Source organism: Pseudomonas sp. PDM16 (genome assembly GCF_014851865.1).
In the GTDB taxonomy this organism is placed as follows: domain Bacteria; phylum Pseudomonadota; class Gammaproteobacteria; order Pseudomonadales; family Pseudomonadaceae; genus Aquipseudomonas.
This window is the reverse complement of record NZ_JACVAM010000003.1, coordinates 506,698-563,111: the sequence shown is the minus strand read 5'-3', so window position 1 is coordinate 563,111 and position 56,414 is coordinate 506,698. Positions and strand designations below refer to the sequence as shown.

General features: G+C 65.3%; 52 protein-coding genes and 2 riboswitches (2 of these 54 only partly in view). Of the genes, 19 read left to right on the top strand and 33 right to left on the bottom strand.

All coding sequences use genetic code 11. From position 1 onward, the window contains the following. The 3 genes from IB234_RS14525 to IB234_RS14515 form a co-directional block, all read right to left on the bottom strand. On the bottom strand, window positions 1-1,148 hold the 5' portion of the coding sequence (locus IB234_RS14525; protein ID WP_192318941.1) for an ABC transporter permease. 115 nt of this gene lie to the left of the window's left edge; only the first 1,148 of its 1,263 coding nucleotides appear in the window; its start codon is at window positions 1,146-1,148; its stop codon lies off the left edge, out of view. Window positions 1,149-1,416: 268 nt separating this feature from the next. Next, window positions 1,417-2,124, bottom strand: a complete 708-nt coding sequence (locus tag IB234_RS14520) for an ABC transporter ATP-binding protein (RefSeq protein ID WP_192318938.1) — start codon at window positions 2,122-2,124, stop codon at window positions 1,417-1,419. Window positions 2,125-2,205: 81 nt separating this feature from the next. Next, window positions 2,206-2,790 carry a DUF2796 domain-containing protein gene (locus IB234_RS14515; protein ID WP_192318935.1) on the bottom strand — a complete coding sequence of 195 codons (585 nt, stop codon included), beginning with the start codon at window positions 2,788-2,790 and terminating at the stop codon, window positions 2,206-2,208. 113 nt (window positions 2,791-2,903) lie between these two features. On the opposite strand from IB234_RS14515, the gene IB234_RS14510 reads away from it, so the two are divergent. Then, the gene (locus IB234_RS14510) at window positions 2,904-3,248 is read left to right on the top strand and encodes a hypothetical protein (protein ID WP_192318932.1); all 345 of its coding nucleotides are present in this window, start codon (window positions 2,904-2,906) and stop codon (window positions 3,246-3,248) included. 45 nt (window positions 3,249-3,293) lie between these two features. On the opposite strand, the gene IB234_RS14505 is transcribed toward IB234_RS14510, so the two are convergent. The 7 genes from IB234_RS14505 to IB234_RS14475 all read right to left on the bottom strand — a co-directional run bounded on the left by IB234_RS14505 (window position 3,294) and on the right by IB234_RS14475 (window position 10,275). Continuing rightward, on the bottom strand, window positions 3,294-3,731 hold the full coding sequence (locus IB234_RS14505; protein WP_192318929.1) for an acyl-CoA thioesterase: 438 nt from the start codon (window positions 3,729-3,731) through the stop codon (window positions 3,294-3,296). A gap of 147 nt (window positions 3,732-3,878) precedes the next feature. Then, complete coding sequence (trxA, locus tag IB234_RS14500) at window positions 3,879-4,751, bottom strand: thioredoxin (RefSeq protein WP_192318926.1); 873 nt, start codon at window positions 4,749-4,751, stop codon at window positions 3,879-3,881. A gap of 90 nt (window positions 4,752-4,841) precedes the next feature. Continuing rightward, window positions 4,842-5,495 carry a class I SAM-dependent methyltransferase gene (locus tag IB234_RS14495; protein WP_192318923.1) on the bottom strand — a complete coding sequence of 218 codons (654 nt, stop codon included), beginning with the start codon at window positions 5,493-5,495 and terminating at the stop codon, window positions 4,842-4,844. Next, complete coding sequence (locus tag IB234_RS14490; RefSeq protein ID WP_192318920.1) at window positions 5,492-5,929, bottom strand: hypothetical protein; 438 nt, start codon at window positions 5,927-5,929, stop codon at window positions 5,492-5,494. The genes IB234_RS14495 and IB234_RS14490 overlap by 4 nt, the downstream gene beginning before the upstream one ends. A gap of 348 nt (window positions 5,930-6,277) precedes the next feature. After that, the gene (locus IB234_RS14485) at window positions 6,278-8,686 is read right to left on the bottom strand and encodes a TonB-dependent siderophore receptor (protein ID WP_225580580.1); all 2,409 of its coding nucleotides are present in this window, start codon (window positions 8,684-8,686) and stop codon (window positions 6,278-6,280) included. A 90-nt stretch (window positions 8,687-8,776) separates the two neighbouring features. Further along, on the bottom strand, window positions 8,777-9,760 hold the full coding sequence (locus IB234_RS14480) for a FecR family protein (protein WP_192318914.1): 984 nt from the start codon (window positions 9,758-9,760) through the stop codon (window positions 8,777-8,779). Further along, complete coding sequence (locus IB234_RS14475; RefSeq protein ID WP_192318911.1) at window positions 9,757-10,275, bottom strand: sigma-70 family RNA polymerase sigma factor; 519 nt, start codon at window positions 10,273-10,275, stop codon at window positions 9,757-9,759. The genes IB234_RS14480 and IB234_RS14475 overlap by 4 nt, the downstream gene beginning before the upstream one ends. A 146-nt stretch (window positions 10,276-10,421) precedes the next feature. On the opposite strand from IB234_RS14475, the gene nrdR reads away from it, so the two are divergent. The 13 genes from nrdR (at window position 10,422) to IB234_RS14410 (ending at window position 20,012) form a co-directional block, all read left to right on the top strand. After that, a complete protein-coding gene (nrdR, locus tag IB234_RS14470; RefSeq protein ID WP_192318907.1) occupies window positions 10,422-10,886 on the top strand; it encodes a transcriptional regulator NrdR in 465 nt (154 codons plus the stop codon). After that, window positions 10,883-11,998, top strand: a complete 1,116-nt coding sequence (ribD, locus tag IB234_RS14465; RefSeq protein WP_192318904.1) for a bifunctional diaminohydroxyphosphoribosylaminopyrimidine deaminase/5-amino-6-(5-phosphoribosylamino)uracil reductase RibD — start codon at window positions 10,883-10,885, stop codon at window positions 11,996-11,998. Before nrdR ends, ribD begins: the two co-directional genes overlap by 4 nt. Before the next feature lie 87 nt (window positions 11,999-12,085). Beyond that, window positions 12,086-12,236: riboswitch (FMN riboswitch) on the top strand. Window positions 12,237-12,356: 120 nt separating this feature from the next. Further along, entirely contained in the window at window positions 12,357-13,019 is a 663-nt protein-coding gene (locus tag IB234_RS14460) for a riboflavin synthase (RefSeq protein WP_192318900.1), read from the top strand. Window positions 13,020-13,029: 10 nt separating this feature from the next. Continuing rightward, a complete protein-coding gene (ribBA, locus tag IB234_RS14455) occupies window positions 13,030-14,109 on the top strand; it encodes a bifunctional 3,4-dihydroxy-2-butanone-4-phosphate synthase/GTP cyclohydrolase II (protein ID WP_192318897.1) in 1,080 nt (359 codons plus the stop codon). A gap of 136 nt (window positions 14,110-14,245) precedes the next feature. Beyond that, entirely contained in the window at window positions 14,246-14,722 is a 477-nt protein-coding gene (ribE, locus tag IB234_RS14450) for a 6,7-dimethyl-8-ribityllumazine synthase (RefSeq protein ID WP_043310363.1), read from the top strand. Next, window positions 14,719-15,204, top strand: coding sequence for a transcription antitermination factor NusB (gene nusB, locus IB234_RS14445; RefSeq protein WP_192318894.1), 486 nt, complete (start codon window positions 14,719-14,721; stop codon window positions 15,202-15,204). Before ribE ends, nusB begins: the two co-directional genes overlap by 4 nt. Before the next feature lie 4 nt (window positions 15,205-15,208). After that, on the top strand, window positions 15,209-16,171 hold the full coding sequence (thiL, locus tag IB234_RS14440) for a thiamine-phosphate kinase (RefSeq protein WP_192318891.1): 963 nt from the start codon (window positions 15,209-15,211) through the stop codon (window positions 16,169-16,171). A 6-nt stretch (window positions 16,172-16,177) separates the two neighbouring features. After that, on the top strand, window positions 16,178-16,666 hold the full coding sequence (locus IB234_RS14435; protein ID WP_192318888.1) for a phosphatidylglycerophosphatase A: 489 nt from the start codon (window positions 16,178-16,180) through the stop codon (window positions 16,664-16,666). Between the two features lie 8 nt (window positions 16,667-16,674). After that, complete coding sequence (locus IB234_RS14430) at window positions 16,675-17,436, top strand: substrate-binding periplasmic protein (protein ID WP_192318885.1); 762 nt, start codon at window positions 16,675-16,677, stop codon at window positions 17,434-17,436. After that, window positions 17,423-18,076 carry a TIGR02281 family clan AA aspartic protease gene (locus tag IB234_RS14425; protein WP_192318882.1) on the top strand — a complete coding sequence of 218 codons (654 nt, stop codon included), beginning with the start codon at window positions 17,423-17,425 and terminating at the stop codon, window positions 18,074-18,076. Before IB234_RS14430 ends, IB234_RS14425 begins: the two co-directional genes overlap by 14 nt. Window positions 18,077-18,191: 115 nt before the next feature. After that, window positions 18,192-18,803, top strand: a complete 612-nt coding sequence (gene ribA / locus IB234_RS14420; RefSeq protein ID WP_192318879.1) for a GTP cyclohydrolase II — start codon at window positions 18,192-18,194, stop codon at window positions 18,801-18,803. After that, complete coding sequence (locus IB234_RS14415) at window positions 18,800-19,219, top strand: MFS transporter (protein WP_192318876.1); 420 nt, start codon at window positions 18,800-18,802, stop codon at window positions 19,217-19,219. The genes ribA and IB234_RS14415 overlap by 4 nt, the downstream gene beginning before the upstream one ends. Then, on the top strand, window positions 19,212-20,012 hold the full coding sequence (locus IB234_RS14410; protein WP_225580579.1) for a cobalamin-binding protein: 801 nt from the start codon (window positions 19,212-19,214) through the stop codon (window positions 20,010-20,012). The genes IB234_RS14415 and IB234_RS14410 overlap by 8 nt, the downstream gene beginning before the upstream one ends. Before the next feature lie 132 nt (window positions 20,013-20,144). Here IB234_RS14410 and IB234_RS14405 read toward each other — a convergent pair whose 3' ends face one another. The 12 genes from IB234_RS14405 to IB234_RS14350 form a co-directional block, all read right to left on the bottom strand. Beyond that, window positions 20,145-22,019, bottom strand: coding sequence for a TonB-dependent receptor domain-containing protein (locus IB234_RS14405; RefSeq protein ID WP_192318872.1), 1,875 nt, complete (start codon window positions 22,017-22,019; stop codon window positions 20,145-20,147). Between the two features lie 101 nt (window positions 22,020-22,120). Further along, window positions 22,121-22,340, bottom strand: a riboswitch (cobalamin riboswitch). Between the two features lie 129 nt (window positions 22,341-22,469). Next, entirely contained in the window at window positions 22,470-23,459 is a 990-nt protein-coding gene (gene moaA / locus IB234_RS14400; protein WP_192318869.1) for a GTP 3',8-cyclase MoaA, read from the bottom strand. 8 nt (window positions 23,460-23,467) lie between these two features. Beyond that, window positions 23,468-24,361 carry a formate dehydrogenase accessory protein FdhE gene (gene fdhE / locus IB234_RS14395; RefSeq protein WP_192318866.1) on the bottom strand — a complete coding sequence of 298 codons (894 nt, stop codon included), beginning with the start codon at window positions 24,359-24,361 and terminating at the stop codon, window positions 23,468-23,470. Continuing rightward, window positions 24,358-24,996 (bottom strand): formate dehydrogenase subunit gamma, encoded by a 639-nt coding sequence (locus IB234_RS14390; protein WP_192318863.1) that lies wholly within the window; start codon window positions 24,994-24,996, stop codon window positions 24,358-24,360. Before IB234_RS14390 ends, fdhE begins: the two co-directional genes overlap by 4 nt. Then, the gene (fdxH, locus tag IB234_RS14385; RefSeq protein WP_192318860.1) at window positions 24,993-25,883 is read right to left on the bottom strand and encodes a formate dehydrogenase subunit beta; all 891 of its coding nucleotides are present in this window, start codon (window positions 25,881-25,883) and stop codon (window positions 24,993-24,995) included. The genes IB234_RS14390 and fdxH overlap by 4 nt, the downstream gene beginning before the upstream one ends. A 12-nt stretch (window positions 25,884-25,895) precedes the next feature. Then, window positions 25,896-28,946 (bottom strand): formate dehydrogenase-N subunit alpha, encoded by a 3,051-nt coding sequence (gene fdnG, locus IB234_RS14380; RefSeq protein ID WP_192318858.1) that lies wholly within the window; start codon window positions 28,944-28,946, stop codon window positions 25,896-25,898. A gap of 89 nt (window positions 28,947-29,035) precedes the next feature. Further along, window positions 29,036-29,854 (bottom strand): formate dehydrogenase accessory sulfurtransferase FdhD, encoded by an 819-nt coding sequence (fdhD, locus tag IB234_RS14375; RefSeq protein WP_192318855.1) that lies wholly within the window; start codon window positions 29,852-29,854, stop codon window positions 29,036-29,038. A gap of 270 nt (window positions 29,855-30,124) precedes the next feature. After that, window positions 30,125-32,020: a 1-deoxy-D-xylulose-5-phosphate synthase gene (dxs, locus tag IB234_RS14370; RefSeq protein WP_192318852.1), complete on the bottom strand. Its 1,896-nt coding sequence runs from the start codon at window positions 32,018-32,020 to the stop codon at window positions 30,125-30,127. Window positions 32,021-32,101: 81 nt separating this feature from the next. Beyond that, on the bottom strand, window positions 32,102-33,052 hold the full coding sequence (locus tag IB234_RS14365; RefSeq protein WP_192318849.1) for an alpha/beta fold hydrolase: 951 nt from the start codon (window positions 33,050-33,052) through the stop codon (window positions 32,102-32,104). A gap of 10 nt (window positions 33,053-33,062) precedes the next feature. Further along, entirely contained in the window at window positions 33,063-36,320 is a 3,258-nt protein-coding gene (locus tag IB234_RS14360) for a carboxyl transferase domain-containing protein (RefSeq protein WP_225580578.1), read from the bottom strand. A gap of 4 nt (window positions 36,321-36,324) precedes the next feature. Continuing rightward, window positions 36,325-36,768: a globin domain-containing protein gene (locus tag IB234_RS14355; RefSeq protein ID WP_192318844.1), complete on the bottom strand. Its 444-nt coding sequence runs from the start codon at window positions 36,766-36,768 to the stop codon at window positions 36,325-36,327. Next, window positions 36,765-38,465, bottom strand: coding sequence for an AMP-binding protein (locus IB234_RS14350; RefSeq protein WP_192318841.1), 1,701 nt, complete (start codon window positions 38,463-38,465; stop codon window positions 36,765-36,767). The genes IB234_RS14355 and IB234_RS14350 overlap by 4 nt, the downstream gene beginning before the upstream one ends. 157 nt (window positions 38,466-38,622) lie before the next feature. Here IB234_RS14350 and IB234_RS14345 point away from each other — a divergent pair, with 157 nt between their 5' ends. Continuing rightward, window positions 38,623-39,534, top strand: a complete 912-nt coding sequence (locus IB234_RS14345) for a LysR family transcriptional regulator (protein WP_192318839.1) — start codon at window positions 38,623-38,625, stop codon at window positions 39,532-39,534. A 21-nt stretch (window positions 39,535-39,555) separates the two neighbouring features. Here the strand turns inward: IB234_RS14345 and ispA are convergent, their stop codons facing one another. From ispA to IB234_RS14290, 11 genes are all read right to left on the bottom strand, one after another. Next, on the bottom strand, window positions 39,556-40,443 hold the full coding sequence (ispA, locus tag IB234_RS14340) for a (2E,6E)-farnesyl diphosphate synthase (RefSeq protein WP_192318835.1): 888 nt from the start codon (window positions 40,441-40,443) through the stop codon (window positions 39,556-39,558). Then, on the bottom strand, window positions 40,440-40,682 hold the full coding sequence (locus IB234_RS14335) for an exodeoxyribonuclease VII small subunit (RefSeq protein WP_192318832.1): 243 nt from the start codon (window positions 40,680-40,682) through the stop codon (window positions 40,440-40,442). The genes ispA and IB234_RS14335 overlap by 4 nt, the downstream gene beginning before the upstream one ends. Window positions 40,683-40,714: 32 nt before the next feature. Beyond that, window positions 40,715-41,425 carry a PqiC family protein gene (locus tag IB234_RS14330; protein WP_192318830.1) on the bottom strand — a complete coding sequence of 237 codons (711 nt, stop codon included), beginning with the start codon at window positions 41,423-41,425 and terminating at the stop codon, window positions 40,715-40,717. A gap of 122 nt (window positions 41,426-41,547) precedes the next feature. After that, window positions 41,548-43,806, bottom strand: coding sequence for a DNA topoisomerase IV subunit A (gene parC, locus IB234_RS14325; protein WP_192318827.1), 2,259 nt, complete (start codon window positions 43,804-43,806; stop codon window positions 41,548-41,550). Between the two features lie 13 nt (window positions 43,807-43,819). Continuing rightward, a complete protein-coding gene (locus IB234_RS14320; protein WP_225580613.1) occupies window positions 43,820-44,308 on the bottom strand; it encodes a TIGR02281 family clan AA aspartic protease in 489 nt (162 codons plus the stop codon). A gap of 35 nt (window positions 44,309-44,343) precedes the next feature. Beyond that, window positions 44,344-45,336 carry an esterase-like activity of phytase family protein gene (locus IB234_RS14315; RefSeq protein ID WP_318652021.1) on the bottom strand — a complete coding sequence of 331 codons (993 nt, stop codon included), beginning with the start codon at window positions 45,334-45,336 and terminating at the stop codon, window positions 44,344-44,346. After that, window positions 45,333-47,231 carry a DNA topoisomerase IV subunit B gene (gene parE, locus IB234_RS14310; RefSeq protein ID WP_192318822.1) on the bottom strand — a complete coding sequence of 633 codons (1,899 nt, stop codon included), beginning with the start codon at window positions 47,229-47,231 and terminating at the stop codon, window positions 45,333-45,335. The genes IB234_RS14315 and parE overlap by 4 nt, the downstream gene beginning before the upstream one ends. A 6-nt stretch (window positions 47,232-47,237) precedes the next feature. Continuing rightward, window positions 47,238-47,858 carry a YqiA/YcfP family alpha/beta fold hydrolase gene (locus IB234_RS14305; RefSeq protein WP_192318819.1) on the bottom strand — a complete coding sequence of 207 codons (621 nt, stop codon included), beginning with the start codon at window positions 47,856-47,858 and terminating at the stop codon, window positions 47,238-47,240. 133 nt (window positions 47,859-47,991) lie between these two features. Next, window positions 47,992-48,807, bottom strand: coding sequence for a 3',5'-cyclic-AMP phosphodiesterase (gene cpdA, locus IB234_RS14300; protein ID WP_192318817.1), 816 nt, complete (start codon window positions 48,805-48,807; stop codon window positions 47,992-47,994). 96 nt (window positions 48,808-48,903) lie between these two features. Next, window positions 48,904-49,356 carry a DUF1249 domain-containing protein gene (locus tag IB234_RS14295; protein WP_192318815.1) on the bottom strand — a complete coding sequence of 151 codons (453 nt, stop codon included), beginning with the start codon at window positions 49,354-49,356 and terminating at the stop codon, window positions 48,904-48,906. Then, window positions 49,347-49,946 carry an NUDIX domain-containing protein gene (locus IB234_RS14290; protein ID WP_192318812.1) on the bottom strand — a complete coding sequence of 200 codons (600 nt, stop codon included), beginning with the start codon at window positions 49,944-49,946 and terminating at the stop codon, window positions 49,347-49,349. Before IB234_RS14290 ends, IB234_RS14295 begins: the two co-directional genes overlap by 10 nt. A gap of 276 nt (window positions 49,947-50,222) precedes the next feature. Here IB234_RS14290 and IB234_RS14285 point away from each other — a divergent pair, with 276 nt between their 5' ends. The 4 genes from IB234_RS14285 to IB234_RS14270 all read left to right on the top strand — a co-directional run. Then, window positions 50,223-51,101 (top strand): PAS domain S-box protein, encoded by an 879-nt coding sequence (locus IB234_RS14285; protein ID WP_192318809.1) that lies wholly within the window; start codon window positions 50,223-50,225, stop codon window positions 51,099-51,101. 226 nt (window positions 51,102-51,327) lie between these two features. After that, window positions 51,328-53,079: a HesA/MoeB/ThiF family protein gene (locus tag IB234_RS14280; protein ID WP_192318807.1), complete on the top strand. Its 1,752-nt coding sequence runs from the start codon at window positions 51,328-51,330 to the stop codon at window positions 53,077-53,079. 2 nt (window positions 53,080-53,081) lie between these two features. Then, window positions 53,082-54,302 (top strand): acyl-CoA dehydrogenase family protein, encoded by a 1,221-nt coding sequence (locus IB234_RS14275; RefSeq protein WP_192318804.1) that lies wholly within the window; start codon window positions 53,082-53,084, stop codon window positions 54,300-54,302. Next, on the top strand, window positions 54,299-56,414 hold the 5' portion of the coding sequence (locus tag IB234_RS14270) for an efflux RND transporter permease subunit (RefSeq protein WP_192318802.1). The gene runs 410 nt beyond the window's last position; the window shows 2,116 of its 2,526 coding nt (coding positions 1-2,116); its start codon is at window positions 54,299-54,301; the stop codon falls past the right edge of the window. Before IB234_RS14275 ends, IB234_RS14270 begins: the two co-directional genes overlap by 4 nt.

Genomic DNA, 56,414 nt, shown 5'->3' with positions numbered 1-56,414 from the left:
GCGCTGGGTAGCGCCAGCGGCAGGTGCAGGCCATATTGCGCCTGCACCCAGCCCTGGCTGACGGCGATGCCGCCATACAGTAGGGCCAGGCCCAAAGCAGCACCAGCCGCGGCCAGCACCAGCGCCTCCAGCACCAGTAGCCCGGCAATGTGCCAGGGCCGTGCGCCCACCGAACGCAGGATGGCCATCTCGCGGCGGCGCTCGTTGAGGCTGGTGAGGATGGCGGTGAGCATGCCGATCAGGCCGGTCAGCACGACGAACAGCGAGACCACGAACAGCGCCTTCTCGGCTGTGCCCATCAGACTCCACAGCTCCTGCAGGGCCACGCCCGGGAGGATCGCCAGCAGCGGCTCGCCGCGGAATTCGTTGACCTGGCGTTGCACGGCGAAGGTGGCGACCTTGCTCTTCAGGCCGAGCAGCACGGCGGTGATCGCCTTGGGCTGCAGGTGCATGTCGCGCGCCTGCTCGGCGGAGACCTTGGCGTTGCCGCGCGCCGGCATGCCGTTCTGCCAGTCGACGTGAAGTGCCTCCATGCCCTCCAGCGAGATGTGCAGGGTACGGTCTACCGGTGTGCCGGTGCGGGTGAGGATGCCGACCACGGTGAAGGGCTTGTCGTCGTGCTGGGTCAGGCTGACGGTGGCGACGCCGTGGGCCAGGACGATCTGGTCGCCGAGCTTGTACTTCAGTGCCTCCGCCACCTCGGCGCCGAGCACCACCTCGAACAGGTCGGCGAAGGGCTTGCCCTGGGCCAGCTGCAGCGGCTGGGCGCGGCCGTAGCGGTAGTGCTCGAAGTAGCCGGGGTCGGTACCCAGCACACGGTAGCCACGGTGCGAGTCGCCCAGTGACAGCGGGATCGCCCACTTCACCTGCGGGTGTTTGGCCAGGGTCTCGAAGCTGTCCCAGCGGATATTGTTGGTGGCGTTGCCGATGCGGAATACCGAATACAGCAGCAGGTTCACCGAGCCCGAACGGGCGCCGACGATCAGGTCGGTGCCGCTGATGGTGCTGGCGAAGCTGGCGCGTGCCTCGGTACGCACGCGCTCGACGGCCAGCAGCAGGCACACCGACAGGGCGATGGCGAACACCGTGAGCAGCGCGGTGAAGCGGCGGTTGGCCAGGCTGGCCAGGGCGATGCGGAGCAGGTGCATTTAGGGTCTGTTCCCGTTTTTTTGTGGGCCGCGTTGCTGCGTCAAATGGCGCCAGGCTAGGCGCGGGACGCAGGCAATGGTCGCTCCCTTGGCAAGTTCCGCAACAACGCGTGGCGCCATTTGACGCGCAACCCGACGGGCCGGGCCAGTTTTTGCGCGGCGTTGCGTTATTCGTCGTTCATTTGGAATAACCAAACCTCTCTCCTCATGCCTTTCTCCACGCAAAAACTGGCTCCGGCGCGGCCCACAAAAAAAACGGGAACAGACCCTATACCTCCACCGGCTTGGCGGCACGGTTGAGCTCGGCCAGCGACACGCTGCGGTCGAACAGCGGCGCCAGGCTCTGGTCGTGGCTGACGAACAGCAGGCTGGCGCCGGCGGCGCGGCATTCGGCGAACAGCAACTGGAGGAATGCCTCGCGGGCGTCATGGTCCAGCGCCGAGGTCGGCTCATCGGCGATCACCAGCTCCGGCTGGCCGATCAGCGCGCGGGCGGCGGCGACGCGTTGTTGCTGGCCGATGGACAGCGAATCGGCGCGGCGTTCCAGTAACTCGGCCTTCAGTCCCAGGTGTTCGAGCAGCTGCGCGGCAGCGCCATCGACGCTGCCATGGCGTTCCTTGGCCCGCTGCGCGCGGCTCTTCGAGAAGCGGCAGGGCAGCTCGACGTTCTCGCGCACGGAGAGGAATGGCAGCAGGTTGAACTGCTGAAAGATGTAGCCGGTGTGGTCGACGCGGAAGCGGTCGCGGGCGCCGGAGGACAGCGTTGCCAGCTCCTGGCCGAGCAGCTTGAGGCTGCCACGACCGGGCTTCTGCACGCCGCCGAGCAGGCCGAGCAAGGTGGTCTTGCCGCTGCCGCTGGGGCCTTTGAGGAACAGGCTCTCGCCACGTTGCAGGGTGAAGGCGGGGATATCCAGCAGCTCGGCCTGGCCGGGCCAGGCGAAGCCGAGGTCTTGGAGTTCGATCAGTGCGTCGGGCATGGGCGATTCGCGCGTCGGAGATGGCGACAGCTTAAAGGCAAGCAGGCGGACGGCGCACCCGACAGGTGCGCCGCAAATGTGTCAGAAGCTCAGGCGCGAGTTGCGCGGAGTCAGCTCGGCGCCTTGCTGGCCGCTGGGGCCAATCAGCTGCACTTCGAGTTTCTCGGTGCCGGGGAAGGTGCCGAAGAAGCTGCCCAGCTCCAGGGTCTTCAGCGCCTCGGCATTGGCGCAGGTGAAGTGGTAACTGGCGTCGATGTCGCTGTGGCCGTGTTCGTCGCCGTGCTCATGCTCTGCGTGCTCGGCGTCGCCGAACAGCGGGCTCTCCAACTCGCTTTCCTGTAGCGCGCACTTGGCCTCGATCGGCAGGGCGAACAGCGCCTGCGGCTGCTCCAGGTGCTTGCGCGTGCTGGCGACCTTGGCCTTGTCGGCATCGTTCTTGGCTGCGTGCTCGAAGCCGAGCAGATTCATCGCCGGGCTCTCCAGCTGGATCTCCAGGGTCTGCCCGTCCAGCGCCACGTTGAGGCTGGCCACACCGTGCTCGTGGGCGCCGAGGCTGCCGTGCTCCTCATGGGCATGATCGTGGTCGTGCACATGCTCATGGCTGTCGGCCTGGGCGATGGTGAAGGGCAGCAGAGCGAAGGGCAGGGCGAGCAGGGTGCGACGCATGGGGCAAACTCCGGCGATCAATTGTTAGGTTATGTTGTAACACTTAGTCGCTGTGATTGGCCAGCCCCGGTCGGCATGGCAGCATGGTGGCCTGATGTTCTGGAGTGGGCGAGATGCTGCGAATCAAGGGGCGAGTTGGTGACTGGCCGGTGGACCTGACGGTGGAGATGGATGCCGAGGACTGGGCGCAACTGGTCGCCCGCCTGCCGCTGGAAGCGGCGCCACCTGCCGTGGCGAAAGCCGCGCCCGTGGCCGGCCCGAGCAACGATCTGTGGCCGCAGGCCCTGCAGCTGCTGCAGACCGCCGGCAGCATGGAGGGGCCGCAGTTACTCGGCGAGCTGGCCGCCCTGGCCGGTGGCGAGGCAGCCGGCAAGCGCCTGCTGGTGCGCCTGCGTCATTGCCCGCAGGTGCAGATAGAAAGCGGCGCCGAAGCGCCGCTGTATCGCTGGATCAGCTAGGGACTGGTTCCGTTCGGCACTGCTTGTGCCGAAATGGGAGCAGTACTAACCGGCCTGGTTCACCGTCACGTCCGGTGCGCCGCGCTCAAGCTGCGCGCGGATGACTTCAGGAATCGGCGTCTTGGTGAAGGCCTGGGCGTCGACCATCACATAGGTGATCTCGCTGCGAGCGATGGCTGCCTGGTCGGAATGGCGGCGGATATCCACCTGCAGGGTGAATGAGCTGTTGCCCAGGCGCAGGGTGCTGGCTTCCAGCTGCAGCACATCATCGAAGCGTGCCGGCGCGCTCCAGTCGGTGACCATGCGTACCACCTGGCTGTCCAGGCCCTGCTCCAGCAAGGCCTGATAACTGCCGAACACGGCGCGGTAGAACTCTGTCGCCGCCACGTCGACGTAGTCGCCATAGCGGGCGTTGAACACCACCTGCTGGGCGTCGCATTCGCCGTAGCGCACCCGCAGCAGCAGGCGGAAAGGTTGGGTCATATAGGGGCCTTTACGATCTTCTGAATTAGAGCCAGACAAGGCGAAAACGGCTGAGGGCGCGGAGTTTACGGGGTGTAAATGAGCAGCCCGAGACGCCGTGTCCCGGGCCGTTTTCAACGCAGTATGGCCGACAGTCAGGAGATCGTTTCAGTAGATCGCCTGGTACAGCTTGCGGCGGTACAGGGTCACCAGCGGGTGATCATTGCCCAGCAGGTCGAACACCTGCAGCAGGGTCTTGTGGGCGATGCCCTCGGCATAGCTGCGATTACGCACGAACAGCTTGAGCAGGCCGTCCAGCGCGGCCTCGTATTGCTGACGCGCCAGCTGCTGGATGGCCAGCTGGTAGGTCGCCTCGGCGTCGTTCGCATCTTGCGCCAGGCGGCTCTTCAGCTCGGCGCCATCCGGCAGGTCGGCGGCCTGACGGAGGAAGGTCAGCTGCGCCTTGGCACCGGCCAGGGCCTGCTTGTGCTCGTCGCCCTTGACCGCGCCCAGCACCGCCTCGGCTTCGCCCAGCTCGCCGCGCTCGGCCAGGCAGCGCGCGTAGAGGATCAGCGCCGCGGCGTTCTCGTTGTTCTCGGTCAGCACCTGCTTGAGCAGGGTCTCGGCCTCGCCGAAACGCTCCTCGGTGAACAGAGCCTGGGCGGTCTCCAGCGGGTCGGCGGCCAGCGGCGCCGGCTCGGCCACGTGCGGTTTGAGCATCTCGCGGATGGCCGACTCCGGCTGGGCACCGGCAAAGCCGTCGACCGGCTGGCCATCCTTGAACAGCACCACGGTCGGCAGGCTGCGGATGCCGAAGCGGGCGACGATGTCCTGCTCCACGTCGCAGTCGACCTTGGCCAGCAGCAGCTCGCCGCGGAACTCCTCGGCGATCTTCGCCAGCAGCGGCATCAGCGCCTTGCACGGCGCGCACCACTCGGCCCAGAAGTCCACCAGCACCGGTTTGTGGAAGGAGTTCTGGATCACCAGCTGCTCGAAGTTGGCGGCGCCGGATACGTCGAAGATGTAGGGGGTATCGCTCATGGTTTTTCTCGGAGAGGCGAAAGACTGGAACTATAAATGCGGGCGCTGCCCGGCGGAAACAAGCCCGGCATGCATCCGGGCCACAGCGGCTCAGCGTTTCGCGTGATACAGGCTGACGCTGCGGAACTCCGCCGGCTCGGCCAGATCCGGCCAGGTGCAAGCGTCGAGCAGGCCCAGGCGCTGGTACAGCGGATGCTGGAAGTCCTTGACCCGCGAGTCGGCCACCAGGGCTTCCCGGCCGCGAGTGAGGAAGGCGTCGAGCAGCGGCAGGTTGGCGCGGTCGTAGAGCACGTCGGCGACGATGATCAGGTCGAAGCGGTCGTCCTCGGTGAAGAAATCCAGCGAGTAGCTCAGCTCCACGCCATTCAGCTCGGCGTTGGCCCGGCAGGAGGCGATGGCCAGCGGATCGAGATCGCAGGCCACCACTTCCGCAGCGCCTGCCTTGGCCGCAGCGATGGCTGCCACGCCGGAGCCGGCGCCGAAGTCGAGCACGCGCTTGCCGCGTACCCACTCGGGTTTTTCTGCCAGCCAGCGCGCCAGGGCCAGGCCGCTGGCCCAGCAGAAGCTCCAGTAGGGCGGCTCCTCGAGGATGCGCCGGGTCTCTTCCGGGCTGAAGCTGCGGTCCATGTTGGCCGGGTCGACCAGCCACAGGCGGATATCGGTGCCGGGCAGGGTCTCGGCGCTCAGGCGGGCGTCGCCGAGCAGCTGTTGCAGGGCGTCCTGCAGGGCGGCGGGGGCATTCATGGGGCCGGCACGAGCTGCAGGTCACCCACCGACTGCGAATCGGCGCTCTGGATCAGGCGCGATGGCAGGTGCAGGATCAGGCGGCCGGACTGGCTGGCGCGGCCACGCAATTCGACCTTCTGCTGCACTGGAAACTCTGCCGGGTCGAAGCCCAGGCGAAACGGCAGGGCGTTGCCGGAGCCGACCAGTTTCAGGCTCGACAGCAGGCGCTGCGGGCGGCCGCGCTCGTCCACCACCAGCAACGCCAGTTCGACATCAGCCCTGGCCGGCACGCCGAGCAGCTTGCCTTGCAACTCATGGAGGAAGGGCGCTGGTGTCGGTTCGGGAGTCTTGATCGAATGTGTCGGTTCGGCGGGTGCCGGCTTTGGCGCTTCGGAAGCACAGGCCGTGAGCAGGATGATCAGGCTGGAAAGGGCGAGCAGACGCAGGGGCATCGGGCTACCAGTGCGGGTAAGGACAATGTGCTGGATTTTCCCAGCAGCGCCGGGGCAAATGCAAAGGAAAGCGCCGGTAGTGTCAGGACGATCAGGTGATTGGGCGTCGCCGGGTGGAAAGCCGCGAGCATTCTCTGTCGATACGGAGATGCCTATGGCTGTGTGGTGGTAGGGTGGATAAGCAGGACAACGGCTTAGGAATACCGTAAGGATCGACAACCTTCAGGCTGCCGTAACGGAGTCTTCGAAGGCAGAACTTCAAGTCCGCAGGATGTGCGCAGTCGCAAGGAGGACAAGGTGCCAGCCACCTGTGAGCACAGGCTCGGAGGTGGCCGGCGCAGGGGCAGGTCAGTTTTCGTAGCGCAGGGTAAGCGCGAAATTGCGCGGGGCGCCGTAGTAGTTGCCGGTATCCGTGCTGAAGATGGCGGTGTAGTACTTCTCATCAAACACGTTGTTGAGGTTCAACTGGACGCTGACATTCTGGTTGATGCGATAGTTGGCGTTGAGATCGACCAGGTTGTAAGCGCCCTGGGTGATGTTGTTCAGGTACAGCTTGCTCTGGTGATAGACACTGGTACCCACTCGCCATTGGTCCAGCCCACCCGGCAGCTGATAGGTAGTAGCCGCCTTGAACAGTCGCTGAGGCGAGTTTTCCGTACCGTAGATGTCGCCCTTGCTGGCCCCGGCAACGTACTTGGGATGGCTGTAGGTGTAACCCATCGAGGCATTCCAGCCTGGCATCAGCTCGCCCGACACTTCCGCATCGAAACCTCGGTTACGCACCTTGGCGCCTTCGGTATAGCAACGGGCATCGCGGGTCGGCCCACAGACACGGCCTGCCTCGGGTACGACCTGGGGCAACCCCGCCTGATCGACCTGGAACAGCGCCAGAGAGGCGTTGAGTCTGCCGTCGAACAACTCGTTCTTCAGGCCGATCTCGTAGTTGCTACCCGTCGTGGGAGCGAGCAACTTGTTGTCGACACTGTAGTTGCTTTGCAGTTTGTAGATTTCAGTGTAACTGGCGTAGACCGAGGTCTGATCGGTGATGTCATAGACGATGCCACCGTACGGAATGACCTTGCGGTCTTCCTTGAAACGGTCGGTTTCCCATGGGCCCTGGGTATCGTAATCGACCCAGCTCAAGCGGCTGCCAAGGATCACGTGGAGGTCGTCGGTAGGATTGAGGCGGGTAGCTGCGTAGATCCCTTTGTCCTTGCGCACATGGCGGCTTGGTGTGAGGTCCCCGACTATTTCCGGTTTGGGGAATTGCGAAGAATCGAAGTCGAGGACATCCACCGTAGGGTAGACGCTCGGCGAGCCGGTCACGTATTGCAGGCGATCGCGGCGCACGCTCGTGCCCACGACCACTTCGTGCTTGCGGCCCATCAGGTTGAATGCGCCGTTCAGCGCTGCGTCCAGGTTGATCTGCTCGTCATCGTATCTGGCGCTGTTGGGGTAGTACTGCATCGACGAGTCGGTATCGAAGGTGTGATAGCCGACCTGCGCCAGAAAGTCCGCATTGGACCAGATGAGATTGGTCGCGACGGTCAGGTTCCAGTCTTCGTTGAACGAGTGCTTGATATCGGCGAAGACGTTGCGGTTCAGCTTGTCCAGATAGGCCCATTTGCCGGCCGTGGAGGTCGAACGGGAGAGGTCGTAGAAGCTGCCGTCCAGGCGTGTCGGCAGTCCACCCCAGTCGTAGCCGTTGTTGTTGTCCTGCTGCACCGATCCACCGACGGTCAAGGTGGTCGAGTCACTCAGATCCGCTTCGCCGATTGCATAGAACAGCTGGTTTTCCTTGCCGGCGTAGTCCTGGTAGCTATTGCGGTTGTTGTACATCAGTACCGTTCGACCGCGCAGGGTCCCTTCGGCATTCAACGGGCCGCCGACATCCAGCTGGGTCCGGTAGTTATCCCATGAACCCGCGCCTATCTCGGCTTTGAGCTGATAGTCCTGGGTAGGCCGCTTGCGCACCATGTTGATGGCCGCCGAGGGGTTGCCCGCACCCTGCAACAGGCCATTGGCGCCGCGCACGATCTCGACCCGATCATATATGGCCATGTTGTTCACGGACATGACGTCCATCGAGAAGCTTTCGGTCACGCTGGTCGGCAGGCCGTCGACCTGCAGGTCGTCCACCTGGAAACCTCGCGCGTAATACAGTGGACGCTCGGTGCCGAACCCCTTGACGGTATTGATCCCTGTCGCGGCCATGGCCACGTCTTCCAAGGACTGCATGTTCTGGTCGTTCATCTGCTGGCGGGTGACGACGCTGATGGATTGTGGCGTTTCGCGAATCGACAGGTTCATCTTGGTGGCGGTGCTGGTCACGCCTGTGGTGTAGGAGCCAGTACCTTCCGTGGTCGCGCCGAGGCGGCTGGTGCTGATGCTGGTCGCCCCCAGTTGCAGGGCGCTCCCGGTTTCGACTTCCTGTACCGTCAGGGTGCCGTTGTCGGTGACCAGCAGTTGCAGGTTGGTACCGCTCAGGGCCTGGCGCACGGCTTCTTCCGCGCTGAAATCGCCGCGCACGGCAGCGGACTGCTTGCCTTGCAGCAGCGTGGGGTCGGCGGCGATCACCCGGCCGCTTTGCCGGGCGATCTGGCGCAGGGTCTGTTCCAGCGGGCCGCTGGCGATATCGAAGCCGAGCCTGGCTTCGGCAGCCTGGGCGGCATGAATTGGCAGCAGGGCCAGGGTACCGCTGGTGGCCAGGGACACGGCCAGCGCCAGGCTGGCGGGGTTCAAACGGGTGGGGCGCATCGGGTGCATTCCTCGTTGGTTTTCGTTGGCATTCGCTAGCCATGTCCAACGAGGCGGGAAAATCCCTCACATGATGAGAAATATTTTTATTCAGCGGCTGTCGATCAGGGTCAGCCAGGGGCCGTAGCGCTCCATGCGAATCGGCAGGACCTCGGCCAACGCTTGCAGGGCGCGTTCGCTGTCGTCCAGGGGAAATACGCCGAATACCCGTAGTCTTGCGGCTTCCGGCGAGACGCGCAGCAGGCCGCGACGATAGGGGCGCAGGGCGTCGATGACGGCCTCCAGCGGTTCGTCGCGAACTTCCAGCAGGCCGTCAACCCAGCTCGCGTAGCGGCTCGGGTCCGTCGCCTGCGGGCTCACAGAGGTGCTGCTGAAGCGCAAGGTGCCGCCACTTTCGACGACAGCATGCTGGCCACCGAGGGTGCTGACCTCGACGCTGTGCTCCTGCACGGATACCAAGCTGTGGCTGCCTGTCTGGCGAACGGTGAAGCGTGTACCCAGTGCGCGGACCCGGCCTTGGGCGGTCTGCACCAGGAAGGGGCGGCTGGCATCGGCGGCTACGCTGACCTGCAGTTCGCCTTCGCGCAAGCGCAGCAGGCGCAGGTCTGCGCTGAAATCGAGATCCACTGCCGAGCGCGCATTGAGGATCAGCAGGCTGCCATCCGGCAAGCTGATGCGGCGGCGCTCGCCGGTACCGCTGCGCAGGTCGGCGAACACCGCGTTCAGCGGCATGTTGCGTTGCAGGGCGATACCACCGGACAGACCAAGCAGCACCAGCAGAGCGCCGCTGCCGCCAAGCAGCTTGCGTCTGCTGGCGGAAAGCCCCGGCTGGCGCAACGCCTGGGTGGCGGCGTGCAACTGGCCGGGCATCTGCCGCTCAGCCTGGACCAGCCGGGCCAGAGGCTCTGCCAACTGACCCTGCAGGTGCTCCCAGGCGTGTCGATGGCGCGGGTCCTGCGCCAGCCAGGTCTCGAAAGCCTGGCGTTCTGCCGTGCCGGCGCTGCCCGAGTCCAGCCGCATCATCCAGTCGATGGCCGCTTCGCCGATGGGGTCGAGGCGCCTGCCGCCGCTCATGGCGCCTCCTGCAGGCGGGCGAGATAAAGATGGGTCAGGGCACGCTTGATCCAGCGTTCGACCGTGGCCAGGGAGACGCCGAGCTCCGCGGCGATCTGTGCATGGGGCAGTCCTTCCAGGCGGTTGAGCAGGAAGGCATGGCGCACGTTGCCTGGCAGGCCGTCCAGCAGGCGGTCGATGGCCTCCAGCGCCTCGCGCACCAGAGCATATTCCTCCTCCGAGGGAGCGACGGGCTCCGGGAGGCTGGCCAGGGCCGACAGGTAGCTCTGCTCCAGTTCATGACGGCGCCAGAAGCTGCACAGGATGCGTTTGGCCACGGTGCAGAGGAACGCCCGGGGCTCCTGGAGCCTTTCGAGTTGCGGGGAATTGAGGACGCGCAGGAAGGTGTCCTGGGTCATGTCCGCGGCATCGGCACGGTTCTGCAGTTTCTTGCAGAGCCAGGCGTACAGCCAGCCGTGGTGGTCGGCATAAAGGCTGTGCAGGGAAGAGGGCGACGAGCTTTTGTCGGCAGGCATGTGTGAGTAATCGAAGTTCATGAAAATCGTTCTCATCTTCTCCGCCGATCTGTGCTTTGGCAAGTCGGCTTCGTTCCGGGGTGTTCATTTGTCAGGGCAAACGGATGCGCTACCATGAGCCTCCATTTCCTGGGCGCCTTCCTGTAATGCATTGTCCTTTCTGCGCTGCCAACGACACCAAGGTCATCGACTCCCGCCTGGTCGCCGAGGGTGACCAGGTGCGCAGGCGCCGCGAATGCGTGGCCTGTGGTGAGCGCTTCACCACCTTCGAGACTGCCGAACTGGTGATGCCGCGCCTGATCAAGTCCGACGGCAGCCGCCAGCCCTTCGATGAAGACAAGCTGCGCGCCGGCATGCAGCGCGCGCTGGAGAAGCGACCGGTCAGCATCGAGCGCCTGGAAGAGGCCATCGCCCATATCAAGCATCGCCTGCGCGCCACTGGTGAGCGCGAGATCAAGTCGCGGGTGCTCGGCGAGCTGGTGATGACCGAGCTGCAGAAGCTCGACGAAGTCGCCTACATCCGTTTCGCCTCGGTCTACCGGCGCTTCCAGGACCTCAACGAGTTCCGCGAGGAGATCGAACGCCTGGCCCGCGAGCCGTCCAAGGAATGAGTGTGGTCGATCAGCAATTCATGGCCCGCGCGCTGGAACTGGCGCGCAAGGGGCTGTATTCCACCCATCCGAATCCACGCGTTGGCTGCGTCATCGTCCAGGGCGACAAGATCGTCGGCGAAGGCTGGCACGCCAAGGCCGGCGAGCCGCATGCCGAGGTGCACGCGCTGCGCCAGGCCGGCGACAAGGCCCGTGGTGCCACCGCCTACGTCACCCTGGAACCCTGCAGCCACCACGGCCGCACGCCGCCCTGCGCCGATGCGCTGGTGGCCGCCGGGGTGGCCCGCGTGGTGGCGGCCATGCAGGACCCCAACCCGCAAGTTGCCGGACGCGGCCTGCTGCGCCTGATGGGTGTCGGTATCGCCGTGCACAGCGGCGTGCTGGAGGCCGAGGCGCGCGAACTCAACGCCGGCTTCATCAAGCGCATGGAGCAGGGCCTACCGTTCGTGCGGGTCAAACTGGCCATGAGCCTGGACGGTCGCACCGCCATGGCCAGTGGCGAGAGCCAGTGGATCACCGGCCCCGAGGCGCGCGCCGCGGTGCAACGCCTGCGCGCCCGTTCCAGCGTGGTGATCACCGGCGCCGACACCGTGCTTGCCGATCAGGCGCGCCTGACCGTGCGCGCCGAGGAACTGGGTCTGAACGCCGAGCTGACTGCCCTGGCCATCGACCGCCCGCCGCTGCGCGTGCTGGTCGACGGACGCCTGCGCGTGCCGCTGGCATCACCCTTCTTCCAGGCCGGCCCGGCGCTGGTCGCCACCTGTGCGGCGGCCTCTGCCCGCGAGCGTTTCACCGAGGAGCGCCACGAGCTGCTGGCGCTGCCCGGCAGCAACGGCCACGTCGATCTGCGCAAGCTGCTCACCGAGCTGGCCGGGCGCGGCGCCAACGAGGTGTTGGTCGAGGCCGGGCCCAAGCTGGCCGGAGCCTTCGCCCGCGCCGGGCTGGTCGACGAGTACCAGCTGTTCGTCGCGCCCAAGTTCCTTGGCTCCAGCGCCAGGCCGTTGCTGGACTGGCCGCTGGCGCGCATGGCCGAGGCGCAGGATCTGGAGATTCGCGATATCCGTGCGGTCGGTGGCGACTGGCGGATCACTGCGGTGCCCAAGCCGCGCTGAGGCATTTCGATTGGTTTGATCGAAGCGCCGCCATGCAGCGGCGCGGCAAATATGGTAAAAAGCCAGCCGCGCTCACTTTGGTGGGCGCAACGTTCTCAGGGCGGGGTGTGATTCCCCACCGGCGGTAATGGCCTAGGCCTAGCCCGCGAGCGCTCGCCACGGCACCTGCCGCGCGAGGTCAGCAGACCCGGTGTGATTCCGGGGCCGACGGTATAGTCCGGATAAAGAGAGAGCGGGATTCCCTTCCGGGGCGCCGTCCGTCTGCGTCCGCGAAAATCCCTATCGATCGGCATTGCCCTGTTTTTGACCAAAACAGGAGATCATCCATGCTGCATTGCACCATTCACCGGGAGGACGCATGTTCACCGGCATAATCGAATCCATCGGTAGCATCCGTGCCATGACGCCCAAGGGCGGCGACGTGCGCGTCTACGTCGAGACCGGCAAGCTGGATCTGGGCGACGTCAAGCTGGGCGACAGCATCGCGGTCAATGGCGTGTGCCTGACCGCGGTCGAGCTGCCTGGCGACGGCTTCTGGGCCGATGTCAGCCGCGAGACCCTGGCGCGCACCGCCTTCATCGATCTGAAGGCCGGCAGCCGGGTCAACCTGGAGAAGGCCCTGACCCCGACCACCCGCCTCGGTGGTCACCTGGTCAGCGGCCACGTAGACGGCGTCGGCGAGATCGTCAAGCGCGAGGAAAATGCCCGCGCCATCCAGTTCACCGTACGTGCGCCGCGCGAGCTGGCCAAGTACATCGCGCTGAAGGGCTCGATCACCGTCGACGGCACCAGCCTGACGGTCAACGCCGTCAACGGCGCCGAGTTCGAGCTGACCATCGTGCCGCACACCCTGGTCGAAACCATCATGGCCGACTACCGGCCGGGACGTAAGGTCAACCTTGAGGTGGACCTGCTGGCGCGCTACCTGGAGCGCCTGCTGCTCGGCGACAAGGCCGCCGAACCTAGCGCTTCCGGCATCAGCGAAGCTTTCCTCGCCGAACACGGCTACCTGAACAAGTGAGATTGCCAGCATGGCCCTGAATACCGCAGAAGAACTGATCGAAGACATCCGCGCCGGCAAGATGGTCATCCTCATGGATGACGAGGACCGCGAGAACGAGGGCGACATCATCATCGCCTCCGAATGCACCACCGCCGAGCACATCAACTTCATGGCCCGCTTCGCCCGTGGCCTGATTTGCATGCCGATGAGCCGCGAGCGCTGCGAGCTGCTCAAGCTGCCGCTGATGGCGCCGCGCAACGGCTCCGGCTTCGGCACCAAGTTCACCGTTTCCATCGAGGCCGCCGAGGGTGTGACCACCGGCATCTCCGCCGCCGACCGCGCACGTACCGTGCAGGCCGCCGTGGCCAAGAACGCAGTGGCCGACGATATCGTCAGCCCCGGCCACATCTTCCCGCTGATGGCCCAGCCCGGCGGCGTGCTGGCCCGCGCCGGCCACACCGAGGCGGCTTGCGACCTGGCGCGCATGGCCGGTTTCGAGCCTTCCGGCGTGATCTGCGAGATCATGAACGACGACGGCACCATGGCCCGTCGCCCGGAGCTGGAGAAGTTCGCTGAGGAGCACGGTCTGAAGATCGGCACCATCGCCGACCTGATCCACTACCGCCTGATCCACGAGCGCACCGTCGAGCGCGTCAGTGAGCAGCCGCTGGACACCGAGCTGGGCCAGTTCACCCTGGTCACCTACCGTGACGGCGTAGAGAACACCGCGCACATGGCCCTGACCCTGGGCAAGGTGTGCGCCGAGGAGCCGACGCTGGTCCGCGTGCACAACATGGAGCCGCTGCGCGACCTGTTCCTGGTCAAGCAGCCCGGGCGCTGGAGCCTGCGCGCGGCGATGGCCGAAGTGGCCAAGGCCGGCAGCGGCGTGGTGCTGCTGCTCGGCAACCCGCTCACCGGCCCGGAGCTGTTCGCCCACCTGAACAAGCAGCCGACGCCGAGCCCGGCGACCTACAGCACCGTCGGTGCCGGCTCGCAGATCCTGCGTGATCTGGGCGTGCGCAAGATGCGCCTGATGAGCTCGCCGATGAAGTTCAACGCCATATCCGGCTTTGACCTGGAAGTTGTAGAATACCTGCCCGCCGAATAAGGCCCTGAGCCAGGAGTGCTGCGCGCCGCGTCTAGATCGGCCGCAGCCCTTGGTCAGTGCCCCACAAGTGGGCTTAACTTTTTCATCACGGAGTGCCTCAGGCATTCCGGCTCTTTATCCGAATCGAGACTCGCCCATGACCCTGAAGACCATCGAAGGTACCTTCATCGCCCCGCAAGGCAAATACGCCCTGGTGGTTGGCCGCTTCAACAGCTTCGTCGTCGAGAGCCTGGTCAGCGGCGCCGTCGACGCCCTGGTCCGCCACGGCGTGAAGGAAAGCGACATCACCGTCATCCGCGCGCCGGGTGCCTTCGAAATTCCGCTGGTCACCCAGAAAGTCGCCCAGCGCGGCGAGTTCGCCGCCATCATCGCCCTCGGCGCGGTGATCCGTGGCGGTACCCCGCACTTCGAATACGTCGCCGGCGAGTGCACCAAGGGCCTGGCCCAGGTGTCCATGGAATACGGCGTGCCGGTCGCCTTCGGCGTACTGACCGTCGACTCCATCGAGCAGGCCATCGAGCGCTCCGGCACCAAGGCCGGTAACAAGGGCGCCGAAGCTGCTCTGTCCGCCCTGGAAATGGTCAGCCTGCTGGCGGCCCTGGAGGCCAAGTGAGCCTAAATCACGACGACAGCCAGGACGCTCCGCAGCCCAAGGCCAAGGGCAAGATCGCGCAGCGTCGCGTGGCCCGTAGCCTGGCCATGCAGGCACTGTATCAGTGGCACATGGCCGGTCAGTCGCTGAACGAGATCGAAGCGCAGTTCCGCGTCGACAACGACTTCAGCGGCGTCGACGGTGCCTACTTCCATGAGATCCTGCATGGCGTGGCGCACCAGAAGACCGAACTCGACGAGGCCTTCGCGCCGTTGCTGAGCATCCCGCTGGACGAGCTGGACCCGGTCGAACTGGCCATCCTGCGCCTGTCCGCCTGGGAGCTGAAGAGCCGCGTCGACGTGCCCTACAAGGTCGTGATCAACGAAGGCATCGAGCTGGCCAAGACCTTCGGCGCCACCGACGGGCACAAGTTCGTCAACGGCGTGCTGGACAAGCTGGCGCCGACCCTGCGCGGGCCGGAAGTCAACGCCGGCAAGCGCTGAGGCTTTGGGCGAGTTCGAGCTGATTCGTCGCTACTTCGCCGCCGCGCCCTGTGCGCAGGCGGCCGAAGGCGTTGCCCTCGGCATCGGCGACGACTGCGCTCTGCTGCAACTGCCGCCCGGCCAGCAACTGGCCCTGTCCACCGATACCCTGGTGGACGGCGTGCACTTTCCCCATTCCTGCGATCCTTTCCTGCTTGGCCAGCGCGCCCTGGCGGTGAGCGTCAGCGATCTGGCTGCCATGGGCGCCGAGCCGCTCGCCTTCACCCTGGCGCTGACCCTGCCCACGGCCGAGCCGGCCTGGCTGGAGGGCTTCGCCCGAGGTCTGTCGCAGATGGCCGGGCAGTGCCGCATTGCCCTGGTCGGTGGCGACACCACGCGCGGACTGCTGAGCCTGACCCTGACTGTGTTCGGTCGAGTACCGACGGGGCAGGCGCTGACCCGCAGCGGCGCGCGCGCGGGCGATCTGCTCTGCGTCGGCGGCAGCCTGGGCGACGGTGCTGGGGCGCTGCCGCTGGTGCTGGGCGCGCAGCAGGTGCCAGGCGAGTCGGCCGACTATCTGCTGCAGCGTTACTGGGCGCCGCAGCCGCAGCTGGCCCTCGGCCAGTGGCTGCGTGGCCGGGCCACGGCGGCGCTGGATATTTCCGACGGTTTGCTGGCCGACTGCGGCCATATCGCCGCGGCTTCCGGCGTGGAACTGCAGATCGAGCGTGATCGCGTGCCGCTGTCGCCCGCCCTACGCGACCTGGCCGGTGAGCGGGCGCTGGACTGTGCGCTGGCCGGTGGCGACGACTATCGCCTGGCCTTTACCCTGCCGGGCGAACTCCTGCCGGTGCTGCGGGCCCAATGGCCAGAGGCCGTGGTAATCGGCCGCGTCGTGGCAGGGCAGGGCTTACAGCTGCTGGACGGCGAGGGCCGTCGCCTTGAGCCGCCACGGGCGGGCTATCAACATTTCGCACAACAAACATAGAGATGCATGGTGACTGAAGTCGTGAAAGTCGCGCCGCAGGTATGGCGCAATCCCTGGCACTTCCTCGCCTTCGGCTTCGGCTCCGGGCTGATGCCCAAGGCGCCAGGCACCTGGGGCTCGCTGGTGGCGATCCCGTTCATCCCGCTGTGGCAGATGCTGCCGGACTGGGGCTACTGGCTGATGCTCGGCGTGACCATGCTGTTCGGCTTCTGGCTGTGCGGGCGGGTGGCCGAGGACATGGGCGTGCACGACCACGAGGGCATCGTCTGGGACGAGATGGTCGGTATGTGGATCACCCTCTGGCTGGTGCCGGAGGGATGGCAATGGATACTGCTAGGCTTCTTGGTGTTCCGCCTGTTCGACATCCTCAAGCCCTGGCCGATTCGCTGGATAGATCGCCATGTGCACGGAGGCATCGGCATCATGCTGGACGACGTGTTGGCGGGTGTATTCGCCTGGGTGGCCATGCAGCTTCTGGTCTGGGGACTGGCCTGAGGCAAGGAATGCCCATGTATAAGTGGATGCTGGGACTGGTTCTCGGGCTGTTCGGCGTCTGCGCTCAGGCGGGCCAGCCTCTGCCAGATCATGTGCGGTTGGTCAGCGAGTACTGGGTGGGGTACACCAATCGCGATGGTTCCGGGCTGGCCTGGGAGATCATGCGCGAGGTGTTCGGGCCTGCCGGTGTGCGCGTGGATCAGCGCAATGTGCCATACACCCGCTCCGTTGGGCTGGTGCAGCGTGGCGAGGCCGATGCCTGGCTGGGTTCGTATTTAGGGGAAGTCCGTGAGAACGTCATCTATCCCCGCTGGCCCTATGACGCCGACCCTATCGTCGCCCTTGGCCTGGTCGGCAAGCCGGTGCCCGATCTGCAGTCGCTGAAAACGTATCGACTGGCGTGGATGCGCGGCTATGGCTATCAGAAGTACCTGCCAGGGCCGCTGGAGTTCCAGGAGATCGAGCGGCGCTCGGGCATTCTCGGCATGCTTGAGCGCGGGCACGCCGATTTCTACATTGATGCGTTCACCGAGGCGTCCGATGTGCTGAAGAGTGGGCCTCAGCCGGAACGCTTTCGCATCACGTCGTTGACCCGCTTGCCGCTGTATGTAGGCTTTGCCGATACTGCGCGCGGGCGTGCCCTGGCCGACCTCTTCGACCGACGCATGGCCGAGTTGGTACAGAGCGACAAGCTGCGAGCGATTTTCCACCGCTGGCAGCAGCCCTATCCGTTCGATGAGGACATGGAGAGACCCGATGCGTCGCCTTGAGCTGTTTGCCGCCGGCCTGTTGCTGGCCATGACCCCGCAGTTGCACGCCGAGCCCCAGGTGCAGGTAGTTGGACTTTTCCCCGGAGCGGCGGTGCTGCTGGTCGACGGCCACCGCAAGCTCGTGCGGGCAGGCCAGACCGGGCCGGGTGGCGTCAAGGTGGTGAGTGCGGACAACAAGGGTGCCGTGCTCGAAATCGAAGGCGTGCAGCGCAGTTACGCAATGTCGCGCGAATACAATCAGTCTGCGCCGACTGGCGAGTTGCAGAAGAACCAGCTCAGCATCAGCCGTGGTGCCGGCAATCACTACTGGGTGGCTGGCTCCATCGAGGGCCATCCGGTGCAGTTCCTGGTCGATACCGGGGCCACCTCGGTCGCGATGAACGAGGGCCAGGCCCGTCGCCTTGGTATCGACTATCGGGTGCAGGGGCGCCCTATGGTGGCCAACACGGCCGGCGGTACCATCAAGGCCTGGCAGATCAAGCTGGACAGCGTGAAGATCGGCAGTCTGGAGGTGCTTGGCGTAGAGGGTGCCGTCCTGGAAGGCGACTCTCCCACCGAAGTCCTGCTGGGCATGAGCTTCCTCAGCCGGGTGCGTTGGCGTGAGGAGAATGGCGTACTGCAACTGGAGTCCAAGCTGTAGCGACCGATTCATCGGCCCTTTCGATCCTTATCGCCGATAATTCAGGCTGCGCCGTGCGCCGCCTCGGCTGGTACAATGCCGGCCTTTTCTGCCGAACGTCCAACAGGAGCACCCGGTGTCCGTCGTCTTCGTCGCCGCCTCCAAGCTGCCCACGCCCTTCGCGGTCTTCACCATGCACGGTTTCCTCGACGAGGAGACCGGCAAGGAGCATGTCGCCCTGACCTTGGGTGATATCGCCGACGGCCAGCCCGTGCTGGGTCGCCTGCATTCCGAGTGCCTGACCGGCGATGCCCTGTTCAGCCAGCGTTGCGACTGCGGTGCCCAGCTCGAGGCGGCCCTGCGCGCCATCGCCCTGGAAGGCCGCGGCGTGCTGCTGTATCTGCGCCAGGAGGGCCGTGGTATCGGCCTGCTGAACAAGATTCGCGCCTATGAACTACAGGACGGCGGTGCCGATACCGTCGAGGCCAACGAGCGCCTGGGCTTCGCCGCTGATCAGCGCGACTATTCGATCTGTCAGCCGATGCTCGATCACCTGGGCATTCGCGCAATCAACCTGATGACCAACAATCCGCGCAAGGTCAAGGCGCTGGAAGGCTTTGGCGTACGTGTGGCCGAGCGCCGCCCGCTGGAAACCGGTCTCAATCCGCACAACCGCAAGTACCTGGCGACCAAGGCCGGCAAGCTCGGTCACCTGCTGGGCCTCAAGCACCAGGCGGAAGAAGAATGACCCGCGCCGAGGTGCGTCGCCGACTGGCCCTCGAATGGTGGCGCTGGTTCGGCTTCGCCCTGGCGCCGCTGTTCTTCCTCAACGTGCTGTTCGGCAGCAGCCAGGTGCTCGGCAGCGTGATGGAAATGCCGCTGTTCATCGCCGGCATGGCCTCCATGTTCGTCAGCCTGCCGCTGTTCTCGGCCTACAAGCACGCCCTGATCGCCACCGAGGCGGCCCTGGATGGCGAGCACGAACGCGAGGCCTGGCTGGAACTGGCCCGGCAGCGCCGCAAGGGCTTCCTCGGCGCAGGCCTGCCGGCCTGGATCGCTGCCATCGCCCTGTTCAGCGGGCTGAATGCCGTCGCGCTGATCCTCCTGTCCCTGAGCAGCGTGGTGCTGTTCTGCCTGTACCGCATTCCGCGCCAGCTTGGCTAAGCGCTTTCTCGTTGCCTGCCTGCTCGTCCTGAGCCTGCCGCTGGGGGCGGCGGAGCGGGTGGTCAGTCTGGCTCCCTCGATGTCGGAAATCATGCTGGAGCTGGGCGCCGGAGAGCGTCTGGTCGGCGTGCTCGACGGTGGTGAGCGTCCCGCGGCACTGGCTCATCTACCCTCGGTAGGCCGTTATGGCCAGGTGGAGCTGGAGACCCTGCTGGCGCTGCGTCCCGACCTATTGCTGCTGTGGCCGGACAGCGTGCCGGAGGCCCAGCGCGAGCAACTGAAGTCCTTTGGCATCCCTCTGTATGTCGGTGAGCCCCATGAGCTGCAGCAGTTGGCCGAACAGTTCGCTGAAATCGGTCAGCAGGTTGGTGTCGAGGCTCGTGGCCGGCAGCTGCGTGACGAGTTCAGTGCACGCCTGGCCGGTCTGCGCCAGCGCTACCGGCGCGAGTCGCCGTTGCCGGTGTTCTATCAGGTCTGGCACGAGCCGCTGTACACCATCGGTGGACGGCAGATCATCGGTGATGCGCTGGAGGTTTGTGGTGCGCACAACGTGTTCGCCGACCAGCGTTTGCCCGCACCGCAGGTCAATGTCGAGGCGGTGCTGCAGCGATCACCTGAGGTGATCCTGGCTGGCAGCGAAGGTGAACTGCAGCATTGGCGCGCCTGGCCGCAGATACCGGCGGTGCGGTTCGGTCAGCTGTGGACGGTACCGGACAAGGGCCTGGAGCGGCCCAGCTTCCAGATGCTGGCGGCCACCGAGAAGCTCTGCGCGCTGCTCGTCAACGCGCGCTAGCAATGAGGGGCATGGGGTCGCGCTGTCGTAGGGTGCGCACGGCGCACCCTACGAAGCGATGCTTTAGCGCTGTAGGCGAGCAGATGACCCAGAAAAAGGCCCCTGAAAGGGGCCTTTTTGCTGATCAGGGATCTACAGCTCCGGCGTCCAGACGAAGCCGAGCATGGCGCTGCGGCCTTCCTGGCGATAGCCGTAGCGCTCGCCTTCGTGCTCGTACAGGGCGCGCTGGTAATCCTTGTCCAGCAGGTTGTCGATCTTCGCCTCCAGCTTCAGTTCGCCAGTTGCCTGCCAGCTGCCGCGCAGGCCCAGCAGGCCATAGCCGCCCAGCTCGTACTGGTTGTTCGGATCGTCATAGCTGCTGCTCGCTGCCTGCCAGGTGGCGCCCACGGCGAAATCACCAAAGGCACGGTCGAGATCCAGCGTCAGCGTGCGACGCGCGCGGCGGTTGAGGGTATGGCCGCTGTCGCGGTCGCGCGGGTCGACGAAGGCGACGCCCAGTTGCCCCTGCCAGCCGAACAGCTCCTGCTGCAGCGCTGCCTCGAAGCCGTGGATGCGCGCAGTGGCGATGTTCTGCGGGATGAAGTTCTGGTCGTTGGCGATGGCGTCCTTGATGTCGGTGCGGTACACCGAGGCTTCCAGGCGCGTGCTCTCGGCCAGTTGGCTGCGCCACTGCAACTCGTAGCTCTTCGAGTGTTCGGGTTTGAGGTCCGGGTTGCTGTAGCCCGGGTAGTAGAGGTCGTTGAAGGTCGGCGCACGGAAGCCCTCGCTGTAGGACAGCACCAGGTCGTTGGCCTTGTTCAACGGTACGGTGAGGGCGCCGCTCCAGGTGTTCTCGCTGCCGAACTGTTCGTTCTTGTCGTGGCGCAGGCCCAGTTCGGTGGCGAAGTGTTCGCCCTGGTAGCGATGCTGGACGAAGGCGGCCTGGTTCCAGCGTTGCTGCTCGTCGAAGGCGGTGTTGCTGTTGAGCTGGTCCTCGTACCAGTCGGCGCCCAGCAGCAGGCTATGGCTGTCGCTCAGGGTCAGGGTGTTCAGCCAGTTCACCGAGTCACGATAGGTGTTGAATATGCCGCGCTCGTCGCTGAGCTTGTCCAGGCTCTCCTCGCGGTTCTCGCTGTGGCCGACTTCCAGGCGGCTGCTCCAGACATCGTTGATCTGCGCATCGAGGTAGCTGGAGACGCTGCTGACGGTGAAGTCGCTGTACGGGTCCTGGCCGACCGACTCGAAAGTGGTCATGTCGAAGCGGCCGAAGGGGTTGTCGAACTCGGTGCGGCCACGCTGGTCGAGCACGTTGATGCCGGCTTCGATGCGATCACTGAAGCTGTGGCTGAGGCTCAGGCTGAAGGCCTTGTTGCGGTAGGCATCGTGGTCCTGGTCGGAGTCGTAGGAGGTGCCGGTGCGATCGATGCCATGGGTCTCGTTGAGACTGCCAGCCAGGCTGAAGCGGGTCTGCTCGTCGCCACCGGAGATGCCGGCACTGCGCTGCCAGCTGGCGTTGCTGCCGTAGCCCATGCGCACGAAGGGTTTCAGGCCTTCGCTGGCGCTGCGGCGGGTGAATATCTGCACCACGCCGCCGATGGCGTCGGCGCCATGGATGGCCGAGCGCGGCCCGCGCAGCACTTCGATACGCTCGATCTGGTCGATGTTCAGGTGTTGCAGGTTGCTGTCGCCGGAGCTGGCGGAGCCGATGCGCATACCATCCACCAGCACCAGGCTCTGGGCCGATTTGGTGCCGCGGATATACAGGCTGGCCAGGCTACCGATGCCGTTGTCGGTGACCTGTACGCCGGGCACGCGGTTGAGCAACTCCACCACGTTGCGTGGTTGCAGGCGCTCGATATCGGCGCGGGTGAACACCGTGCTGGCGACGCTGCTGGTGCTGCGGGCCTGGGCCTCGCGGTTGGCGCTGATCAGGGTTTCGGACAGCTTCAGGGCCGCTTCCTGGTCGGCGGCCAGAACGGAGCCGCCGGGTAGCAGGGCGACAGCCAGGGCAAGACGGGACAACTTCATCGATCAATCCTCAAAAGGTCGGGAGACTTTTGAGGAGGGCAGGTGCAAGCGCTGCGGCGGCGGGCGTCGCAAGTGCTTGACGGTGATGCCCTCCGCAACACCAGTCGAATCACCATGCAGGCCGGTATCCGGGCTCTCGACGCACATCCGCTCGCCTTCCCGTGCAGCAGCACAGTGGCGTTCGAGCGGACGCCGATCAGATCGGGGTCGATTACCGTTGCGGGGGCAGCGCCGGGTTTGCTCGTGGAGCGCACCGGCTTCCCGTTTAATGCCGTGGTGACGAGCCGTGCGAGCGGCTCATCCGGCACACCTGGATGGAGTGCGCGCGACCTTAAGCGCATGGCTGGCTCAATTCAAGGCCGGAAATATGTTTCCGACCAGACCGTAGGGTGCGCCGTGTGCGTCGGAATACGTGGTGTTGCTCCGGCGCACCCTACGGATAGACAGCGGCTAGCCGCCGCTGGCATTCATGAAGCGCAGTACCTGCACGCTTGCGTCGAGGTTGAAACGATGCTGCTGCGGCTTGTGCTGCAGGCTGGCGTGCAGGGCATCGAGCAGTGGCTGGTCGTCGTCGGGAAAGCGCCGCAGCAGGGCGCGCAGGTCGAGGGCATTGTCGTGGCCCAGGCACAGCAGCAGCTTGCCTTCCACGGTCAGGCGCACGCGGTTGCAGCTGGCGCAGAAGTTGTGGCTGTGCGGCGAGATGAAGCCGATGCGGCTGTTCGGGTAAGCCGTCGGCCGAACATAGCGCGCCGGGCCACCGCTGTGCTCGGTGCTGTCGAGCAGACGATGGTGGCTGGCAATCAGCGCGCGAACCTCGTCGCTGGAACAGTAGCTTTCGCCGCGAGAGCGACCGACTTCGCCCAGCGGCATCTCCTCGATGAAGCTGATGTCCAGTCCGCGTTCGAGGGCGTAGTCGACCAGTGCCGGCACCTCGTCCAGGTTGCGCCCGCGCATGACCACCGTATTGAGCCTGATGCGGGCGAAGCCGGCGTCGCGTGCCGCCTCGATGCCATCCAGCACCTGGAGCAGGTCGCCCGTACGGGTCAGTGCACGGAAACGTTCGGGCTGCAGGCTGTCTAGGCTGATGTTGACGCGGCTGACGCCGACCCTGGCCAGCGGTGCGGCCAGCTTGCGCAGCTGCGAACCGTTGCTGGTCAGGGTCAGCTCGCGCAGGCCGGGCAGGGCGGCGATGCGCTGGCAGAGATCGACGATGCCCTGGCGCACCAGTGGCTCGCCACCGGTCAGGCGAATCTTCTTCACGCCCTGGCCGACGAACAGCCGCGCCAGCCGGTACAGCTCCTCCAGGCTGAGCGTCTCGCTGCGCGGCAGGAAGGTCATGTTCTCGGCCATGCAGTACACGCAGCGGAAGTCGCAGCGGTCGGTCACTGACAGGCGCAGGTAGTCGATGCGCCGGCCGAAGCCGTCCTGCAGGTTGCTCATGGGCCGCGTCAGCCGGGGAACAGGAAGGGATTCAGGCCGCTGCGGGCGAACCCTTCGCGCTCGACTTCGGCGTCCAGCGCCAGCGAAGCCAGGTCGTCGGCGACCACTTCCAGATCGCGGTCGCGATCCAGATAGAGCACCTTCAGGTAGCTGTGGCAGTCACCGCAGCTTTCGGCCTTGAGCGTGGCGTCCTTCGACTCCAGCGACCAGTAGTCGAGCTTGCCGGTTTCCTCGCAGTTGCTGCATTTGATCCGCACCATGTGCCAGCGGCTTTCGCACAGGCTGCAGTGCAGGTAGCGCAGGCCGCCGATGATCACGCTGGCGCTGGGCGATTGCGCGCACACCGGGCACAGCTGGCGGTTCTCGCCGAGGCCGGCGCTGGCGTGCAGTGGCAGGCGCGCGGCCAGTTGCGCCCAGTACAGCGACAGGGCACTCCAGAGGAACAGCGCTCGGTCGCTGCCGACCTCGGCGTGGTTCCCGGCGAGCAGGGCACTGGCCAGCGTCTCCAGCTGTTCGGGCGAGTGCGCGCGCAGCTGTTCCAGTACCTTGCGCACGGGGGGCGTAGCATCTGTCAGCAGCACATCGATGAGGCCGTGCAGCAACTGCTGCCAGTAGCGGTCGCGTGGCAGCGTGGTGCTGTCCAGCGGTGCGTGCTCGTTGCTCAGGGTTGGGCGGGTAGTGGCCGTGTCGGGCAGTGGCATCTGTTCCAGCAGCTTCAGCTGGGCGCCGGCAATGCAGGCAGCGAATTGCAGGTAGTCGGCCATCGCATGGCCTTCCGCGAGTGCCAGCAGGCGCGCCGCGCGGCGTGCGTATAGACCGTCGAGGTGGGGCAGCAGCAGAGGCTCGATCTTCTCGATGCCGCCGCTGGGCTGCGCCACCGGGGTCAGCTTGATGCTGCTCATTGCGCATCCTTCTTGCCGGTGACCTGGCGGTACCAGCTTGGATGATGGGTGCGCGCCCATTTGCGGCTGACGTAGCCGCTGGACATGCTGTCGATCGAGCCCTTGACCCAGAAAGCCAGGTAGATGTGGCCGATGATCAGCAGCATCAAGAGCACCCCAGCCAGAGCGTGGACGAACAGGCCGATGCGAATCACGGGTATCTCGAACAGGTGAGCGAACCAGGGTCGCCAGATCACCACGCCGCTGATCAGCAGCAGCGTGATCAGGCCCATGATTCCCCAGAACAGTACTTTCTGCCCGGCGTTGTACTTGCCGGTATCCAGCTCCTCGTTGTGCTCGCCCTTGAGCACGCCGCCGATGTCGGCGAACCACTTTAGGTCGTTGGCTTCGGGCAGGTTGTAGCGCACCAGGCGAATGAACATGAAGGTGAGCAGGACGAAGATCACCACACCCATGAAGGGATGGAGGATGCGCGCGAGCTGCGGACCGCCAAGCAGGCTATTCAGCCAGTTCAGCGAGGGGAAGAACCACGACAGACCGGACATCGCCACGAAGAAGAAGCAGATGACCATCAGCCAGTGACTCATGCGTACCGCATAAGTGGTGCGCAGCAGGGCGTTCTGTCGGTTGTTCATGCTTTTTCCTCCTCGGTCTCGTCTTCGGGCAGGGTCTGTGCACCCACGCCGACGTAGTGGAACAGCGTGCCGGTGAGGGTGGCGAGGAAGGCGGCTGCGGCCACCGGTTTGAGCCAGCCCTTCCAGCCGTGGATGGCGCTGCTGATGCGCGGGTCGGTGGGCAGCTTGTGGTACAGCTGCGGCTTGTCGGCGTGTTGCAGCACGTACATCACGTGGGTGCCGCCGACGCCTTGCGGGTTGTACACGCCGGCACCGGCGAAGCCACGACCCTTGAGCTCTTCGACGCGCTCCTCGCCGTAGTGCAGCATGTCTTCCTTGCTGCCGAAGCGGATCGCTCCGGTCGGGCAGGTCTTCACGCAGGCCGGCTCCTGGCCGACCGCCACGCGATCCGAGCACAGCGTGCACTTGTAGGCCTTGTTGTCCTTCTTGCTGATGCGCGGCACGTTGAACGGGCAGCCGGCGATGCAGTAGCCGCAGCCGATGCAGTGCTCGGACTGGAAGTCGACGATGCCGTTGGCGTACTGCACGATGGCGCCGGGCTGCGGGCAGGCCTTGAGGCAGCCCGGATCGGCGCAGTGCATGCAGCCGTCCTTGCGGATCAGCCACTCCAGGCGACCGCTTTCGTCGTTCTGGTACTCGTCATAGCGCATGACTGTCCAGGAGTTGGCTGTCAGGTCGACGGGGTTGTCGTATACACCGTGGTTGTGGCCGACCTCGTCGCGGATGTCGTTCCACTCCGAACAGGCCACCTGGCAGGCCTTGCAGCCGATGCAGGTGGTCACGTCGATCAGCTTGGCCACTTCGGCCTTCTTGTCGCGCACATGCGGCGCGGGCGTCAGCACGTTGGTGGCCGAGCGTTTGATGATGTCTTGGGATTGCATGGACATGGGAGCGCTCCGTTACACCTTTTCCACGTTGACGAGGAAGGCCTTGTACTCGGGGGTATGGGTGTTGGCGTCACCGATACGCGGGCTCAAGGTGTTGGCCAGGAAGCCCTTGCGGGTGGTGCCCTCGAAGCCCCAGTGGCAGGGAATGCCGACCTGTTCGACCTCCTGCCCGGCCACCTGCAGGGTCATCAGTCGCTTGGTGACCACCGCCTTGCCGCGGATGAAGCCGCGCTTGCTCGATACCCTGACCACGTCGCCGGCGGTGATGCCCCTGGCGGCGGCCAGCTTCTCGCTGATCTCGACGAACTGCTCGGGCTGGGCGATGGCGTTCAGGCGTGCGTGCTTGGTCCAGTGGCGGAACATCTCGGTGATGGAGTAGGTGGTTGCCACGAAGGGGAACTCCTCGCGCGAACCGAAGCTCGGCTTGTCGTCCTCGAATATGCGCGCCACCGGGCTCTTGCCACTGCCGCTGTGCAGCGGGTTGGCATCGATCGGGCTTTCCTGCGGCTCGTAGTGCTCGGGGAAGGGCCCGTCGGTCAGCGCGCCGAGGGCGAACAGGTGGCCGACACCGTCCGGCAGCATGATGAACGGGCTGACGCCGCTGTTCGGCGCTGCTGTTGGCGGGTAGTCGGGCACGTCGGCACCGCTCCACTTGGCGCCGTCCCAATGCAGGAACTCGCGCTGCGGGTCCCAGGGCTTGCCGGCTGGATCGGCCGAGGCGCGGTTGTAGAGCAGGCGCCGGTTGGCCGGCCAGGCAAAGCCCCAGCCCGGCGTATTGCCCAGGCCGGTGTCGGCGTTGTCGCGCCGGGCCATCATGTTGCCGGCTTGCGTCCACTGGCCGGTGTAGATCCAGCACAGGCTGCTGGTGCTGCCGTCGTCACGCAGGTGAGCGAAGCTGGACAGCAGCTCGCCCTTCTTGGCGATCGGGTTGCCCAGCTCGTCGAACAGGTCGGCCAGGGCATAGCCGTTGAGCTGCTTGGCGACCTCTTCCGGATGCGGGTCCTTCGGGTCGTGGTAGTTCCAGTCGACGTTCATCAGCGGCTCGGGACAGACCCCGCCTTCGCGGGCATACAGCTCACGCAGCTTCATCAGCAGCGAGCCGAGGATCTTGCCGTCGTGCCAGGATTCGTGGGGCGGCGTCTGGCCCGCCCAGTGCCATTGCAGCCAGCGTGCGGAGTTGGCGATCGAGCCGTTTTCCTCGGCGAAGCAGGACGAGGGCAGGCGGAACACCGTGGTCTGGATCTCGGCCGGGTTCACGTCGTTGAATTCGCCGTGGTTCTGCCAGAACGACGAGGTCTCGGTCTGCAGCGGGTCGATCACCACCAGGTATTTCAGCTTGGACAGGCCTTCACGCACCTTGCCCGAGGAGGCGGCTGCGGCGATCAGGTTGAAGCCCTGGACCAGGTAGCCGTTGGTCTTGCCCTTGGTCATCTGCTCGACAAAGGCCATCACGTCGTAGCTGACATCCCACTTGGGCAGCCAGTGGTAGCCCCATTCGTTCTCGGCGGTGGCCTTGTCGCCCCACATGCCCTTGAGGAAGCTGACCATGAACTTGGGCGTGTTCTTCCAGAAGTTCACCTGCTTGTCGACCAGGGTCTTCGGCGTGCGCTGTTCCAGGTAATCAGCGAGGCTCTGCTGATTCTCCTGGGGCAGGGTCAGGTAGCCGGGCAGCATGTTGTTCAGTACGCCCAGGTCGGTGAAACCCTGGACGTTGGAGTGGCCGCGCAGGGCGTTGATGCCGCCGCCGGGCATGCCGATGTTGCCGAGCAGCAGTTGCACGATGGCCGAGGCACGGATCATCTGCGAGCCGCCGACGTGCTGGGTCCAGCCCAGCGCGTAGAGGATGGTGGTGGTCCGGTCCGGTACGCAGGTGGCCGCCAGCTTCTCGCAGACGTGGAGGAAGTCTTGCTTCGGTGTGCCGCAGATGCTGCTGACCATCTCCGGCGTGTAGCGCTCGACGTGCTTCTTCAGCAGGTTGAACACGCAGCGCGGGTGCTGCAGGGTCTCGTCACGCAGGGCGTAGCCGTCGTCGCCCAGCTCGTAGGCCCAGGACGTACGATCGTAGCTGCGCTTGTCGGCGTCGTAGCCACTGAACAGGCCGTCTTCGAAGCTGTAGTCCTCGCGCACGATCAGCGGTGCGTTGGTGTAGGCCGTGACGTACTCGCGCTGGATCTTGTCGTGGCTCAGCAGGTAGTGGGCGACACCGAGCAGGAAGGCCGAGTCGGCGCCGGCGCGGATCGGCGAATAGAAGTCGGCGACGGCGGCGGTGCGGTTGAAGCGCGGGTCCACCACCATCATGTAGGCGTTGTTGCGGGTCTTGGCTTCCACGGCCCACTTGAAGCCCACCGGGTGGGCCTCGGCCGGGTTGCCGCCCATCACCAGGATGACGTTGGCGTTGCGGATGTCGACCCAGTTGTTGGTCATCGCGCCGCGTCCGAACGACGGCGCCAGGCCGGCTACCGACGGCCCGTGACAGAGGCGGGCCTGGTTCTCCAGGTGCACCATGCCCAGGCTGCGGGCGAACTTGACGTCAAGGATGCCGGTCTCGTTGCTGGCCGCCGACGAGCCGAGAAAGCCCGTGGTGGTCCAACGGTTGACCCGCTGGCCCTTGGCGTTCTTCTCGATGAAGTTGGCGTCGCGGTCATCCTTCATCAGCCGGGCGATGCGCTCGAGTGCCTGGTCCCAGGAAATACGCTTCCACTCGTTGCTGCCGGCCTCGCGTACTTCCGGGTACTTCAGGCGCTGGTCGCTGTGGATGTAGTCGATAAGGCCGGCGCCCTTGGGGCACAGCGAACCGCGGTTGACCGGGTGATCCGGATCGCCCTCGATATGGAAGATGCGCTCCTGCGCGTTCTTCGCGCCATCGCCGAGGCTGTACATCAGGATGCCGCAACCGACCGAGCAGTAGGTGCAGTTGTTGCGGGTTTCCTTGGCGCGCAGCAGCTTGTACTGGCGCGGCTGGGTCGCCTGGGCGACGCCGGGTGCGAAGCCCAGTGCAGCGGTCGTAGCTACCCCTGCGCCGACCGTACAGATCTTGAAGAACTGTCGTCTACCGAGTTGCATCGGTTTCTCCTCATCGTGCGGGCAAGGGCATATCAGGTTGTGGCTCCGCTTCTATTGAGCGGATGCTCGGGTATGGGTGGTGCGAGTGGTCAGCGGGCCCTCGGTGCCGGGCTGTAGACCCTCGGCGCATCGCGGTGCGGTGCGTGGATCAGGTTGAGGTTGTGCCGGCGTGCCCAGTCCACGGTCAGGCTGGTGGGTGCGGACAGGCTGACTAGCGTGCCGATGCCGGCGCGCACCGCCTTGTGCAGCAGTTCCAGGCCGCAGCGGCTGGTGACCACGGCAAAGCCCTGGCGCGGGTCGTGACGGCCGCGTTGCAGGGCGCCGATCAGCTTGTCCAGGGCGTTGTGCCGGCCAATGTCTTCGCGGCACAGGCTCAGCCGGCCCTGGGCATCGACGAAGGCCGCGGCATGCAGGGCGCCGCTATTGCGGGCATGCACTTGTGCATCGCCGAGGCGCTGGCGCAGCTCGGCCAGGTGCGCGGCGGGCGGCAAGGTGCTATCGGGCAGCGGATTGAGCGCGGGCAGGGCCTGCTCCAAGGCTTCGACACCGCACAGGCCGCAGCCACTGCTGCCGGCCAGCTGACGGCGCTGCTGCTTGAGGTTCCAGAAGCTGCGGCTGCTGATTTCGAGCTCGGCATGCCAGGCGTCGGCAATAGACTTAAGTCGAATATCTAATATTTCATCGATGTGTTCGATGATTCCGTTGCCCAGGCTGAAACCGGTTAGGAAGTCTTCCAAATCCCACGGCGAAGCCATCATCACGGCCTGATTGATGCCGTTGTAGCTGATGCTGATGGCGCACTCATTTGCTAGAAAATTGATTTTAATCAATGACTCGCAGCCAATTTCTACAAACTCATAGCGCTGATCTTGTGTCTCCGTAGACCAGATTTTGGCGTGGGGTGGCATCGAAAGAAACCCGAATACAGTTTGGCTCAGCGAAAGTTTATACCCATGGTTAATGTATGGCTAATCTAGTAATTCGATGTATTGGACGAAAGTAGCTATCGGACTACTCGGCTTGATTGGCCTTGTTTCTGGTGCGGCAGGTGTCCTGCCCCCAGTGGATGAGAGAGCACTACGGGGCGAGGCGGTGGTGATGGCCGTGTGGTGTGTGTGGCGGAGAGAGAGCGGGCAGTGGGGGAAGTCGGGGCCGATGTTCGGCCCCGGGGCTGATGCTCAGGCGCCAAGCAGGGCGAGGCGGGCGCGGATGGCGGACTCGATACCGGCTGTATCCAGCCCGCACTCGGCGAGCATCTGCGCCGGCTTGGCGTGTTCCACGTAGTAGTCGGGCAGGCCCAGGTGCAGCAGTGGCTTGACGATGTTTTCGGCGGCGAGGAATTCGCTGACCGCGCTGCCGGCACCGCCCATCACGGCGTTTTCCTCGATGGTCACCAGCAGCTCATGGCTGGCCGCCAGTTCGCGCAGCAGGGTCTCGTCGAGGGGTTTGACGAAGCGCATGTCGACCACGGTGGCGTCGAGTGCCTCGCCGACGCGCAGCGCCTCGGTCAGTTGCACGCCGAAGGCCAGCAGGGCGGTGCGCTTGCCCTGGCGACGGACCACGGCCTTGCCGATTTCCACCGGCTCCAGGCGCGGGTCGATCGGCGTGTTGGGGCCGCTGCCGCGCGGGTAGCGCACAGCCGCGGGGCCCGGGAAGTGGTAGCCGGTGGTCAGCAGCAGGCGAAGCTCGTTCTCGTCGCTGGGCGTGGCGATCAGCATGCCGGGGATGCAACGCAGGTAGGAAATGTCGAAGCTGCCGGCATGGGTCGGACCGTCTTCGCCGACCAGGCCGGCGCGATCGATGGCGAACAGCACGTCGAGGTGCTGTACAGCCACGTCGTGGATCAGCTGGTCGTAGGCGCGCTGCAGGAAGGTGGAGTAGATCGCCACCACCGGCTTGGCGCCGTCACAGGCCATGCCGGCGGCCAGGGTCACCGCGTGCTGCTCGGCGATGGCTACGTCGAAGTAGCGCTCCGGGAAGCGCTCGCTGAAGGCCACCAGGTCGGAGCCTTCCTTCATCGCCGGAGTGATGCCGACCAGGCGCGGATCTTCGGCAGCCATATCGCACAGCCACTGGCCGAATACGGCGGAGTATTTGGGGCCGGAGGGTTGCTTCGGCTCGGCTGGCGCCTTGATCGGCTCCAGCTTGGTGATCGCGTGGTAGCCGATCGGGTCGACCTCGGCCGGGGCGAAGCCCTTGCCCTTCTTGGTCACCACGTGGAGGAACTGCGGGCCCTCCAGGTCGCGCATATTGCGCAGGGTGGCGATCAGGGTCGGCAGGTCGTGGCCGTCGATGGGGCCGACGTAGTTCCAGCCCAGCTCCTCGAACAGGGTGCCGGGCACCAGCATGCCCTTGGCGTGCTCCTCGACCTTGCGCGCGATCTCCCAGGCGCCGGGCAGGCGCGAGAGGATCTTCTTGCTGCCTTCGCGCATGCTCGAATAGGTGCGGCTGGAGATGATCTTGGCCAGGTAGTTGGACAGGCCGCCGACGTTCTTCGAGATCGACATGTCGTTGTCGTTGAGCACCACCAGCATATTGGCTTTGACGTCGGACGCGTGGTTCAACGCTTCGAAGGCCATGCCGGCGGTCAGCGCGCCGTCGCCGATCACCGCCACCGACTTGCGCTTGCTGCCCTGCAGGCGGGCGGCGATGGCCATGCCCAGAGCGGCGCTGATGCTGGTGCTGGAGTGGCCGACGCCGAAGGTGTCGTACTCGCTCTCGCTGCGGCGCGGGAAGGCGGCCAGGCCGTCCTTCTGGCGCAGGCTGCCCATGCGCTCGCGGCGACCGGTGAGGATCTTGTGCGGGTAGGCCTGGTGGCCCACGTCCCACACCAGACGGTCGTCCGGCGTATCGAAGATGTAGTGCAGGGCGATGGTCAGCTCGATCACGCCCAGGCCGGCACCGAAATGCCCGCCGGTCTGGCCAACGCTGTACAGCAGGTATTGGCGCAGCTCGTCGGCCAGGCTTTCCAGCTCGCTTTCCGCCAGGCGGCGCAGGCCGTCCGGGGTGTCGGCGCTGTCGAGCAGGGGCGTGGCGGGACGCTCGCGGGGGATTTCGTGGAAGGTGGTCGGCATCAGGCGGATCGTTATAGGCATACAAAAGATGCGGCAGTTTACCTGAAGCGCCGGAAACAGCCCAAACGACCTGTAAGGGGATCAGTCCGCGGCGTAGTGCCGCGCCAGGAAATCCAGCAGTAATGCGTTGACCCGTTCGCCGTCCTCGCTCTGCAGCCAGTGGCCGCAATTCTCCAGCAGATGCTGTTCCAGGCGCGGCACCTTGGCCGCCATGCGCTTGAGCGTCGGCGCCTCGAAACGGCCGACCGGGTCGCGGTCGCCGAGCAGGAACAGGGTCGGTTGCAGCACCTGCAGGTCGGCCAGCGGTTCAGTGCGCTGCCAGTTGCGCTCGAAATTGCGGTACCAGCTCAGCGCGCCGCGGAAGCCGTGGCCGGCGAAGGTCCTTTCGTACACGGCGAACAGCCCGGGCGAGCACCAGGACGGCAGCGGCAGATCGCTCATGCCGTCGAACAGTCGGGCGCCGGCCGGCTTGTCCTGCAGCAACGCACCTTCCAGACCGCCGAGCAGCAGACGCAGGCTGCGGCCGATGTCGGCGTCCAGCTCGGCCTCGGCCAGGCCCGGTTGCTGGAAGTAGAGGATGTAGTGGAAGCGCCCGGCGTAGGCCTCGCGCATCATCTCGATGGCTGGGCGCTTGGGCCGCCCGCCGAAGGGTACCGACAGCGCGCCGAGCGCCTGCACCCGCGCAGGCTCCAGCAGCGCCAGGTGCCAGGCCACCGGTGCGCCCCAGTCATGGCCGACCACGGCGACGTTGGTCTGGCCGAGGGCATCCATGGCGCCCTGGATATCGCCGCACAGGGTCAGCAAGTCATAGGCGGCGGGATCGGCCGGCGCGCTGCTCTGCCCATAGCCACGCATCTCCGGAGCGAATACCCGGTAGCCGGCGGCGGCCAGCGCCTCGATCTGCGGGTGCCAGGCGTACCAGCACTCGGGGAAGCCATGTAGCAGCCATACCGGCTTGCCGTCTGCCGGGCCGGCGCTGTAGAGGCTGAGGTCGATGCCGTTGATCGCCAGCAACTGATGTTCGATATGCATGGACGTGCTCCTACCAGGTGTCGACGAAGGGGCGTTTCTTGCCCGCACGGGCGGGCGCTTTCGGCGTGGCATTGAGCCCACGCAGCAGCCAGGCGCGACTCTCGGCGGGGTCGATGACGGCGTCTATCTCCAGATAGCTGGCCATGTTCAACGCCTTGCCGTTGTCGTAGGCCTTGGCCACCAGTTTGTCGAACAGCGCCTGGCGGCTGGCGTCGTCCGGTTGGGCTGCCAGTTCTTTGGCGAAGCCCAGGCGCACCGCTCCCTCCAGCCCCATGGCGCCGAACTCGCCACTGGGCCAGGCGGCGGTGAACAGCGGCGAGTGGAAGCTGCCGGCGGCCATGGCCTGGGCGCCGAGGCCGTAGCCCTTGCGCAGCACCAGGGTGAAGAACGGCACGCTGAGGCTGGCGGCGGCGACGAACATGCGTGACACGTGGCGTACTGTGGCCTGCTTCTCCGCCTCGGGGCCGACCATGAAACCGGGCGTATCGCACAGCGAAACCATGGGGATATCGAAGGCATCGCACAGCTGCATGAAGCGAGCTGCTTTATCTCCCGCCACCGCGTCGATGGCGCCGCCCAGATGCGCGGGGTTGTTGGCGAGCAGGCCGAACGGCTTGCCCTCGATGCGGATAAAGGCGGTGACCAGACCCGGAGCGAACTGGCGGCGCAGCTCCAGCACGCTGCCACTGTCGGCCAGCAGCTCGATCACCCGGCGGATGTCGTAGACGCGCAGGCGATTCTCGGGGATGACATGGCGCAGCTCGCGCGGGTCGGCGCATTGCCAGTCGGCCAGCGGTCCCTGGAAGTAGGAGAGGTACTGCTTGGCCACGCGCACGGCCTCTTCCTCGTTCTCCACCAGTACGTCGATCACTCCGTTCGGGCCCTGCACGCTGGTGGGGCCGACCTGCTCGGGCTTGAAGCTGCCCAGGCCGCCGCCTTCGATCATCGCCGGTCCGGCCATGCCGACAGTGGCGTCTTTCGCGGCGATGATCACGTCGCAGCAGCCGAGCAGGGCGGCGTTGCCGGCGAAGCAGCGGCCGGAGACTATCCCTACTGTAGGGACCAGGCCGGACAGTCGGGCCATGGCGACGAAGGTGTGGCAGTCGAGTCCGGCCACGCCGACGAAATCGGTGTCGCCGGGCCTACCGCCGCCGCCCTCGGCGAACAGCACCAGCGGCAGGCGCCACTGTTCGGCCAGGCCGAGCATGCGATCGGTCTTCTTGTGGTTCATCACGCCCTGGGTGCCGGCGAACACCGTGTAGTCGTAGGCGATGGCCATGCAGCGCGCGGCCTCGCTGCCGAAGGCGTCGGCGTTGACCGTGCCGATGCCGGCCACCAGACCATCGGCCGGGCTCAGCTCCAGCAGTTCCTCATGCGAGCGACGGCGCCGCTGGGCGGCCAGGGCCATGGCGCCGTACTCGTTGAAGCTGCCTTCGTCGAGCAGGTCGTGCAGGTTCTCGCGGGTGGTGCGCTGGCCGGTCTTGCGGCGCTTGGCCACGGCCTCGGGGCGGCGCGCGTCGCTCAGACGCGCGTGGCGCTCCAGCACCTCGGCCAGGTCGGCGCGGATATGTTCGAGATCGACCGTCTGTTCGTCCTGCGCGCGTCCGCCATCGACCTCCGCGGGTTCGATGAACAGCAATGCCTGGCTCTCGCCCAGCGCATCGCCGGGGGCTGCAGCCAGGGCGCGGACGATGCCGCCGCGTTCGGCGCGAACGACGAACTCCATCTTCATCGCCTCCAGCACCGCGACCTGCTGGCCGGCGGCGACGCTATCGCCTTCGGCCACGTCCAGGCTGACCAGCACGCCGGTGCTCGGCGTGTTCAGCGCCAGGGTGCCGGCCGGTGTCTCGATGGCTTTGGTATCAGTGACGCTGGTGCCGGTCTGGGCGAAATAGCGGTGCGGATGGGCCGCGCCGTGGGCGCCGAGCAGCTCGCCCAGCTGTTGTTCGACGAAGCGCGTGCTGACCCGGTTACTCAGCACTTCCTCGCGCTGCAGCAGGTTCTGCAGCAGGTGCAGGTTGCTCGCCACGCCCTCCAGGCGGAATTCGCAGAGGGCGCGATAGGCGCGGCGCAGGGCGCCCGGGTAGTCGGGCGCGCTGGCGATCAGCTTGGCCAGCAGCGAATCGTAGGCCGGGCTCACCGGGTAGCCGGCGTAGCCGTAGCCATCCACGCGTAGGCCGGGGCCGGCCGGCGGCTGGTAGGCGCTCAGCGTGCCGGCGGCCGGGCGCGCACTGCCGTCGGTGTGCAGGGTTTCCAGGTTGATCCGCAGCTGCACCGCGCAACCTTGTGGCGCCGGCGGTTGCAGCAGACCGAGCTCGGCGAGGCTGGCGCCGGCCGCCAGGCGCAGCTGGGTGTGCAGCAGGTCGATGCTGGTGATCTGCTCGGTGACCGTGTGCTCCACCTGCACCCGCGGGTTGGCTTCCATGAAGAAGAACCGATCAGCCTCGACCAGGAACTCGAAGGTGCCGATGCCGCGGTAGTTCACTTCGGCTGCCAGGCGCAGAGCGCAGCCGATGATCGCCTCGCGCAGGCCGGCATCCAGGTCGGGGCTGGGGGCGATCTCCACCAGCTTCTGGTTGCGGCGCTGCAGGCTGCAGTCGCGCTCCCACAGGTGGCTGACCTGCGTACCGTCGCCTAGCACCTGCACCTCGATATGCCGGGCGTTCTGCACCAGTTGCTCGATATACAGCGCACCGTTGCCGAAGGCGCTCTGGGCCTCGGACTGGCAGCGTGCGTAGGCTTCGTCCAGCTCTGCCTCATCATGGATCGCACGCATGCCGCGTCCGCCACCGCCGGCCAGGGCCTTGAGCATGGCGGCGCCGTGTTCGGCGAGGAAGGTGCGTGCCTCATCCAGGCTCACCGCGCGGTTGATCCCGGCCACCAGCGGTGCACCACAGCGTTCGGCCAGCTGGCGGGCGGCGGCCTTGTCGCCGAACAGCTCCAGCACCTCCGGCTCCGGGCCGACGAAGGTCAGGCCAGCAGCCTCACAGCGGCGGGCGAACTCGGCGTTCTCGGCGAGGAAGCCGTAGCCGGGATGGATGGCCGTGCAGCCCTGCTCGCGGGCGATGGCGATCAGCTGGTCCATGTCCAGGTAGGCCGGCACCCCGCGGCCTTGCAGCGCCATGGCGAGGTCGGCCTTGCGCGTGTGCAGGCTGGCGCCGTCGTCCTCGGCGAACACGGCCACAGATCGGATGTTCAGATCGGCGCAGGCCTGGGCGATACGGATGGCGATCTCGCCGCGGTTGGCGATCAGCAGGGATTGAAACATGGGGTCACTCACTCGGTGTCGGGGCGGGCAGCGCCGGCAGCTCGCGTTGCAGGCGGATCAGGATGACAGCCAGTTGCCGGTATGCCTCTGCCCAGGCAGCCAGAGCTGCCGGGGGCGCAAGGTCGGCTAGCACTGTTTTCAGTGCATCCTGCAGAGCGCTGCCGAGCATGTCGAAGTGCGCCTCCTGTAGGCCGATATGCTGGTGTACTCGGGCAATCTTCGGCGCGTGCCGAAGGAAAGGCTCAAGGTTGTCGACGCTGGCTGCGTAGCTGGCCACTACCGAGGCCAGCGGGGGGAAGTCCGTACGCTCCAGCAGCGCGTAGGCGGAGGGGTAGTGCTGGGCCAGGGTGTCGTAGAGCCGCCGATTGATTGCGGCGCCGTGCTGCCTGAGCAGAGGGGCGCTCTGCTTGATCAGGCCTGCAGCGGGGGCGTCGAGCGCGGTACTCATGTGGGCTCCAGCCATTGTTCAAGCTCGTTCTTTTTCACCTTGCCCGTGGCGGTCATCGGTAGGGCATCGACGATGCGGACCTCTGGTACCTTGTAGGCCGCCATCACCTCCTTGCACCAGTTGATCAAATCTTCCGCAGTGGCTTCGCTGCCGGCCTTGAGTACGACGAAGGCTACCGGGCGCTGGCCGCTGACGGCATCGGCACGTCCAATCACGGCACTGGCCAGCAGGCAGGGATGCTGGCCGAGCATGGCTTCCAGCTCGCTGGGGAATACGCTCATGCCGTTGACCTTGAGCATTTCCTTGCGACGACCTAGGTAGCGGATGAAACCCTGTTCGGTGATCTGGCCCAGATCGCCGGTGTGCAGCCAGCCATCGCGCAGGGCGGCGGCAGATTCTTCCGGGCGTTGCCAGTAGCCGTGCAGCAGCGATGGACTGCGTACGCACAACTCGCCTTCGCTGCCCAGTGGCAGCAGGGCGCCGGTGGCGAAGTCGCAAACCTTGAATTCGGTGCCCGGTACCGGCAGGCCGACGAAGGTGGGGGCGCAGGTGAGGTCGAAGTCGTCGTCCTGCAGGCCGTAGGTGAAGGTGTCGCAGGTATGGGTCTCAGTCATTCCGAAGCTGAATTCGAACAGCGTGCAGCCGGTGAGCTCACGCCAGCGCGCACGATAGTCGCGGGTCAGTTTCTTGATGAAGGAAATGCTGCCGGTACGACGCAGGGAGCTGAGGTCGTAGTTGCTCACATCGGGATGGTCGAGGACCTCCGCGGCGCTGTCCACCAGCAGGCCGCAATGGGTGACGCGATACTGTTGCACCGCGCTCATGAAGCTCACCGTATCCCAGCGTGCCAGCAGTACCAGCCGGCAGCCCGCGAATACCGGGAACAGCAGTCCGGCGTTCTCGCCGGCGATCCAGAACTCCGGGAGGAAGTTGAGCATCACGCTGTCACGCCCCAGGTCGAGAGCCACCGGCAGGAAACTGGCACAGGTGTAGAGCATGTCGCCGTGGGTATGCACACAGCCTTTGGGCAGACCGGTGGTGCCTCCTGTGTAATTGAGTGCGGCGATATCGTCGAGAAGTGGAATGTGTTGCGGAACTGCAGCATTGCACTCATGTAGCGCAGGGTAGAAGTCAATGAAGTCGGCCGCCGCCACTTTCGGCGCCAGCAGCAGCTCCGGCACCGGTACGCTCGGCGTACTGGGGCGCAGCTCGGAAAGGCTGGTGGCCAGCACGTGCTCCAGGTTGCATTCGTCGCGCACGGCCTGCACCACCGGCAGCAGTTGATCGAAGCACAGGATGATCCGCGCGCCGCTGTCCTTGAGCTGGTAGCTCAGCTCCAGGCTTTTGGATAGCGGACTGACCGGTGCGTACACAGCACCGCACTTGAGCAGACCGTAGAAGGCGATATGCAGCTGGGGGCAGTTGGGCATGAACAGGGCAATGCGGTCCCCGGGCTGCACGCCGAGTTCGCTGAACAAGGCTGCACAGCGGTCGGACAAGCTGTCCAGCTCGGCATAGCTGAGGCTGTGGCCATAGAAGTCCAGTGCCGGAGCCTCGGGCTGCAAGCGAGCCCAGCTGCGCAGGTACTCGCTCAGTGGCTGCTCGCCATGGGGGTAGTGGGGTTGGCGGGATGTGTCTGCCGGCCAGGCCGAGGCTTGCAGGCTGGCCAACTGCTCAAGGTAGAGAGCTTGGTTCATTGCTCGGACCCTTTGGGTTCTTGTTGGGCGCATCTTAGGGGCAGGCGAGGTGCGCCAGAACTGATGCTTATTCATCCTCATATATGAATGCTATTCATGGTTTGGTTGGCCAATCCAGCCTGGTAGGCTTAGGTGTTGGTCATGGCTGTGATTAATCATGAATAAAGAACATGAATGGTCGGTAATCGAACGTATCGATCTAAACCTGTTTCGGGTGTTCGAGGTGATCTATCGCGAGCGCAATCTGACTCGCGCGGCGGTTGCCCTGCATCTGAGCCAGTCGGCGGTCAGTCACGCGCTGCGCCGCTTGCGTGAGCAGATGGATGACCCACTGTTCGTGCGCGAAGGGCGCGGCGTGGTGCCTACTCCGCTGGCCAAGCAGCTGGCGCCGGGCATTCACGAGGCATTGGGAGGGCTGCTGCGCAGCGTTTCTCGCGGGCAGCACTTCGATCCTGGCAATGACCGCAGGACGTTCTGCCTGAACATGCCGGAGCAGATGGAGCCGGTGGTCCTGCCTGCGATCATCGCTCATCTGAGTCGAGTAGCCCCGCAGCTGGAATTGCGCAGCAGCAGCCTGCACTGGGCCGATCTCAAGCGCGAGCTACTCGCGGGGCGCATCGACCTGGCCATCGAGATCGCGCGTCCCACCGACAATGAGTTGAGGCAGCACCTGCTGCTGCGCGACCCATTGTGTGTGGTAGCAGGCCCCGGGTTCAGTGGCGAGTTGAGCCTGCAGCGCTACCTGGCTGCCGACCATGTGGCCGTCACCTCTCGGCGGCGTGGCATTTGTGTGGAGGACCTCGCCTTGGGCGAGGTGGGGTTGGTGCGCAACGTTCGGCAGCGCTGCCAGCACTACCTGTCGGCGGCATTGCTGGTGGCTCAGAGTGAGCAGTTGCTGACCATGCCAAGGCGCTACGCCGGGTTGATCAACGGTGGGTTGCCGAACCGCTTGCTGGATCTGCCGGTGAGCCTGCCGCCGGTGAGCCTGAATCTGTATTGGGCGGCTCAGTCCGAGGGCGAAGCGGGCAATCGCTGGTTGCGTGGCCAGCTGCTGCAGCTGGCCGAGTGACAGCGGTCCGCAAACCGGGATCTAGTTGCGTCGCTCGACGATGTAACGAGCCAGTTCGCGCAGCGGTTCGGCGCTGTTGCCGAATGAACGCAGGGCGTGCAGAGCCTGGTCGCGCAGCTCCAGTGCATAGGCCTTGGCCTGCTCCAAACCGAGCAGGGCGGGGTAGGTCGGCTTGTGGTTGGCTTCGTCCTTGCCTTGGGTCTTGCCCAGGGTGGCGGTATCGCTCTCCACGTCGAGGATGTCGTCCTGCACCTGGAAGGCCAGGCCCACGGCCCGCGCGTACTGTTGCAGCGAGCGCAGGCTGGCCAGGTCGGCCTTGCTGCTGGCCAGGGCGCCGAGCTGCACGCTGGCTTCGATCAGTGCGCCGGTCTTGTGCCGGTGCATGATTTCCAGGGCCTGCTGGTCGAGTTGGCGACCCACCGACTCCAGGTCGATGGCCTGACCGCCGACCATGCCGGCCGGGCCGGCCGCACGCGCCAGGCCCAGGACCATGGACAGGCGTAGGTCCGGATCGGCCGGGTTGCGCCGAGCGTCGGCCAGGGCCTCGAAGGCCAGGCTCTGCAGGCCGTCGCCGGCGAGAATGGCGCAGGCCTCGTCATAGGCAATATGGGTGGTCGGCTGGCCGCGGCGCAGGTCGTCGTCGTCCATGGCCGGAAGGTCGTCATGCACCAGGGAATAGGCGTGGATCAGCTCCACGGCACAGGCGGCGCCATCGGCGCGGTCGAGGTCACCTTCCAGCGCCTCGCAGGCAGCGTAGACCAGGAGCGGGCGCACGCGCTTGCCGCCGTTGACCACGCTGTAACGCATGGCCTGGTACAAACGGGCCAGTTCGCTGCGAGGTGCGTCGAACAGTTCCTCCAGCGCGGCGTCGACCCGCGCCTGGCAGCGCTGCTGGTACGCGGCGATCATGCCTGCTCGTCCGCTTCGAAGGGTACTTCCTCCAGTTCACCGTCGCGCTCCAGCAGTTGCTGGACCTTCTGTTCGGCCTGGGCCAGGGCGGACTGGCAGTCGCGGGTCAGGCCGATGCCCTGCTCGAAGGCGGTCAGCGAGTCCTCCAGAGATAGCTCGCCGCTCTCCAGACGCTCGACCAGGGTCTGCAGATCGGCGAGGGATTTTTCGAAGTCGACGGCAGCTTTCTTGCGGGCCATGGGGCGGACTCTCGGCACAGTTGGATCGGAGGTCAGAAACGCAGCACTTCACCGCTGCTGCGGGTGGGGGCGACCAGCGGGATCTGTGGCTTCTGCTCGACCTTCGGTTTGACGGGCTTCGGTGTGGCCTGGGCGGGTTTCGAGGCTTCTGCGATCGGCTGGTTACGCAGCGGTTCGATGGCCTCTGAAAGGCGCAGGGCCAGTTGGCGCAGCAGGCGGCTCTGGGCCTGAACCTGGTCCGCCGTGCTACCGCTGTGAGCTTCCTCCAACCGAACCAATTGGCTGTCGCGCAGTTGGCCGCCCTTGTCCAGCAGGCGCCATTGGGCCTCCAGCACCGCAGGATAGCTGGGGCCGGAGTCCAGACGGATGATGTTCACCTGTACCTGTACGTCGGGTTTGAACTCGGGACTGATCGGCGCCAGTACGGTGCGTTGGCTGTCCAGGCGCCAGGCCAGCTGGCGCAACAGCAATTGGTCGATATCGGCGGCCAGGCTGCCGGCCCAGCGGGCATCGTTGGCAGCCATCAGGCTGCTGTCGCTCTGGCGCTGCAACAGGGTTTCATGCTGCAGATAGTCGGCCACGGAGACCGGGCCAAGCAGCACGGCCAGGCCCTGGCTCTTGGTAGGAATCTCGGCGTTGCCGTTGTCCAGCTGGTACAGCGGTATCGGCTTGTGCGCCGTGCAGCCAGCCAGGCCGAGCAGGCTGGTCAGCAGCAGTACGGAGGAGAGGCGCAGCAGTTTCATCGTTTCACCCGGGACCGCTACGGCGGCCGCAATCATGCGTCAAGGCTGCGTATGATCCGTCAAAGCGGCCGCGGACTCCAGTCCGCGGCGCTCTACGGCATGCCTTCGCGCTGCGCTCGGGCTCAGGCCGGGCTTTCCACCAGCAGTTGGTCGACCCGCTGGAAGCCGCGTGGCAGCTTGTTGCCACGGCGTCCGCGCTCGCCCTTGTAGTGCTCCAGATCGTCCGGCTTGAGCGACAGGGTGCGCTTGCCGGCCTGCAGCACCAGGGTGGCGCCGCTCGGCAGCACGGCCAGGTCGGTGAGGTATTCCTCGCGGCTGGCCACGCGCTCACCGGGGATGCCGATGATCTTGTTGCCCTTGCCTTTGCCCAGTTGCGGCAGGTCGGCGACCTTGAACAGCAGCAGGCGACCTTCGGTGGTCACCGCCGCCAGCCAGTCTTCCTCGCGGTTGGCCACCGGCTTGGGCGGCACCACCAGGGCGCCGCTCGGCAGGGTCAGCAGGGTCTTGCCGGCCTTGTTCTTGGCCTGCAGGTCTTCACCCTTGACCACGAAGCCGTAGCCGGCGTCCGAGGCGATTACATACAGCGCGTTGTCGTCCGGCAGCAGTACGCAATCGAAGGTCGCGCCCGGTGGCGGCTGCAGGCGGCCGGTGAGCGGCTCGCCCTGGCCTCGCGCGGATGGCAGGCTGTGAGCGGCCAGCGAGTAGCTGCGCCCGGTCGAGTCGATGAACACGGCGTACTGGTTCGAGCGACCCGGCGCAGACGTTTTGAAACCGTCGCCGGCCTTGTACGACAGGCCGGTGGCGTCGATGTCGTGGCCCTTGGCGCAGCGCACCCAGCCTTTTTCCGAGAGCACCACGGTGACCGGTTCGGTCGGCATCAGCTCGGTTTCGGACAGGGCCTTGGCCTCGGCGCGGGCGACGATCGGCGAGCGGCGGTCATCGCCGTACTTCTCTGCGTCGTCGAGTATTTCCTGGCGCACCAGCTTCTTCAGCTTGGTTTCGCTGCCGAGCAGGGCCAGCAGCTTGGCGCGCTCCTTGGCCAGCTCGTCCTGCTCGCCACGGATTTTCATTTCTTCCAGGCGCGCCAGCTGACGCAGGCGGGTGTCGAGGATGTAGTCGGCCTGGATCTCGGTGAGGCCGAAGCGCTCCATCAGCACCGGCTTGGGCGAGTCCTCAGTGCGGATGATGTGGATCACTTCATCCAGGTTGAGGAAGGCAGCGAGCAAGCCTTCCAACAGGTGCAGGCGCTTCTCCACCTTGTCCAGGCGGAACTGCAGGCGACGACGCACGGTGCCGACGCGGTACTGCAGCCACTCGGTGAGCAGGGTGCGCAGGTCCTTGACGGACGGCTTGCCGTCGAGGCCGATGACGTTGGTGTTGACCCGGTAGCTGGACTCCAGGTCCGTGGTAGCGAACAGGTGCTGCATCAGTTCGTCGGCATCCACACGGTTGGAGCGCGGGATGATGACGATGCGGGTCGGGTGCTCGTGGTCCGACTCGTCGCGCAGGTCGGCGACCATCGGCAGCTTCTTCGCCTGCATCTGCGCGGCGATCTGCTCCAGCACCTTGGCTCCGGAAACCTGGTGCGGCAGGGCGGTGACCACGATGTCGCCGTCCTCGACGCGATACACGGCGCGCATACGCACCGAGCCCTTACCGGTTTCGTAGATCTTCAGCAGGTCGGCCTTGGGCGTGATGACTTCCGCCTCGGTGGGGAAGTCCGGGCCAAGAATGTGCTCGCACAGCTGCTCGACGGTGGCGTTCGGCTCATCCAGCAGGCGTACACAGGCGCTGGCGACTTCGCGCAGGTTATGCGGCGGCACGTCGGTGGCCATGCCCACGGCGATGCCGGTGGTGCCGTTGAGCAGGATGTTCGGCAGACGCGCCGGTAGGGTCGCCGGCTCGTCGAGGGTGCCGTCGAAGTTCGGCACCCAGTCCACGGTGCCCTGGCCTAGCTCGCTGAGCAGCACCTCGGAGTAACGCGACAGGCGAGCCTCGGTGTAACGCATGGCGGCGAAGGACTTGGGATCGTCCGGCGCACCCCAGTTGCCCTGGCCGTCGACCAGGGTGTAGCGGTAGCTGAACGGCTGCGCCATCAGCACCATGGCCTCGTAGCAGGCGCTGTCGCCGTGCGGGTGGAACTTACCGAGCACGTCACCGACGGTACGCGCCGATTTCTTGTGCTTGGAGTCGGCGTCCAGGCCCAGCTCGCTCATGGCGTAGACGATGCGTCGTTGCACCGGCTTGAGGCCGTCGCCGATGTGCGGCAGGGCGCGGTCCATGATCACGTACATGGAGTAGTTGAGATAAGCCTGCTCGGTGAAGTCGGCTAGGGAACGGCGTTCCACGCCTTCCAGGCTCAAGTCGAGGGAGTCGCTCATGCGTGCCTCAGGGTCATTTCAGTGAAGTCGATTGGCGCAGCACCAGGGTGCCACCCTTTTGAGTGAATTCGAGTTGCTTGAGGGCGCTCATGCCGAGCAGCACCTCTTCGCCTTCCATGCCAGGCGTGATCAGCGCCGCCACGTCGCGCAGCTGGATGTCACCGAGCTGCAGCAGGTCGAGGCGGGTGCGCCAGCCGGTGACGGTACCGTTGGCCGTGCGAATCTGCACCGGTGCGCCGGGTTGCAGGCCGAGTTCGCCGGCCAGCTTCTGCGGTACGGCCACGGCGGTGGCGCCGGTATCCAGCAGGAAGGTCACCGTGCGCGTATTGATCTTGCCGTCCAGCACATAGTGGCCACCGCGGCTGCTGGCCAGGCGCACCTCGATATAGCCGTCGCCGTGTACCGACTGCAGCTGGCGATTGGGGTTGTCGCGCTGCTCTTCCCAGTTGCCGAACCAGTAGGTGGCCAGGGCCAGAGCGACTATCCAGGCCAGGATCAGCATCACGCGGGCGGCACGCTGGCCGGCGGGTCTGTCGCTCACGGTGCGCTCCAGCCGCCGGCTGGCGCCTTGAAGTGCCAGAGCAGTGGGCGGCGCTCGCCGTCGGCGCGGGCCAGGTCGTTGTTGTCCACACCCAGCCAGGCGCCATCCTTGTCCAGCCACAGGGCCTCGGCGTTGCCGTAGGGCTCGGGGTAGCGGCGCTCCTGGGTCAGTGCGGCAGCGGCGAAGGACCAGCATTTCTCTTCCGCACCGGTGGTCGGGCTGCGGCGACAGATGCGGTGCTCCAGACGCTCCAGGCTGAACAGTTTGCCGTCGAGGAAGGACAGGTCGCCAAAGCTGCGTGGGTAGCGCTTGTCGCTCTGAGGCGTGAGCGGTGAGCGCAGCTGGCCGGCTTCGGACATCAGGATGCAGCCGCCGGTGCAGCGCCAGCGGCCCTTGTCCTTGTGCAGCACCAGCAGGCCGCGGCGTTCGCGCTCGGCGGCCAGCCACAAGCGCTCGCCAGCCGGGTCGATGGTCAGGCCTTCGAGGAGGGCGTTGTGGCGCAGCAGCATGCCACTGGCACGAGCCTGACGGATAAGGCCCTCGGGCAGTGGTAGCCATTCGGCCATGCCGCTGGGGCCGACCTGGAGCAAGGCGGTGTGTGCCTCGCTGAGCAGGTAGCGATTGCCCTTGGCGTCGCAACTGATGCTCTCGAAGTCCAGCTCGCCGCCACGTACCTGATTGGCCAGCCAGGTACGCATGCGCAGGCCCCATGGCAGGGCGCTGGGCGGCACTGGCGGCGCGTCGAAGGTTTCCGCCTCGGCCTGCCAGGCGCCGTCGGCCGGCAGCAGCCGGTACAGGCGATCGTCCTCACGGTCGGACACGACCAGCCATTCCTCGCCGCAACGGGTCAGGCCGGACAGGTTGCCTGCCGCCATGCCGTCCACCGGGTGTTCGGCCAGCAGCTCCAGCTGAGTCAGTTCGGTCGGCTTTTCGGCGGCGAGGGCAGCGGAGGCGAACAGCAGGCCGGCGAGGGCCAGGCCCAGCCTCACGCGAGAACCTCCGCGAGGTTGCCCTTGGCTTCCAGCCAGCTCTTGCGGTCACCGGCGCGTTTCTTCGCCAGCAGCATGTCCATGATCTCCAGCGTGCCCTCGAAGTCTTCCAGGGTCAGCTGCACCAGGCGGCGGGTGTTGGGGTCCATGGTGGTTTCGCGCAGCTGCGGCGGGTTCATTTCACCCAGGCCTTTGAAGCGGGTGACCTGCGGCTTGCCACGGCGCTTCTCGGCCACCAGGCGATCGAGGATGCCGTCGCGCTCGGCTTCGTCGAGGGCGTAGAAGATCTCCTTGCCCAGATCGATGCGGTACAGCGGCGGCATGGCCACGTAGACGTGGCCGGCATCCACCAGCGGGCGGAAGTGGCGAACGAACAGGGCGCAGATCAGCGTGGCGATATGCAGGCCGTCGGAGTCGGCGTCGGCGAGGATGCAGACCTTGCCGTAGCGCAGCTCGCCAAGATCGGCCGAGCCCGGATCGACGCCGATGGCCACGGCGATGTTGTGCACTTCCTGGCTGGCCAGCACTTCGCCGCCGTCGACTTCCCAGGTGTTGAGGATCTTGCCGCGCAGCGGCAGGATCGCCTGGAACTCCTTGTCGCGCGCCTGCTTGGCCGAACCACCGGCGGAGTCACCCTCGACCAGGAACAGTTCGGAGCGCATCGGGTCCTGGCCCGCGCAGTCGGCCAGCTTGCCGGGCAGTGCCGGGCCCTGGGTGATCTTCTTGCGCTCGACCTTCTTGCCGGCCTTGAGACGACGCCCGGCGTTGCCGATAGCCTGCTCGGCCAGGAGCAGGCCGGTTTCCGGATGGGCATTGAGCCACAGGCTGAAGGCGTCCTTGGCCACGCCGGAGACGAACGCCGAAGCCTCGCGGGAGGACAGGCGTTCTTTGGTCTGGCCGGAGAACTGGGCGTCCTGCATCTTCATCGAGAGGACGAAGGCGATACGCTCCCAGACGTCTTCCGGGGCCAGCTTCACGCCGCGCGGCAGCAGGTTGCGGAACTCGCAAAACTCGCGCATGGCGTCGAGCAGGCCCTGGCGTAGGCCGTTGACGTGGGTGCCGCCCTGGGCGGTGGGGATCAGGTTGACGTAGCTTTCCTGCAGCGACTCGCCGCCTTCCGGCAGCCACAGCAGGGCCCAATCGACCGCCTCCTTGTTGCCGGCCAGGGAGCCGCAGAACGGTTCGTCGGGCAGGCGCACGAATTCGCTGACCGCGTCGACGAGGTAAGAGCGCAGGCCGTCCTCGAAGTACCAACGGGTGGTTTCGCCGTTGTTCTTGTCGGTGAAGGTAACCTCCAGGCCCGGGCACAGCACGGCCTTGGCCTTCAGCACATGCTTCAGGCGGCTGATGGAGAACTTCGGTGAGTCGAAGTACTTCGGGTCGGGCCAGAAGCGCACACTGGTGCCGGTGTTGCGCTTGCCGACCGTGCCAATCACTTCCAGGTCGGTGGCCTTGAAACCGTCGGCGAAGGTCATGCGGTGCTCGTTGCCGTCACGCTTGACCTTGACCTCGACCTGGTTGGACAGGGCGTTCACTACGGAGATACCCACGCCGTGCAGGCCGCCAGAGAACTGGTAGTTCTTGTTGGAGAACTTGCCGCCGGCGTGCAGCTTGGTGAGGATCAGCTCGACACCGGGGATGCCTTCTTCCGGGTGGATGTCGACCGGCATGCCGCGGCCGTCGTCGACCACTTCCAGCGAGTTGTCGTCGTGGAGGATGACCTGGATGACCTTGGCGTGGCCGGCCAGCGCTTCGTCGACGCTGTTGTCGATGACTTCCTGGGCCAGGTGGTTGGGCCGCGCGGTGTCGGTGTACATGCCCGGGCGCTTGCGCACCGGGTCCAGACCGGACAGTACTTCGATGGCATCGGCGTTATAGGCGTTCTGCTGGGCCATAAGCGTTCAGGTCTTCTTCAAAAGGGTGGAAAAGTCGAAATCGGCCCAGAGGGCGGGGGCAAAGCCGGCCAGTGCGAGGATTTCCGGGATGCGCTGGGCGAAGCCCTGGTAGCTGTGGTCGCCGCCTTCCTGAATGTCCAGTGTGCAGCCGGTGTAGAAGGCCTCGGCCTGGCGGTAGTCGAGGGTCTCATCCATGGTTTGCAGCCACACATGGTAACGGGCTGCGTCCTGCGGTTCGGCTGTCTCCAGCTCCTGCAGGGCGGCGACGTGATCAACGGTCAGCAGCCAGGTCTCGTTGGTGTAGTAATTGGTCTGCTCGACCTCCTTGCCACCGAACAGCCGGTGCGGGCGCACGGCCGGGTTGATCAGCAGGGCGGAGAGACCGTGCTGCTCCGCAAGGTGGGTGGCGTAATAACCGCCCAGGGAGCTGCCAACCAGCAAAGGCCGGCCCAGCTCGGCGATGGCTGTCTGCAGCTGCTGCATGGCCTGACGCGGGTGGTGATGCAGGGCCGGCACGCGCAGATGCCGAGTGATGCCGCCATGTTCGGCCGCCCTGAACAACTGGCTGGCCTTGGTCGAGGCGGGCGAGCTGTTGAGGCCGTGGATATAGAGGATGCTGGGATTCATGGAGCGGGAGGCTACAAGCTAGGCGGCCGAAGCCGCAAGCATTGACACCTCAGGTATAGGCCTGGAGTTGGTTTGCGGCCGTGCAGGAACATGTATATGTAGGACGGCACCCCGCGCACCTGAACGCCGACGATCAGTAGCCCTTGATACTGTAGTCGACTTCGAAGTGGATTCCGGTGACCCGAGAGACGCCTGTCTCAAGCTTTCCGTCGTTATGCAGGCGCAACCAGCGATAACCGGGGGCGGTGGTATCGACCTGGAATTCCTCGCTGCCGGGGGCGAACTGTACGCAGGTGGACGGCGATGCAAGAAGGCGAACGTTGCCGCGCTGCTGGTCGAACTCCTGGTGCACGTGACCCCAGAGCACGGCCTTGACCTGCGGATAGCGGTCCAGCACTGCGAATAGCGAGTCCGGGTTGCGAATGCCGATCGGATCCATCCAGCGGCAGCCGATGGGCACCGGGTGATGGTGGAAGCACACCAGATGGTGGCGCTCAGGGGCTTCGCTGAGGGCCTTTTCCAGCAGTTCCAGCTGATCGTCTGCCAGGTAGCCAGGTACTGCACCGGGGATCGATGAGTCGAGCAAGGTGATGCGCCAGTTGCCCAGATCCACCACCGGCTGCAATAGATCGCTGCCATTGCAGGCCTCGCGCATGGCTGGCAGCTCGTCATGGTTGCCGGGGAACCAGCGAGTGAGAGTATCGAGAGCGGCGGTGAGTTGGCCGAAGCGCTGGTAGGAGGCCACGCTGCCGTCCTGCGAGAGATCGCCGGTGGCGAGGATTAGGTCGATCTCCGGCTGTTCTGCTTGCACACGATCAACGACCTTGGCCAGGCTGTCATGGGTGTTCATGCCCAGCAGTTTGCCGTCTTCCTCGGCAAAAAGATGACTGTCCGACAACTGCACGAGCAGCACCGGGCGATCGGGGGCAAGAGACGACGGGCGCGACAAGGGCCAACTCCTGGGCGGGTTCCCAGGATTATGGTGGGTGAAACGGGATTAGGTAAACCCGGCAAACGTGAACCTGTCACATTTGCGCAGTTGTGATCACAGCACGGTGACGAGTTCGTGTCCGCAGGCGATGCAATGGCTTAACCATTCGCCGAGGAACAGATTCAGCTGGGTCTTTTCGTCTGGTTGGTGCATGGCTGCATTCGGGTAGGGGTAGATCCCGCGGAAGCGCCGGGCGTTTTCTGCACCTATTACCTCGGCCATGCGCGCGTCGTGGTAGGCGCGCACCTCCAGTCGCGGTGCCGGCAGCCATGGCAGGCTGTGCTCCTGGCGCACTTCCAGGGTGGTGGTGTAGGGGCAGTTCTCGGTAACGCGGATCAGCAGCACGCCGAGCAGCAGGTCGCCCTGGCTCAAGGCGACGCGGCGCTCGCCCTGGGCCACGCGCATATCCGGTAGCAGGCGCAGCAGGCGCGCATAGTTGGCTTCGCAAGCGGCCTGCAGTTCGACCAGGTCGACCCGATAGCGCTCGCGCAGCAGGTTCATGACCACAGCCCCCGCACTTCGGCGCGGTTCAAGGCCAGCCATTGCAGAGCGATGATGCTGGCGGCGTTGTCGATGCGACCGTCTTTCACCGCTTGCAGTGCGCTCTCCAGTGGCCAGACATGAACGCGGATGTCTTCGCCTTCCTCGGCCAGGCCGTGCACGCCACCGACGCCTTCGCTATCGCAACGGCCGACGTAAAGGTATACGCGTTCGTCGGAACCACCGGGAGAGGGGTAGTACTGGGTGATGGGCCAGAGTGCTGTCAGTTTCAGGTCAGCCTCTTCCTCGGCCTCGCGGTGGGCCACTTCTTCGGGTTGTTCATCCTTGTCGATCAGTCCGGCCACCAGTTCCATCAGCCAGGGATTGGCACTCTTGTCCATGGCGCCGACGCGAAACTGCTCGATCAGCACCACACTGTCGCGCTGCGGGTCATAGGGCAGGACGCAAACGGCGTCGTGGCGCACGAACAGTTCCCGGCTGAGTTGCGGGCCCATGCCGCCGGCGAACTGGCGGTGGCGCAGATGCAGGCGGTCCAGGCGGTAGAAGCCCTTGAAGCAGGTCTCGCGCTGGAGCACCTCGACATCGGCATTTGACATGCAACTCTCCCCTTTTGGCAGGGGCAGGCCCTGCGGAAATCCAGCCGTCTCGATCAGGCTTGTGATGGAAATGTGCGCGCCGTGCAGGGCCTTTGGCAAGGCTGTCGTTGCCGACGTTCGCGGCGCCAGGGGCAGCATTCCACCGCCCAGTCACGACAGTGTGACGTTCGATATGCCTAGCCGTTCGGCATTTATCGTAAATAGCAGTCTTTTTCATTGACTACCCATGAGTATACTCGGGCCGTCGGTATCGACTTCAACATGGAGGTAGGGGAAATGCGCGCTGCAGAGCTGATTGATCTGCTCCGGCAATATGACCCGGACATGGATATCCCGGTGGCCTACACCGACGCCGAGTTCGGTGAAGAGCCCCGTTTGCGTGTGGCCAGTTGCTACAGCGCAGGTGAAACGCGCTGCTACCAGAATCTGGTGGAGCAGGCGCAGGAAGGCCTGGTGGTTCTCGATCCATTCGGTCGCATTACCTACATGAACCCTTTCATGCAGCAGTTTCTTGGCTATTCATCGGCGGAGGCGCTTGGGCGGCCTCTGGCCCAGATGTTGTCGGCCGATCTGGTCGAGGTGGTGCTGATGCAGCGCCGAGAGGGACCATCCGCCGAGCGTTACCCGATGCGCATCCAGGCTCAAGATGGCCAGGTGCGCTGGGTGCAGATGAGCGCCACGCCGATTCCCAGCGCTGACGGCAGCGATCGCGGCAGCCTGCTGACGGTCACCGATATCTCTCACCGCGAGACCCACGCGCAGAAGCTTGGCGATCAGGAGAGCCTGGGGCAGAAGGTCTGGCGTATTTCCGAACAGCTCGACAGTCTCAAGTCCCTGCGCATGAACCTGCTGGCCGAGTTCGAAGCGCTGCAGGGGTCGCCGCGCATCGCCGCCACGCCCTACTGGCATCAGCAGCGCTACCTCTATCTCGTGCGTCCACAGAAGGATGGCAAGCGCGTACGTGAGTACATCGGTGCACAGCCTGAGCGAATCAACGAGGCTCTCGCCGCCGTTCGTCGCGAACAGCGTTATCAGGATGTGTTCCGTGAGCTGCAGGACATAGAGGAAAAGATCCGCACTTCCACCTTCAAACTCGACAGCTTCCTCTGGGAGTTGGCGAAGGTGCCGCAGAACCTTCACAAACTCGTGAGCTAGAGCCTGCGCGACCGGTTTTTCTCATGACGGTTCCATGACCAGCCGCCCCAATCCGGGGCGGTTGTCGTTTCTGTGCCCTTAATATCTGTGATCACATATAAAAATCATTTTTAAATCAATTGCTTATGGGTGTTTGTTGTTAATGACAGCGAAGGCCTTTTGGTCCTTGTTGTGCCATTAAACCGCTGAATAGGATGCCCGCCTCTCTACTCAGCAGGACGCAACGATGAGCCACCCACAGCAGCCCCCTCTGGATCACGACCAGTTCTATCGTGAACTCACCCTGCGCAATGCCGGGTTCATCAGTACCGACGACCAGTGCGGTCTGCGCGAGGCAGTGATCCTCGTGGCGGGTTGCGGCTCCACCGGCGGTAGCGTGATCGAGCTGTTGGTGCGCAGCGGTGCGGAGCACCTGATCCTGGCCGATAACGGCAGCTACGAGCTGAACAACGCCAACCGGCAGAACATGGTGATTGGCGACATCGGGCGCTCCAAGGTCGAGGTGTTCGCCGAGCGTGTGCGGCAGATCAACCCGCACATCAAGCTGCAGCTGCACGAGCGAGGTATTACCCCGGATAACGTCGAAGCCATGGTCGCCCAGGCTGATGTGGTGGTGGATGCGGTGGACGTCACCGGTCGCTCCGGGCTGGAGATGAAGTACCTGCTGCATCGCGTCTGCCAGCGCCAGTACAAGCCGGTAGTGTGCGGCTACGACATGGCTGCGGCGCAGTACATTCCTGTGTTCGACTACCGCAACCCGGACTTGGAGGTGCTGGGCAATCTGCTCAGTGCCGAGCAGGTTGCCACTCTCGATCCGTTGCAGGCCTGCACCTTCCTGATCCCCGTCGAATGCGTGCCGCTGGAAATGTACGCCGAGCTGGACCGCCACCTGGCCGGCAAGGACTACACCTCGCAGCTGGGTATCGCTGCCCACCTGTTCGGCACCCTGGCGACCGCACTGATCCTCGACCTGATCAATGGTCGCCCGGTGCGCGACGCGATCTATGTCGACGTCTGGGAGCTGGTCCGGCGCCGTGATGCCCAAGGCGAGCGCGACCATCAGAGCAAGCTGGACCAGGGGCGCCAGGCGTTGGCCCAGTGGCGCCAACTGCCACCGGATCGGCCGGATGCGTTCTTCCTCGAGCGCTCTGTGGCCCACTACCAGCCGCCGCAACTGGCGGGGCTGAGCGGCTACCAGCAGTTCTGCATCGACCGCCGTGCCGGCGTTGTCACCTACGCCATCCCCAACTACCAGCTGGACAACAACCTGACTCGCCAACTGCTGCGATTCGCTTTCGTCCACTATGCCAAGGTCGGCTTCATCAACCCTCAGGTTGCCGCTTATCGCCAGCTGCACGCCGAGCCGCTGGAGCATCTGGCCCAGGAGGACGTGCACATCGTTCTGGCGCGCGAGAGCGACCACCAACTGCTGGCCTATTCCACCCTCAAGGCGCCAATCATTCGCGGCAAGCGCTTCGATGACCCGCAGCGCCCGGCCTTCGGCGTGGAGACCGCCTTCGGTCGTGACCTCTACGACCAGGTCGACGAGCTGCGTGCCGTGCCGGTGGAGCAGGTGCGTGAAATCGGCCGGGTGACCAAGGCGCAGATCGGTGATCCGGTGTTGGAGGCCAAGGTCGGCCTGATGCTGCTCAGCGCCTACGGCAAGGTGCTGGGCAGCGCCGACAGCGGCGTGGTGGCGATGGTCGGTGACGGCGAGCGCCAGGTGACCCTGCGCAACCTCAGCTTCTTCGGCTTCCGCCCGCAGATCCTGCCGGCACGCACCGCCAGCATCCCGCCTCAGCACCTCTACGCCAATCGCTACCAGGGCCGCGAGGTGCATCCCTTCTGGTTGTTCCTCGACGCCATGGACCGCGAGCGGGTAGCACAGGTCGAGGGCCTGATCGAGCTCGACGGCGACGAATTCCTTTCTCAGCTGCGCGACATCAAGCAGCAGAACACCCTGCACATAGGAGCATGAATATGAACAGCACATGGAACGAGCAACAGCAGGCCATTCGCGCCCACTACCTGGAAGTCGCCCGCGAGCTGGTGCGTCCCACCTCCGCGCTGCGCGACCAGCAACTGGGCTTTGATCGTGAGTTGTGGCAGGCCCTTGGCCGCAGCGGCCTGTTCGGCGTACACATGCCTAAGCAGTACGGTGGCCAGGGCCTCGGTATCTGGGAGTTTTCTGCGGCACTGGAAGGCTTCTCCGAGGGCTGCCAGGACATGGGGGTGCTCGTGTCCTTCGTCGCCCAGGTCGCCCTGGTACAGTCGGCGTTGCTCAGCTACGGCAGCCAGGAACAGCTGCAGAAATGGCTGCCGCCGCTGGTCAGCGGTGACAAGATCGGCTGCTTCGCCATCACCGAGCAGGGCTGTGGCTCCGACGTGCGCTCGCTGAAGCTGGCGGCGCGCCGTGATGGCAGCGGCTACCGCCTCAACGGCCTGAAATGGAACATCACCAACGCGCCAGTGGCGGACATCTGCATGACCTTCGCCCGCCTCGACGAGGCGGGTGCCAATGCCATCTCCTGCTTCATCACCGAAACCGCCAAGCCAGGCCTGACGCAATCCGCTCCGTTCGAGCTGATGGGCAATCGCGGCACGCCGATAGGCAGTCTGAATTTCGACGAAGTGGCGCTAGACGCCGACAGCCTGATCGGCGCCGAAGGACAAGGGCTGCGCGTGCTGTATTTCGGCTTCCTGGTCGAGCGCATCTTCACCGGCGTTGTGGTGTCCGGCTGCATGCAGCCGCTGATCGACGAATGCCTGCAATACAGCCTCAAGCGCCAGGCCTTTGGTCGGCCTATCAGCGACAACCAGTATGTCCAGGGCCATATCGTCCAGGCCTACACCCAGCTGGAGCTCCTGCGCGGCGTCATGGTGCGCGGTCTTACCGAGCTGGAGCAGGGCCGCGACTGCTCGACCCTGGCCTCGATCATCAAGATGCTGGCCAGCGAGGCGCTGCACGAGACCTGCCTCAACGCCATGCGCATCCACGGCAACTACGGCTACCGCCGCGACAACTACTACGAGCGGCTGCTGCGCGACTCCATCGGCCTGTTCTTCGCCGGCGGCACCAGCGAAATCCACAAGCACGTGATCTGGACCAACCTGGTGGCCGAAGCCCAGGACGGCAGCAAGACCAAGGATGACCTGCGCCTCGACGCCTACACCCGCGAGAGCGAAGGAGCTGCCGCATGAAGACCCGCGCCGTCGCGCTGCTCTCCTGGATGCTGCATCGGCCTTGGCTGATGCTGGCCATCCTGCTGCTGGTCACCGCCCTGGCGGTGGTCAGCGCAGGCCGCCTGGAGATCAACAGCACGCCCTACATGATCGACAAGAGCCACCCCAGCCGGATGGCCGATGCCGACAACAAGCGCCTGTTCTCCAATACCGGCGAGCAGGCCTTCATCGCCCTGGAAAATCCGCAGGGCAATATCTTCAATCCGACCAGCCTGAAGCTGGTGGCCGAGTTGACCCGAGCCTTCCAGGCCATCGAGCTGGTGCAGCCCAGTGACACCGACAAGCTCCAAGCTCTGCGCCTGGACAGCCGTTTGGAGGCGGATGTCGAGGCCATCCTCGAAGGCGGCCTGACGCCGGCCGACCAGTCGCGCCTGGTCGCGCTGAAGCAGCGTCTGCTCGAGACCGATCAGCTCAACCACACCCAGGAAGCCTGGCTGGACAGCTTGCAGACCCGGCTGGTGCCGATCCGCAAGGTGCGCAGCCTGGTCACCATTGAGAACATGCTGACTGTCGACGAGGCGCTCGACGTGCATCCGCTGATGCCGCGTGTGCCGCAGGACAAGGCCGGACTCGATGCACTGCGGGCCGAGGCCATGGGCAACCCGCTGTTCCTCGACAGCCTGGTGTCGCGCGATGGCAGCGCCACCACCATCCAGGTCGAGTTCAACATCGCCCAGGACGACTCGCCGGCCATGCTGCAGGCCTACCAGGCCATCGTCGCGATCACCGACCAGGTGCAGAGTGACGACAGCCTGTATCTCAGCGGCCCACCGATGATCGCCGCGCAGACCGCGTCGAACATGGAGAAGGACAATCAGACCCTGCTGCCGGCCGTGCTGCTGGTGATCCTGCTGATCCTGTTCGTCAGCTTCGGTCGCCTGCAGGGCGTGGTGGCGCCGTTGCTGATCGCCATCTTCAGTCTGATCTGGACCCTCGGTCTGATGGCCGCGTGTGGCGTGAAGCAGAACATAATCACCTCGATGATGCCGGTGTTCATCATCTCCATCGCCGTTTGCGACGCCATCCACTTCCTCTCCGACTATTACCGCAACCTGCCGCCCAATCCGGATCGCCAGGCGCGCATCGACACCGCCTTCAAGGTGATGCAACAGCTGTTCTGGCCGATGTTTGTGACCTGCATGACCACCCTGGTCGGCTTCTTCTCGCTGGCCTGGACCGACGTCACCTTCATCCTCGAGTTCGGCGTGTTCACTGGCTTCGGCATCTTCTTCGCCTGGCTGATCACCATCGTTTTCCTGCCGGCCATCGTCATCCTGTGGAAGGCCGAGCCGCCGCGCCACGGCCTGCTGGTCAGCGATCGCCTGGACCGCATGATTGATCGCCTTGGCCATTTCGCCCGCTACGGCAAGCGCCTGGCCCTAGGCATGCTGGTGGCGATCGTGCTGTGCAGCTGGTACGTGGTGGAGAACCTCACCGTGGACAACCAGGTGATCGGTTACTTCCAGGAAGACAGCCGCATCCGCCAGGACGACGCGGCGATCAACGCCAAGTTCGGCGGCACCACGCCGATCAGCGTGATGATCGAGAGCGAGCAGGTCGACGTGTTCAAGGACCCAGCCGTGATCCAGGCGGTGGCGCGCATCCAGGACTACCTGCGCGAGCAGCAACTGGTTGGCTTCACCTATTCGGCGGCCGACTTCGTCAAGCGCCTGCACCAGGTGACCCAGGACGAGTTCGCCGCCGAGCAGTACCGCCTGCCGGATGACATCAGCGGCACCTTGCTGGCGCAGTACTTCCTGCTCTACGAGAACGCCAATGGCCGAGACCTGTTCGACGTGGTCGACCGCCGCTTCCAGAGCGGTCGGGTGCTGGCCATCCTGCACACCGACCGTTCCTCGGAGGTCGGCGCAGTGATGAAGGACACCCTGGCCTTCGCCCGTGACACGCTACCCGTCGGCATGACCGTGCGCGTGTCTGGTTACGGCGAGGTGCTGGTGGCCACCACTGACGCGGTGGTGTGGGGGCAGATCAACAGCATTCTGTCGTCGCCTGCGATGATCATCCTGATGGTCATGGCCATGTTCCACTCGATCCGCCTGGGCTTCGTCG

Coding starts and splice junctions, on each gene's coding strand:
- IB234_RS14520 (WP_192318938.1), bottom strand. CDS start 2,124: ATGCCCGACGCACTGATCGAACTCCAAGACCTCGGCTTCGCCTGGCCC.
- IB234_RS14515 (WP_192318935.1), bottom strand. CDS start 2,790: ATGCGTCGCACCCTGCTCGCCCTGCCCTTCGCTCTGCTGCCCTTCACC.
- IB234_RS14510 (WP_192318932.1), top strand. CDS start 2,904: ATGCTGCGAATCAAGGGGCGAGTTGGTGACTGGCCGGTGGACCTGACG.
- IB234_RS14505 (WP_192318929.1), bottom strand. CDS start 3,731: ATGACCCAACCTTTCCGCCTGCTGCTGCGGGTGCGCTACGGCGAATGC.
- trxA (WP_192318926.1), bottom strand. CDS start 4,751: ATGAGCGATACCCCCTACATCTTCGACGTATCCGGCGCCGCCAACTTC.
- IB234_RS14495 (WP_192318923.1), bottom strand. CDS start 5,495: ATGAATGCCCCCGCCGCCCTGCAGGACGCCCTGCAACAGCTGCTCGGC.
- IB234_RS14490 (WP_192318920.1), bottom strand. CDS start 5,929: ATGCCCCTGCGTCTGCTCGCCCTTTCCAGCCTGATCATCCTGCTCACG.
- IB234_RS14485 (WP_225580580.1), bottom strand. CDS start 8,686: ATGCGCCCCACCCGTTTGAACCCCGCCAGCCTGGCGCTGGCCGTGTCC.
- IB234_RS14480 (WP_192318914.1), bottom strand. CDS start 9,760: ATGAGCGGCGGCAGGCGCCTCGACCCCATCGGCGAAGCGGCCATCGAC.
- IB234_RS14475 (WP_192318911.1), bottom strand. CDS start 10,275: ATGCCTGCCGACAAAAGCTCGTCGCCCTCTTCCCTGCACAGCCTTTAT.
- nrdR (WP_192318907.1), top strand. CDS start 10,422: ATGCATTGTCCTTTCTGCGCTGCCAACGACACCAAGGTCATCGACTCC.
- ribD (WP_192318904.1), top strand. CDS start 10,883: ATGAGTGTGGTCGATCAGCAATTCATGGCCCGCGCGCTGGAACTGGCG.
- IB234_RS14460 (WP_192318900.1), top strand. CDS start 12,357: ATGTTCACCGGCATAATCGAATCCATCGGTAGCATCCGTGCCATGACG.
- ribBA (WP_192318897.1), top strand. CDS start 13,030: ATGGCCCTGAATACCGCAGAAGAACTGATCGAAGACATCCGCGCCGGC.
- ribE (WP_043310363.1), top strand. CDS start 14,246: ATGACCCTGAAGACCATCGAAGGTACCTTCATCGCCCCGCAAGGCAAA.
- IB234_RS14435 (WP_192318888.1), top strand. CDS start 16,178: ATGGTGACTGAAGTCGTGAAAGTCGCGCCGCAGGTATGGCGCAATCCC.
- IB234_RS14430 (WP_192318885.1), top strand. CDS start 16,675: ATGCCCATGTATAAGTGGATGCTGGGACTGGTTCTCGGGCTGTTCGGC.
- IB234_RS14425 (WP_192318882.1), top strand. CDS start 17,423: ATGCGTCGCCTTGAGCTGTTTGCCGCCGGCCTGTTGCTGGCCATGACC.
- IB234_RS14415 (WP_192318876.1), top strand. CDS start 18,800: ATGACCCGCGCCGAGGTGCGTCGCCGACTGGCCCTCGAATGGTGGCGC.
- IB234_RS14405 (WP_192318872.1), bottom strand. CDS start 22,019: ATGAAGTTGTCCCGTCTTGCCCTGGCTGTCGCCCTGCTACCCGGCGGC.
- moaA (WP_192318869.1), bottom strand. CDS start 23,459: ATGAGCAACCTGCAGGACGGCTTCGGCCGGCGCATCGACTACCTGCGC.
- fdhE (WP_192318866.1), bottom strand. CDS start 24,361: ATGAGCAGCATCAAGCTGACCCCGGTGGCGCAGCCCAGCGGCGGCATC.
- IB234_RS14390 (WP_192318863.1), bottom strand. CDS start 24,996: ATGAACAACCGACAGAACGCCCTGCTGCGCACCACTTATGCGGTACGC.
- fdxH (WP_192318860.1), bottom strand. CDS start 25,883: ATGTCCATGCAATCCCAAGACATCATCAAACGCTCGGCCACCAACGTG.
- fdnG (WP_192318858.1), bottom strand. CDS start 28,946: ATGCAACTCGGTAGACGACAGTTCTTCAAGATCTGTACGGTCGGCGCA.
- fdhD (WP_192318855.1), bottom strand. CDS start 29,854: ATGCCACCCCACGCCAAAATCTGGTCTACGGAGACACAAGATCAGCGC.
- dxs (WP_192318852.1), bottom strand. CDS start 32,020: ATGCCGACCACCTTCCACGAAATCCCCCGCGAGCGTCCCGCCACGCCC.
- IB234_RS14365 (WP_192318849.1), bottom strand. CDS start 33,052: ATGCATATCGAACATCAGTTGCTGGCGATCAACGGCATCGACCTCAGC.
- IB234_RS14360 (WP_225580578.1), bottom strand. CDS start 36,320: ATGTTTCAATCCCTGCTGATCGCCAACCGCGGCGAGATCGCCATCCGT.
- IB234_RS14355 (WP_192318844.1), bottom strand. CDS start 36,768: ATGAGTACCGCGCTCGACGCCCCCGCTGCAGGCCTGATCAAGCAGAGC.
- IB234_RS14350 (WP_192318841.1), bottom strand. CDS start 38,465: ATGAACCAAGCTCTCTACCTTGAGCAGTTGGCCAGCCTGCAAGCCTCG.
- IB234_RS14345 (WP_192318839.1), top strand. CDS start 38,623: ATGAATAAAGAACATGAATGGTCGGTAATCGAACGTATCGATCTAAAC.
- ispA (WP_192318835.1), bottom strand. CDS start 40,443: ATGATCGCCGCGTACCAGCAGCGCTGCCAGGCGCGGGTCGACGCCGCG.
- IB234_RS14335 (WP_192318832.1), bottom strand. CDS start 40,682: ATGGCCCGCAAGAAAGCTGCCGTCGACTTCGAAAAATCCCTCGCCGAT.
- IB234_RS14330 (WP_192318830.1), bottom strand. CDS start 41,425: ATGAAACTGCTGCGCCTCTCCTCCGTACTGCTGCTGACCAGCCTGCTC.
- parC (WP_192318827.1), bottom strand. CDS start 43,806: ATGAGCGACTCCCTCGACTTGAGCCTGGAAGGCGTGGAACGCCGTTCC.
- IB234_RS14320 (WP_225580613.1), bottom strand. CDS start 44,308: ATGCTGATCCTGGCCTGGATAGTCGCTCTGGCCCTGGCCACCTACTGG.
- parE (WP_192318822.1), bottom strand. CDS start 47,231: ATGGCCCAGCAGAACGCCTATAACGCCGATGCCATCGAAGTACTGTCC.
- IB234_RS14305 (WP_192318819.1), bottom strand. CDS start 47,858: ATGAATCCCAGCATCCTCTATATCCACGGCCTCAACAGCTCGCCCGCC.
- IB234_RS14290 (WP_192318812.1), bottom strand. CDS start 49,946: ATGTCAAATGCCGATGTCGAGGTGCTCCAGCGCGAGACCTGCTTCAAG.
- IB234_RS14285 (WP_192318809.1), top strand. CDS start 50,223: ATGCGCGCTGCAGAGCTGATTGATCTGCTCCGGCAATATGACCCGGAC.
- IB234_RS14280 (WP_192318807.1), top strand. CDS start 51,328: ATGAGCCACCCACAGCAGCCCCCTCTGGATCACGACCAGTTCTATCGT.
- IB234_RS14275 (WP_192318804.1), top strand. CDS start 53,082: ATGAACAGCACATGGAACGAGCAACAGCAGGCCATTCGCGCCCACTAC.